Origin of the sequence: Arthrobacter echini (assembly GCF_008107445.1) — a bacterium.
Lineage (GTDB): Bacteria > Actinomycetota > Actinomycetes > Actinomycetales > Micrococcaceae > Arthrobacter_D > Arthrobacter_D echini_A.
In genome coordinates this window covers 565,736-619,564 of sequence record NZ_VSLD01000001.1, presented here as the reverse complement: position 1 = coordinate 619,564, position 53,829 = coordinate 565,736, and the positions used below count along the sequence as shown (strand labels likewise).

Sequence of the window (53,829 nt, the reverse complement as noted above, 5' to 3'; positions counted from 1 at the left end):
GACCCAGGCGATGGTGAAGGATGCCGGGAGGACCAGCAGCGCGACCGGAAAGTACAGGACACGGTAGGCGAAACCTACGACCACGACCCCGCACAGGAACGCCCCGACGCCCTGCCAGACGGCGTACGGCCCCGACATCTCGGCGGTGGCTACGTTGTACTGGTACTCGGTGTCCCAGGCGAACCAGCCGAACCACAGACCAGCGGACAGAGCAGCGAACAGGGCTACGAGAGCAGCTTGGTGTGCGAGCGGTCGGCGATCCCGTGTCAGGCGCATGCCTCACAGTAGGCCTCCCCGGGACCCCGTTCCGGCGTATCGGTCACCGCGCCGCCGCCGATTCGATCGACTCGGCCGGGGTCAGGTGGGTAGGTGGAACAAGCACCCGATCCTGGTCCGATTACCACTGCGTGCGTCATTCGCGTCGTCAGGGGCAAGCCTCGTTCTGCAAGGCCTGCCACTGCGCACCTACCGGCACAAGTGCCTAGTCCAGGCAGAACTCGTTGCCCTCGATGTCCTGCATGACGAGGAACGACTCGTCCACCTCGTCCGCGGGCACCAGGTGCAGGCGACGTGCACCGAGGGACACCAGGCGGGATGCCTCGGTCTCCAACGCCGCGACCCGTTCGTCACCGGTGAGCCCGACACCCACGCGCACGTCCAGATGCAGTCGGTTCTTCACCGTCTTGCCCTCCGGCACGCGCTGGAAGAACAGGCGCGGGCCCACCCCGTCGGGATCCTGGCACGCCCACACTCCGCCACGGCGTTCCTCGGGCAAGGAGGCGTCGAAGGCGTCCCACGAATCGAACCCCGGAGGAACGGGCGGATCGGCGTATCCCAGTGCACCCTTCCAGAACTGCGCGACAGCTCGCGGATCCGCGCAATCGAAGGTCATCTGGATCTGCTTCACCTCGCTCATCGGCCCATCCTAGGGAGCTGGAGTGGTCGTGTCGATGGTCCTGAGTCTGCAGCTACTTCGCGCCTGTCGCGACGGCCACGATCTCCTGCATGTACGGCGCTACGATCTCCTGCGACACCTTGCAGTCGAGCAGGAGCACGCCGTCGTCGTCGGATCCGAGCCAGGTAGCGACATCATCGAGATCGGCGAGACTGCTGATCGTCCGTCCGCGCGCGCCGAGCGCCGTTGCCAGAGCCGCGAAGTCCACCTCGTCGATCATCATGGGGCCGGAGTCGATGCCGCGGACCGCATACTGGTGGATCTCGGCACCGTAGGCGGCGTCGTTGAAGACGACGATCACGGCACGCCGAGCCGTCCGGATGAACGAGTCGAGGTCCGCCAGGGCCATGAGCGCACCGCCGTCGCCGGTGCAGAGCACCACGGTGGAATCGGGTAGGGCGCGCGCGGCACCGACGGCGCTGGGAAAGCCCAGGCCGATGCTCTGGAGGGCCGTGCCCACCATGATCAGCCGGTTCGGTGACGGTACGTGCAGATAGCCGGGTGCCCAGCCGATGAAGTGGCCGCCGTCCTGCACCACCGTGCGATCCGCGGGCAGCAGTGCGTCGAGCCGCCGGCAGAGGCTGCGGGGGTCCAGGCGACCGTCGGGAGCAGCCGGATCGCCGTCGGGCCTCGCGTGGTATGCGTCCCGGGCGTCCACGGCGTCGCGCCAGCGGTCCGTGTCCCGATGCCGCACGGCCCCGAGCAGTGCCTCCGCAGTGCTCCGTGCGTCGGCGCGCACGAAGTCCGTGACGAGCGGGGACGTCGCCTCGCCGGCAATGTCGATCTGGACGATACGCGCCGCACTGTCGAAGGCGTGGCCGAAACGGGTGGTGAACTGGTTGAGCCCGGCGCCCAGCACGAGGACGACGTCGGCCTGTTCCACCGCGTGCGTGGTGCGGTCCGATGCCCATCCGCCGGCGATCCCCAGCGCGGCCGGATCGTCATCGAAGAGCCCCGCGCCCAGGGCCGAGGTCGCCAGGAGAGCGCCCAGCTTCTCCGCGAGCTCGACGGCGGCCCCCCGTGCGCCACTGAGCCAGGCACCACGCCCGGCCAGGACGAGTGGACGCTCCGCCGAGGTGAGCAGGGCAGCGACGCGCTCGACGTCATCGGGCGACGCTGCGGACCTGGCCGGGTGAGCAACGGGATCGGGAGCTGATTCCTCCGCCGCCTCCACGCCGGCGAGATCGTAGGGGATGGCCAGGACAACCGCCTCGCGCCGGTGGAGCGCGTGGCGGACCGCCGCCGTCGTGATCTCGAGCGGAGCGATGGCGGAGACCGTGAAGGTGGTGACCCCGAGGCCCCTGGCCACCATGGACTGGTCCACGTCCCACGGCCGCATCCCGGTGGTGGGCGCATCGCCGACCACGAGAACCAGCGGGATCCGCGCCTGCACCGCTTCCGCGAGCGGCGTCAGCGCGTTGGTGAAGCCTGCACCGTAGGTGGTCGTGGCGACGGCGAGGCGGCCGGTGGCGCGGAAGTAGGCGTCGGCGGCGGCGACCGTACCGGCTTCGTGCCGGACGGCGGTGTAGTGCAGCGATTCGCGCTGCGCCATGACGGCGTCCAGGAAGTGGGCATTGCCGTTGCCCATCACACCGAAGGCCTCGGTGACATAGGGCTGCAGGGCAGACAGGATGCGGGCGGAGACAGTGGTCATCAGGAATCTTCCGGGGAGAACGCCCTCCTCCGGCGTCGCGAGGACACGTGGGTGGGGCGGTGGTTGAGTTCTTCCGTATATGACTCGGGCTGGTCCACCCTTATTGCCTCTTTTTCAGGCACGACGCCCACGAGCGTCCGACGTCGTCACTCTAGTGGACGCTCCACGTCACCGGGAGACGGGCATGGCTGCGGTGGAAAACGTGCAGCCGGGGTCAGTACTGTTTGACCATGGCCACCTCCCTGAGAAACAGCCGCGCCGCAGCGCTCCCCGCCAAGCTCTCGCGATCGTGGCTGCTGGCCTCCGCCGCTTCCGAGGACAATTTCATCCCCGCCCTGACCTCCGAGGCGGACTCCGTGGTCTTCGACATGGAGGATGCCGTCCCGGCTCCGGACAAGGCCGCGGCGCGCGAGCGCGTGGTCGAGGCCCTCTCCACCGGGATGACCGCCTGGGTCCGGGTCAACAGCATCGAGACCGAATACTGGGCCGACGACCTCGCCGCCCTGTCCAGGGCGCCCGGCCTGCGAGGTGTCATGCTCGCGCAGACGGAGAAGCCCGAACAGGTCACGCACACCGCCATGCGGCTGCAGGCTGGTACCCCGGTCCTGGCGCTCATCGAATCAGCCCTCGGGATCGAGAACGCGACGGCGATCGCCAGCGCTCCGGGGACCTTCCGATTGGCGTTCGGCGTGGGCGACTTCCGCAAGGACACCGGGGCCTCGGACGATCCGATGGCGTTGGCCTACGCACGCTCCAAGCTTGTGGTCGCCTCCCGCGTTGGCCAGCTCCCCGGGCCGATCGACGGCCCCACGGTGGGAGCGCTGGGCGACGAGTTGCTCGAGGCCTGCAAAGTCACGGCGTCCATGGGGATGACGGGCAAGCTGTGCCTGCTCACCGACGCCACCGACACCATCAACCGGGGGCTCTCGCCGAGCGACGCGGAGATCTCCTGGGCTACGGAGCTCCTACGGGACCATGCCGCGGGCGCCGTGGTGGGCGACGGCTCGTACCTGCCGCGCCTGGCTCGCGCTCAGAAGATCTCGTCCCTCGCGGATTCGTACGGCCTCTGGAACGCCTAGGAGCGAGGGCGACGGCCGCAGCGAGGGCGATGGCCGCGGCGACGAAGGCAACGCTGTCGGCTCTCAGCCGTTCTGCTCGGTCCAGCTCCTGAAGGGGGCCGCCGGGTCCTCGGAACGGCCCTGAAGCATCGGCAGCTGCCGGTCCTCGGGTTCCAGCGGGAACTCGTCGTAGAACGTGGCGAGGGTCATGTACCTGTTGCCGTCCTCGTAGTGCTCGTTCTCCTGCTCCCGCGTCGCGGCGTAGATCACCGAGCGGGGCTGCGCGTAGTAGAGGGCCCCCAGGCACATGGGACACGGATGGGCGGTGATGTAGATGTCACAGTCGCTCAGGTCTGTCAGACCGCGCTCGGCCGCGCGGCGCAAGGCCTCGATCTCGGCATGGGCGGTGACATCTCCGGTCTGCGCCACCTGGTTCGTCGCTTCCAGGAGGGTCTCGCCGTCGCGCACCACGAGGCACGCGAACGGCTTGCCTCCGGCGTCGACGTTCTCGAGGGCGAGATCGACGGAACGCTGCACGAGAGACGGATCGGGTTCGACGGACGAGTCGGTAGTCATGATCCGATCCTAGGTGCGACGGCGCCGGTCGAACCGCCCGGACGAGGGCTGGACAGACTCTGCCGGCCGTGTCCTCAGGGGCGGCGGTAGCGGTTGATCATGGGGCAGTCGAAGGGGTCCCGTGCGGCGAGGCCCACACGGTTCAGGTAGGACACGACGGCGCCGTAGGACGCCGCGACGCCTACTTCGGTGTAGGGCACGCGGAGTCGTTCGCAGTGCTCCTTGACGATGACGGCGGCGCGGCGCAGGTGCGGGCGCGGCATGTCCGGGAAGAGGTGGTGCTCGATCTGGAAGTTCAGACCGCCGAAGGCGTTGTTCACGAATGAGCCGCCACGGATGTTGCGTGAGGTGAGGACCTGCTTCTGGAAGAAGTCCAGTTTGCTGTCCTTGGGCACCACGGGCATGCCCTTGTGGTTCGGCGCGAAGCTCGCGCCCATGTAGACCCCGAAGACGGCGAGCTGCACGCCGAGGAACGCGAATGCCATACCTACGGGGAGGAACCAGAACAGGATGGTGAGGTAGGCGCCGAAGCGTGCGCCGAGCAGGGCCAGCTCCACCCAGCGGCCCTTGATCTCACGGCGCGCGAAGAGGGTGCCCATCGAGCGGGCGTGGAGGTTGATCCCCTCCATGGTCAGCAGCGGGAAGAACAGGTACCCCTGGCGGCGCGTGATCCACGCCTGGATGCCTTTGGCCTTCGCCGCGTCCTCCTCCAGGAACGAGATGGTGTCCACCTCGATGTCCGGATCCTTGCCCTTGGTATTGGGATCATTGTGGTGCCGGGTGTGCTTGTCCATCCACCAGGCGTAGCTGATGCCCACGACGCCGGCGGCGAGGATGCGCCCCGACCAGTCGTTGGCGCCGCGCGTCTTGAAGATCTGCCGATGGGAGGCCTCATGGGCGAGGAAGGCCACCTGCGTGAGGACGACGCCGAGGGCCGCGGCGATGAGCAGCTGGAACCAGGTATCACCCAGCAGGGCGAAACCGGTCCAGGCGGCACCCATGGCCAGCGTCAGCAGTGCGAACACCGAGACGTAGAAGCGCCGGCGACGGTTCAGCAGACCCTCCTTGCGCACCTGCTTCAGCAGCACGGAGTAGGAGGCGACGACGTCGTTCGGCTTGGAGATGCGAACGGTGCGGGGGGCAGCAGCAATGCTCATGAGATCCCTGGGGGTAGCGGAAGGCTTCCCAGCCAAGGGGTGGGGTGCTAACCCGCAGATGGTCCCAGTATATGGGGATACCCTGAGCAGCTCCTGAACGAGTATGGGTCGGATCAGCGCTTGTGCTCGGGGCCGTCGTAGTCCCGGGGCCACTCCTCCACCGGGATGCGGGTGATCCGGAGGACCTCGCCGAGAGCACCCCACTCGTTCTTCCCGAGTCGGGACAGCGGCTTGAGCGCCTCGACGTCGGGCAGATCGTCGTCGAGCATGTCCTCGGAGACCACCGCGTGCAGTACCTCGCCGAAGACGAGCGTGCAGTCGCCCATCTCCTGGATCGAGTGCAGGCGGCACTCGAGGGCAGCGGGTGACTCGAGGACCCGGGGTGGTGCCACCGTGGTGCTCGGCTCGCGGGTAAGGCCGGCGGCATCGAACTCGCTGACCTCGGGCGGGAAGTTGGTGCCGGTGGCATTGACGGCCTCGAACAGGTTTTCGGGCGTGAAACTGACCACGAACTCGCCCGTGGCCCTGATGTTGCGCACCGAGTCCTTCACGCCCACGGAGGTGAACTGAACGATCGGCGGGTTCACCGAGGCGACGGTGAAGAAGGAGTGGGGTGCGAGATTGTCGACGCCGTCGGCCGAGGTCGAGGAGATCCATGCGATGGGTCGCGGGACGACGACGGAGGTGAGGAACTTGTAGAACACCCGGCTGGACTCGGGGTCCGGGATCACGTCTCTGCGCATGGATGCAGCCTAACGGCATCCGGCCCGGCGTCCGGCACCGAGCTCCTGGCCGGACGCCCGACAGCTAGACTGACCCCACCATGAACTACATGCGTAAGCTCAGCACACCCATCGTCTGGCTCGTCGTCGTCGCCCTGGTCCTCGGTATCGGGGCCGGGTTCTTCTCCGTTCTCTTCTGACGCTCCCGCACCTCCTCCGGTCCCTTCCCGCCGCTCCGTCCGGGCTGCCGTGTTGCTGCACAGGGAACTTGTCCGCGACCCGGCGCGGCTCTAGAATTATCAGCAGGCTTAGTTTCTATGACTGCGCCGCCGACCCCTCCGGAGCCTCACGGCCCGACACGCACTCTGCACAGGGAGAACACCCATGACGTCCGAGAGCACAGCAGGATCGACCGACCAGTACACCTTCCAGAACCCGGTAACGCGCTTCGAGAGCATCACACCCGCAGCGGAGCACACCGCTGAGCCCGGGCTGGAATCCGATCTGGAGCCCAGAGCCGATCGCGGGGAGACCTCCTACCGCGGCACGGGACGACTGAAGGGCCGCAAGGCCCTCATCACCGGCGCGGACTCCGGGATCGGCGCGGCAGTGGCCATCGCCTACGCGCGGGAGGGCGCCGACGTCGCCATGTCCTATCTTCCCGAGGAGGAGGAGGACGCGCAGACCGTCAAGGAGCTCATCGAGGCAGAGGGCCGCACCGCGGTCTGCATCCCAGGCGACCTCAAGGACGCCGGGTACTGCGTGTCGCTGGTGCAGCAGGCGGTGGACGGGCTGGGCGGGCTGGACATCCTCGTCAACAACGCCGGCAAGCAGGTGGCGGTCGAGTCGCTGGAGGAACTGACCGACGAGCAGCTCGACCACACCTTCAAGACCAACATCTACTCGTTCTTCCGCGTGACCAGGGAGGCGCTCAAGCACCTGCAGCCCGGATCCGCGATCATCAACAGCACTTCCATCCAGGCGTACGAGCCCTCACCGACGCTGGTGGACTACGCCAGCACGAAGGCCGCGATCAACAACTTCACCAAGGGACTCGGGCAGCAGCTCGCCCCCAAGGGGATCCGTGTGAACGCTGTGGCGCCGGGACCCATCTGGACCCCCCTGCAGCCCTCCGGCGGACAGCCGGCCGAGGCGCTCCCGGAGTTCGGGAAGGCCACCCCGCTGGGACGCGCCGGCCAGCCGACCGAATTGGCCCCGGCGTACGTCTTCCTGGCGTCGTCCGAAGCGAGCTACGTGATCGGCGAGACGCTGAACGTGAACGGCGGCATGCCCTCGCCCTGAGCATCCACCCAGACGGAACAGGCCCCGACTCCGTGGAGTCGGGGCCTGTTCCGTCTACGGCCGGCCAGTCGTGGTCACCGGCCCGCGGTGTCGGCGACGGCGTCGAAGTCGGTCCGGTCGATCCTGCGGTGGTAGCGCATCCCGGCGAGACCGCCGAGCACCGCGCCGAGGAGGGCGACCGCCGCGACGACGAGCAGGCTGATGAGGCCGGGGACGGTGAGCTCCGCGATGGACGGCAGATTCAGGTCCTGGAACTGGTCCGTGACATTCGCCTGGTTCCCGACGATCAGGCCGATGACGGTCACGACGACGGCGACGATGACCGCCCAGAGCCACACGGCCACGCCCTGCTTGGCGCCGCTGAAGCGGGCCATGCGACCGGCGACATACCCACCGGCGTAGTAGGAGACCAGCAGGGCGGCGCCGAGGACCACGGCGGCCGTGATCCCTGCTGCCTGGACCTCACCGGAACCGCTCGTGAGGTCGGCAGCAGAGAGATCGGCGCCCGCGCCGAACAGGGCTGCCACGGCCCCGATGAGAGCCGAGAGCAGCACGAACATGCCCGTCGCCGTGAGCCAGCCGAAGAACGCCGAGCCGAACTTCATGCCGCCGAAGTGTTCCTTCTCGCGCTGGTGCAGCACCTTGCGGTCCTCCACGCTCGGCGTCGCCGATCCGGTACCGTCCGGACGCTGCGCCACTCGGTTCCGCCCCCGGTCGTCCGATCCGGCTCCTGTACCACCGAACGATCGCGTCGCGGTGACCGGGGCCACCTGGGTGTGCTCCTGCGTGGTCGGTTCGCGCGTCGAGGCATGCGCGTCCTTCGAGGCGGAGACCGGTGCGGGCTGATACCCGGTGTCCTCGTCGGTGTCGCGCGGCGCGTCGGAGTACATGCCCGGCACGTAGTCGCCGGCGTCGTTATCGTCCTCGTCCGTTCCGCGCGCGGTCCCGGCCACACTCGAGCCGCGGCTCGAGCCCCCCAGATCCATCGACCGCGTGGGGGTCTCCGGGGTGTCCGGGTGCTCGTCCCCGTCCCGCCGCGACCCGCTGCGTGACTCGTCGCTGTTCCCTGCTCCTGGTGTGCTCACTGGTCCTCCTGGTCTCGGCGCCCTCGGGCTCACTAAGGTTGCTCATTTTTTCCCAGACTATTCCATCCCCAGCGCTGAGGGATCAGGCCGGGCCGCTGCCGTGAGCCGGGATGCGAGACTGGAGGCATGGAGCTCCAGGTGGTCATGACAGTGGTCTGTGGTCTGCTCATCGCCGTGGGGATCGCAGGCATCGTCATCCCGGTGCTCCCCGGCAGCATCCTCGTCATCGCGGCACTGCTCGTCTGGGCACTGGCCGTGGCCAGCGTCGAGGGCTGGGTGGTCTTCGCCATCGGCACGGTGCTGGCGGGTGCCGGTCTCTCCGCGGGCCTGGTCCTCACCGGACGCAGCCTCCGGCAGCGGGAGATCCCGGGCAGATCGGTGACCATCGGCGTGCTCGCCGGGATCGTGGGCCTCTTCGTGATTCCCGTGGTCGGCCTGTTCGTCGGCTTCGCCGTCGGGCTCTTTGCGAGCGAGTACGCCCGGCAACGGGCCCCGGGTGCCGCACTGAGCTCCAGTGTCCATGCCCTCAGGGCCACAGGGCTCGGCATCCTGGCCGAGCTGGGCCTCGCCTGCCTCGCGGCAACCACCTGGGTGATCGGCGTCTGGGTCTACTTCGCCACGATCTGAGGTTCCGGGGCCAAAACCGCTCAGGTGGGGTCGGCGCCCTGACCTTCCGGTGAGCCGTCGGTGGAGAGGGTCAGCGCCGCGTGGATCAGTGCGAGGTGGCTCAGGCCCTGCGGGATGTTCCCCATGAACGCGTTGTCGGAGGGTTCGATCATCTCTGCAAGGATGCCGACGTCGTTGGCCAGCGGCAGGAGCTCCTCCATGAGCTCCACCGCCTCGTCCCGGCGTCCCACTGCTGCGAGGGCGGACACCGTCCAGTAGGCGCAGGCCACGAAGGTGGCTTCTTCCTCCTGCATGCCGCTGTAGCGGTAGAGGAGCGGACCGGCGCCCAGTTCGCTGCGCAGCGCGTCGATCGTGGAGGACATCCGGTCCCCGGTGTCGAAGCCGCTCATCGCGTGCAGCAGGATCGAGGCGTCCAACTCGGTGGAGCCCGGATACCAGATGTAGCTCTGCCGCTCCTCGGACCAGCCGTTCTCGTTGACCCAGGCCCGGATGCGGTCGCGCTCGGCGATCCACCGGTCCACCGGGCCATGCAGCTGACCACGCTCCGCGAGCAGGACGGCGCACTTGAGTGCGTTCCAGCAGCCCAGTTTCGAGCTGACGTAGTGGCGCTCCTCAGGCAGTTCCCAGATCCCTGCATCACGGCTCTGCCAGATGTCGCAGGTGAGATCCGCGATCTCGGCGAGCTGCCGCATGGTGGTTGGATCGAGCACGTGACCCGACTGGACGTACTGCCAGATGAGGTCGAAGAGGTCACCGAAGACGCCCAGCTGCAACTGCCCCGCAGCCGGATTGCCGTCCACCACCGGACCGTTGTTCCTCCAGCCGGTGAGATCGGGGTTGTTCGTGCCCTCCGGCGTACTGCCGTTCAGGCGCGTGAACACCTCGAGGTCCGAGCCCTGCGAGCGGAGATTCTTCAGCATCCAGGAGACGGCGGCGTGTACTTCCTCGCGCAGCCCCACCCGGGTGAGCGCATGGAGCGTGTAGGCAGTGTCCCTCACCCACGCGTAGCGGTAGTCCCAGTTCTTGCCGCCCCCGGCGCTCTCCGGCAGGGAGGTGGTTGCGGCGGCCGCGATGGAACCGGACGGGCTGTGCAGCAGGAGCTTGAGGGCGAGGGCGCTTCGCAGCACCTCGCGTCGGTAGTCGCCGGTGTAGTCGACCGTATCGGACCACGCCTGCCAGTTGCGGATGGTGCGATCGACGCCGTCGTCGATGGTCCGCGGGTCCGGGAGGGGGAGAGGTTCGTCATGCGTGGACACGACGGCGACGAGGTGCCGGGACCCCTCCGAGGTGGTGAACCTGCCCTCCACCGTCCGGCCCTCGGGCGTCCTGGGCCCGTGGTCGATGCCGCAGATCGCGAGCCCCACCCCGTCGATGCGCAGGATGGGCTGATCGGACGTGCCGTCGATCCAGGCCGAGGCTGTGCCGAAGCAGGATCCCGGCGTGATGCTCCACGCCATGTCCACCGCCCCCGTCAGTCCGTCGACGCGCCGGGCCAGCTCACCCCAGGGCAGCCTGCCCGCCACACCCGTGTTGAGCGAGTCCGTGACGCGGGCAGTGCCACCGGCGGTGGTGTAGGTGGTCTCGAGGACGTTGGTTCCGTCCACGTAGCGGCGGTCCGTAGTGTATTCACCGGCCGGAGCGAGCGAGAGAAAGCCTTCACGGGCGTCGAGCAGGCGCGCGAAGGACGGCGTCGAGTCGAGATCCGGCGTGGGGTACCAGTCGATCGAACCGTCGAGGGCCACGAGGGCCACAGTGCGTCCGTCGCCGATCGCGGCGTAGGAGCGGATGTCGGCAAAGCCGGCGTCGTCCCGGACGGCCATGATCCGTTCCCGCCTTCTGCTAGCGGTCCGAGGATCCGTTGCGGCCGCCGTCGGACTGCTGGCCGCCGCGACGCTTTCTCATGATGCGGGAGGCGATGAGGGGCACCACGGCCCAGAGGATTCTTCTCAACATGGTGTGTCCTTCTGTTCGGGCCCGGCAGCTGCTGCCACCGGTGGTCCCATCCTACGGTTGTTCCTGTCCGGATCCTGCTGGGGAGACGAAGGCCCGCAGCGCGCTGAGTTGTGCATCCCTGGCTTGCGGATTGAGATACATCATGTGTCCGGCCCGGTGGTAATGGTGCGTGAAGCGGGCGCGTGCCGCGTCGTCGAGATTCATGTGCGCCCACACGTATTCGGCTGCGAAGTGCGGCGTGGCGCCGTCGTGATAGCCGTAGTCCACATGCACCCGGAGCGCCGGATTGTGGACCATGAGCCGCTCCAGGACGCCCGAGACGTCCACGGGCGCACCCTCGAAGGTGCGGTAGCTCCACGGGTGCACGCGCGCCGTCAGGATCTCGTAGGGCAGATCGTTCTCGTACCCGAGTTCAGCCCTGACGTAGTGGTTCATCGCCGCCGAGTACGGTCCTGTGATGGCCCGCAGGCTCGGGTCGTCGAACGCATCGGAGGCCTGCAGATTCTCGGGCCTCCCCGCGAAGCGGCCGTCGATGCGTCCCACCGCGAGTCCGTCGGGGCGCAGGAGCTCGGCCGCGAACTCGTGATAGGCCCAGCGCAGATTCGTCCTGCGGATGAAGCCCTCGTCGAGCGTGGTGATCGCGTGGAGGCGGGCGACGACCTCGTCGTACTCCGCGGAGCTCAGCCGGCTGCCCTGGGTCAGGGCATAACCGAAGTCGCGGGCGGCGAAGTCCTCCGCCTCGCGGACGACGTCGTCCAGCTCGCGATCGCCATGACGACCGTGGAAGTGCGCGATGGCGGCGTAGGTGGGGATGTGCAGGGCGTAGGGCAGATCGCTCCCGGGGAAGAAGCGCAGGGTGGACATGTTCAGCACCGTGGAGATGAGTCCCAAGCCGTTGACGGCCATACCGTAGGCGTCGAAGAGGCGTCCGGCCACCGCGACGGCACGTAGTGTGCCGTAGGACTCGCCCACGAGGTACTTGGGGGAGAGCCAGCGATTGTTGCGGGTGGTCCAGAGGCGGATCACCTCGGCCACGAGGTCCCTGTCCTGCACGAAGGCGTGGAACTCGTCCGCCGTCTCGCCCTCGACCACACGGGAGAAGCCGGTGTTCACCGGGTCGATCATGACCAGGTCACTGGATTCGAGCAGGCTGTCCGGGTTGTCGACCAGACCGAAGGGCGCCGGGGTCATGGAGCCGACGTCGCCGGAGTCCACGAGGCGCGGACCGAGCAGACCCAGGTGCAGCCAGACGGAGGCCGAGCCTGGACCGCCGTTGAAGGCGAACGTCACGGGCCTGCCGGGCTCGGGGTCCTCCTTGGTGTAGGCGACGAGGAAGATCTCGGCCTTGGGCTTGAAGCCGTCGGCCTTGCCGTCCTTCGTCTCCTCGCGCCGCAGGACCAGGCGCCCCGTGGTCGTCGTGTACCTCAGGCCGGAGGGCGAGGTGTGCTCGCGTACCGCGAAGTCGTCGGATACCTCCTTGGCCTGCCCGCCGTCCTGCTGGTCCTTCACCGGGTCACGTGTGTCCTGCGTCTCATCAGCCATGGCAGCAGCCTACCGGTAGTTCTCCGAGGCAACAGCTGGGGTGTCTGTCGTCGTCGTCGTCCCGGCCTGCGCCTCCGCCACGGGACCGGCCTTGCCCACCGACCCTGTGTCCTCCTCCCAGATGCGATTCTGCTGCGGCTTGGCGAAGAAGAGGGCGGCCAGGAATCCGATGATGACCACGGTGGCCGGGAGATAGAGGGACTGGCCCATCGAGAGCGCGTACGCGGCCTTTGCCTCGTCCGGCAGATCCGCACCCGGTGTGGCGCTCATGGCGCCTCCGCCCACATTGACCATGAGGCGTGACTGCATGATGGCGGCGATGGCAGCACTGCCGAGCACCGCGCCCATCTGGCGGGTGGTGTTGTAGACACCGGAGCCGGCTCCGGCAAGGGATGGGGCGAGATTGCGGGTTGCGGTGAGTGACACGGGCGCCCAGATCCCCGCACTGGAGAGGCCCAGCAGCGAGACGGGCAGCAGCAGCATCCAGATCGGTACATCCGTGGTGAGGATGGAGCCCAGCCAGAAGAGGGCGCCGGACATTCCGGCGAATGCGGCCACGGCCAGGTACTTCGGATCGCTCCGCTGGACGAACCGGCCGATGAAGGGGGCGAGGACGCCGGAGATGACGGCCATCGGCGTCAGCAGGAGTGCCGCCTGGGTGGGGGAGAGCCCGCGGACCGTCTGCGCGTAGAGCATCAGGGGCAGTGTCATGGTGGTGATGGAGAAGCCCATGGCGGTGATGGAGGTGTTGGCGAGGGAGAAGTTGCGATCCCTGAAGAGTTTCAGCGGAAGCAGCGGCTCTCCCCTGTTAATCCGCTGCCAGATGACGAACGCGACGAGCAGCACGATGCCGGTGATGATCAGCGACCAGACGGACAGCGGGCCGGCGATGGTGCCCCAGTCGTAGGTCTCCCCCTCCTGGATGCCGAAGACCAGGCAAAAGAGCCCTGCGGCGCTGAGGAACACCCCGAGCATGTCGAAACGGTGCGCCGTCGTCGGCAGGGTGGGCACGAGGCGCGCGGCGAGGATGAAGCCCACCACGCCCACCGGCACGTTGATGAAGAAGATCCACTCCCAGCCGGCGGAATCCACGAGCAGTCCGCCGAGCACCGGGCCCACGAGGGTGGCGATACCGGCCACCGAACCCCACAGGCCCATGGCGGCACCGCGGCGCTCGGGCGGGAAGATCCGGGTGATGACCGACATGGTCTGCGGGGTCATGAGGGCGGCGCCGAGTCCCTGCAGAACACGGGCCAGGATGAGGATCTCGACGGATCCGGCCAGGCCGCACCACGCGCTGGAGAGGGTGAAGACCACCAGGCCCACGAGGTAGATGCGCTTGGGCCCGAACCGGTCGCCGAGCCTGCCGGTCACGAGCAGCGGGACGGCGTAGGCCAGCAGATAGGCGCTGGTCACCCAGATGACGCTGTCGATGCCGGCGCCGAGGCCCTCCATGATCGCGGGGGTCGCGACGGAGACGATGGTCGAATCGACGAGGATCATGAAGAAGCCGATGACGAGCGACCAGAGCGCGGGCCAGGGCCTGATGTCGTCGTTCTCGACTACGGCAGGGGCGTGCGCCCGGGGGGTGCTGGACATGGGGAGAAGACTACGCCCGGCATCCGACAGTTCGCCCGGCTGCGATGCGGTGGCGCGACTTTGGGCCCAGGCCGTCCTCGTGGGTACAGTGTGGTGGGTAGTATCCGGGGCTTTAGCTCAGTTGGTAGAGCGTTTCGTTCGCAATGAAAAGGTCAGGGGTTCGATTCCCCTAAGCTCCACCCACGACGACGTCCCAGAACCCCGATGTGCGAGAGCGCATCGGGGTTCTGCTGTATCGAGGGGCCTTCCGCCCGCGGCGCCGGCTGTTTAGCGTTGACGACACAGGCGTCACTGCGTACCCGTGCCTCGAAGCCCTGACGGAAGGATCAGCATGAGAACGTCGATCCCGGCCTGGCGCGGTGCGGCCACAGTGCTGGCACCCGTTCTGATGATGACGCTGCTGACCGGGTGCACGACGAACCCCGGTCAGTCCTCATCGGGGCAGCCGGATGCCTCGTCCTCGGCGCGTCCCGGTGGTTTCGACATCTCGACCATCGCGTCGGGTCTCGATGCGCCGTGGTCGTTCGTCGTCGATGGGGACACCGCCTTGGTCAGCGAGCGGGATTCGGGCCGGATCCTCGAGCTCACGGCCGACGGCGAGCAGCGCGAGATCGCGACCATCGACGCGGCGACGCCGATGGGCGAGGGCGGCCTGCTGGGACTCGCCGTCCGCGACGATGACCTGTTCGCCTACTTCACCGCTGGGGATGAGAACCGGGTGGAGCGCTACGAGCTGACCGGCGCACCTGGCTCGCTCGGTCTCGGTGAACCGGAGACCATCCTTGACGGTATCGCCTCGGCGCGAACCCACAACGGCGGGCGGATCGCGTTCGGACCTGACGGGATGCTGTACGTGACGGTGGGCGACGCCGGGAACCGCGAGGCGGCCCAGGACCGCAATTCGCTGTCGGGCAAGATCCTGCGTCTCACCCCGGACGGCGACGTGCCGGAGGACAACCCGTTCGATGGATCCCCGGTGTACAGCTACGGGCACCGCAATCCGCAGGGCCTGGCGTGGGACGACGACGGCACACTGTATGCCTCCGAGTTCGGGCAGGACACCTGGGACGAGCTCAACATCATCGAGCCCGGCCGGAACTACGGCTGGCCGGTCGTGGAGGGGATGGCCGACGACGACCGCTTCGTGGACCCCGTGCAGCAGTGGGCTCCGGCGGACGCCAGTCCCAGTGGAATGGCGATCGCGGAGGGCAGCATCTGGATCGCGAATCTGCGGGGCGAGCGGCTGCGCGAGGTGCCGCTGGAGGATACCTCCGCCTCGACCGAGCACCTCGTCGGGGAGTACGGCAGGCTCCGCGATGTCGCCGTCGCCCCGGACGGCACGCTTCGGGTGCTCACCAACAACACCGACGGTCGCGGCGACCCGGGACAGGACGACGACCGCGTGCTGCGGCTGGATCCCGCTGCCGCAGGCTAGTGCGCGGTGGACGTCGACGCCTCATCCATCCTCGTTCTTCGCCCAGGCGCAGGATGTCTTCGCGGACCCAGACCACGTTCAGATGACGAGCGAACTGTTCGACACTGCGCGTCGCCTCGATCGGGTCCGGAGAGAAACCTGAGTGTTGTCCGAGGTCCGCACCTGGGCGTCAGGGTATGACGTGCTCGGCGCGGTAGCGGTCGAACAGGTCGATGAAGGAGTCCTGGGTGCGCCGGTAGCCGGTGAACCCGGCGAGCCTGCTCTTGCTCATGTCGGCGACCACTTCGATGGGGCGGCCGAGATCGGCGTCCGTGTGCCACCAGGAGGCCACGCGCGCGAGGTCGGGTTCAACGAGGCCATGCTCCTCCACGATCCTGGCCCAGACGTCCTCGGAGCCGCGCATCTGCTCCTCCAGGGGCCGCGGCTCCCCGGAGAAGCCCTCCCACTCGACCCCGAACCAGGCCGCCAGCTTCGGCCACATCCACCGCCACCGGAAGACGTCGCCGTTGACGATGTTGTAGGCCTCGCTCCCGGGGGCCTCCGTCGCGGCCCAGACCATCTGCTCTGCCAGCAACGACCCGTCGGTCATGTCGACGAGGCTGTTCCACTGGGTCTCTGAGCCGGGGAAAGCGAATGGGCGGCCGGTCTCCCGGCAGATCGAGGCCTGCACTGCCAGGGTCAGGCCCATGTTCATGGCATTGCCCACCGCGTAGCCGATCACCGTGTGAGCCCGGTGCACCGACCAGCGGAAGCCCTGGCGTGCAGCGGCGGTCCACAGCTCGTCCTCCTGGGCGTAGTAGAAGTTCTCCACCGGCAGTCGCGGCTCGTCCTCCCGGAACGGGGTGTCGGGCATCTTTCCCTTGCCGTACGCATCGAACGGGCCCAGGTAGTGCTTGAGCCCCGTCATCAGCGCAATGTGCTCCACCGGGGCACGGTTCAGAGCGGTCAGGAGGTTGCGCAGCATCCCGGCGTTAACCTCGATGTTCTGCTGCTCGGTCTCCTGGCGGGACCAGGCGGTGAAGAACACGTGCGTGGGCCTCTCGCCGTTCAGGGCCGCAGCGATGCTCTCCGGGGAACGGAGATCGGCGCCGATGTGTCGGGCCGTACTGCCGGAGACCGGGTTGCGGGAGAGGGCGAGCACCTCCCAGCCCTCCGTGCGGGTCAGCTGCTCGACGATCGCCGAACCGGCGATGCCGCTGGCCCCCACCACCAGGGCGACGGGGTACTGCGGGGAGCCGATATCCTGAGCGGAGTTTGCCATAGTGTGTTCTCGTTCCCGTGGTTGCTAATGAGTCACGTGAGCCTGTGGCGGAAGACGGGCTCATGAAGAACCTTCTCACCTGACATCTCGCTGTGGTGCTGTATCCCGAACAATCTGACCCCGGCAGATCATGCGGGACCCACAGAGCCAGAATCGAGGGACTCACTCTACGTCGCCACGTGAACCGATCTGACTGGCGTCGACGATGCACTCGTCAGCTGCTGCGATCTGAGGCGGCAAGTCTGAGCGTTGCCCAGGACGCAACTCTCTGCGCTGCCGCTAACGTCTGGCGGACGGACGTGTACTGGTCGAGTTCGATCACTCAGGAAATCGGTGGGCGAGTCCTGGCACCAGGACGGTCAGTCCTCCGCGGATTTCCTCGCCCAGGGCCGGGAGGCCAGGACACGCCCGATCGGCCCGAGCCAGGACAGTACCACCAGCAGGCTGAAGGTGCTGCTCAACGAGGATCCAAGGGTGGTGGACGGGAACAATTGCTGGACCCCCACGAGGATCACGACCACGAGCAGGACCTTCTTGAGGCCACCGAGCACGTGCGAGGGGATAGGGCGCGGCCACGGCGTGAAGGTGATCAACCCCGGGTCCGTATCCGGTTCGTCCTGGCCCATCGATCCCCCTCTGCTGTGCGTGTCCGTCCATTATCCTCTCGATGAGCCGGCGGTCGAGTATCGCCGGGCCCGAGCCGGAGCCCGCCCTCAGTCCAGGACGCCCCAGCCCTGCGGCGGCAGGATCACCGCACCATTGTCGACCGCTGCCTGACCACCCAGCACGGTGGATGCACCCCCGGCGTCGACACGCTGCTCGGCACCGGACAGATTGAGCGCCACCATGAGTGAATCGTCACCGTCGACGGCACGGTAGGAGAGGACCTCGTTGGAGAGCTGCAGCACCTCGGTCGTCGCGCGGTGCAGCCAGGGGTGGCGGCGCCGAAGTCCGATGAGCTCCTGGTGCAGCGCGAAGACGGGCTGCCCGATCGCCGAGAGGTCCTCCGGCGACGGCGGGAAGAGCGGCCGGATGTCGTCGTCGCCCCCGATCCGATCCTCCTTGACGCCGCGATAGCCCTGCTCGTCCCCGTAGTACACGGACGGTGTGCCGCCCACGGTGAGGAGGACCACGAGCGCGAGCGGTAGCAGCCGGGCGTCGTCGAGCTTGCTGCTGATGCGGGTCACGTCGTGGTTGCCCACGAAGGTGAGCGGGGCGAAGGAGCCCAGGAGCACAGTGTGCCGGTCGAGCGCAGCGGCGAGCTCGAAGAAGTTTCCGTCGTTCAGGGAACTCCAGACGGCCTTCCACAGCTCGTACTGGGTGGCCGAATCGAGCCCGCCGGCAGCGACCTCCGCCGCATAGTCCCCGTGGATGTACTCCCCGACGAAGTAGGCCTCCGGATGGCTGACCCGCACACGGGCGGTCACCTCCGCCCAGAATGAGGCCGGGACGGCGTAGGCGGCATCGAGCCGCCAGCCGTCCGCGCCCCGGTCCAGCCAGAACTGCATGACCTCGACGACGAGATCCGTGACGGCGGGCTCCGCATGGTTCAGTGCCACGAGGTGGTGGTGGCCCTCGAAGTCGCGGTACCCGGGCTCGACGCCGGGCCCCGCACCGTCGGGCCAGTCGAGCGAGAACCACGACGCCGTCCCCGCCTCCGGGCCGGCTGCCAGGACCTCCTGGAATGGCGCGAAGGATCGTCCCACGTGGTTGAAGACGCCGTCGAGCAGGATCCGCAGCCCGCGCCGGTGCGCCTCGGCGAACAGGGTGTCCACATCCTCGAGCGTGCCCAGGCGGTAGTCGACGGCGAAATAGTCGGTGGTGTCGTAGCCATGGGTCTCCGACGCGAAAATGGGGCCCAGAGCCAGTCCGGAGGCGCCGAGCTCCACGGCGTAGTCGAGCCATCCCACGAGATCCAGCAGCCGGTGCGGGGCTGCGGGGTCCGAGGTGGCCGCCTTCTCCGCGCCCACGAAGCCCAGGGGATAGACCTGCCACCAGATGGCGTGCTGCACCCAGTCGGGTTCGGTCACTGTGCTGCCTTCCGTCGTCTCCGGCCCACGGGCACTGCTAGCGGGCTGCTTCAAGCGTGGCGTCGATCAGCTCCTGCAGCTCCTCCTGGGAACCCTCGGGGACGGAGCCCTGCGCCGTCCGGAGGGCCGTCACCGCAAGGTCTCCGCGGAGCCCGACCACGGTCATCGTTTCCTGCTCGCCGGCATCCGCCGACGACTGGTGCGTCAGGGTGCCGAAGGTCCGGTCCGCGTCGGTCGTCGCCTCGAGACGCTCCACTTCCTGGTCGACCGTGAGCCCCTGTGTCTCCACGCTGAAGGTCGAGCAGGCGTCCAGGGCGTCGTCCGAGGCCTCGATCCGGTCCTCGGCGAAGGCGGTGTCCGTGGAGGAGGCCAGCGAGACGACCGTCTGGACGGCGTCGCCGTCGGACATCGCCACCCCCGTGGCGTACCCGGCGCCCTCGGGCGTTTCGAGGGTGTTCGAGACGAACACCCCGCACTCCTCGGGCATGATCTCCACGGAATCGAGGAATTCGCGGGCGAGCTCCATGCTCTGGTCCAGCTGCTCCGTGGGCAGGACCTGCAGTGCCGAGCCGTCGGGGAGCTCCACCATTCCGAGGATGGTGGTGAGCTCCTCCGAGGAGTAGGATCCCGCACCGGCGCCGGGGGTTGCCGTGGTCTCCACGCCGGCGCCGACGCTGGCCTCGGCCGTGCTCGCTGCCGTGGCGCTCGCGGACGCCGTGGCCTCCGCCGTCGTGTCTCCGGCCGGCTCGTCCTCCGTGCTGGAGGAGCAGGCACTCAGGGCGAGGAGGGCTGCAAGGGCGAGTCCTGTGAGGGGTGCTGCTGAACGTGGCATGGGGTTCCTTCGACGACCGCCGGGCCCACGGCCCGCTCCGGCAAGGCTACAACGAGTGCCTGCCTCAGGAGGCTTTCCCATCGAGGCGTCGGGCGCCGGCCTGTGAGGCGGTGGTTGCCGGCAGCCGCACCACCGTTGCCCGCGGGTGCGTGAGGACCAGCGTCGCGACGGCGAGCAGAGCGGCGGGGATCGAGACGAGGACGACGACGGCGAGCCCGTACACCGCGAGCACCTCATGGACCGGCGACCCGTGGAGAAGTCCGAGCGTGGCGGCACCGCCGAACCACAGCCACAACCAGAACATGGCGATCACGACCACCAGGGATCGCGCACGCCGGTACCCCAGGGGGTACTGCCTCCGCCTACGCTGCATCGCCGTCTCCTGCGGGCCCGTGCTCCTCGCCCGCCCGGGACGGAGCCACTGGATGCATGATAAGCCCGATTGGGGCTTTCGTGTGCTCCTGTCCGAGAATGAGATGTGGCGAAATTGGGAGGATCGGACGCCGGTCCGGACATCACCGTGCAGCGGATCCACCGGAACGGCCTGTGGGCGCGTGCCACCTCCGTGGGCGAGGAAGGTGAGCGCGCGTTCGTCCTCGTGCCGGGCATCGGGGTGTCCTCGCACTATTTCGAACAGCTCGCGCCCCATCTGAGGCAGTTCGGGCCGGTGTATGCACTGGATCTGCCGGGCTTCGGCGGCGTCCCGCACGCCCGGACCGCGCTCTCCATCAGCCAGTTCGGCGAGCTCGTCGGTGCTGCCATCGACGAGCTCGGCCTCGAGGACCCGATCGTGGTCGGTCACTCCATGGGCGCGCAGATCTGCGCGGACCTCGCGGCCGACCAGTCCGGCCTGTCGAGCCTGGTGCTGATCAGCCCCGTCATCGACGCGGCGGCGCGCTCCCTCCCGGTCCAGGCGGTGCGCTTCCTGCGCTCGGCGCGGCACGAACCCTTCCGCGTCACCTTCCTCGCCGTGGTGGCCTATCTGACCTGCGGCTTCGGCTGGTTCTTCAAGATCCTCCCGCGCATGATGACGTATCCCATCGAGCGCACCGCCGCCCGCGTCCGGACCCCCACGCTGATCATCCGCGGCGAGCACGACGCCGTGTGCCCCCGTCCGTGGGTGACGGCTTTCGGCCGGGCGTTCGAGACCGCCACCGTGGTCGAGATCGAGGGTGCAGCGCACTCGGTGATGCACGCGCATGCCCGTGAGGTGGCAGCCATGTGCGTACGCCACGCGAGCGGGCACCTCGCGGATCATCCCGCGGTGGCCTCTGCCGCTGATCGGGAAGCGGGCGACGGCGGTGCGATCGCCGTCGTACCCGAGCTGCCGAAGGAGGCCGCATCCCTCAGCCCCGGCGAGCGGGCCCGCGCTCTGGCCGCCGAGCTCCAGGGGATCGCGATCGAGTTCAAGGGCAACAAGACGGACAGCGACCACCTCGTGGAGACGGGCCGTGAGCAGCAGGCCGAGGCCCGCGGGCGAGGCAGGACCTAGGCTGCGTCGAGCATCGATGACCTCCACGGCAGCAGGCGCGTGGTCGGTCATGATGGAGGAATGGAATCCGACGTCCGCAATGTCTCCGCCGCCCTCGACCTGATCTCGGAGCACTGGCAGCCGCACCGGCTCACCAGTATCAACGACTACGACGTGAAGGTGGTGAAGCTGCAGGGCGAATTCGTCTGGCACACCCACCCGGACACAGACGAACTCTTCCTGGTGCGCAGCGGCCGGCTGACCATCCAGCTCCGCGACCGCGACGTGGAGCTCGGTCCTGACGATGTGTTCGTGGTCCCCGCCGGCGTCGAGCACTGTCCCCGTGCGGACGAGGAGGTCTCTGCGCTCCTGTTCGAGCCCAAGGGAACGGTCAACACCGGCGATGCGGGCGGAGATCGGACGGCCGATCTGCAGGAACTATGACTTCTCCTGTCGAGACAGCAGAAGCGACCGGCTCGGAGGGCGCCGGTCGGTGATGTCCGCAGTTTCGGCGGCGTAGGGTCCTCAGCGAGCCACGAGCACTACCGCGTCAGCGCCACCTGCCCGACATCGGATGCGGCAGATCCCAGCAGGTGCACGTGATCGGGTGTCAGATCCTCGACCCTGTTGACGCCGAGCAGCTGCATGGTGCGGGCGGTCTGCGAACCGAGGATGTCGATGGTGCGATCCACGCCCCTGCGGCCACCGGCCATGAGCCCGTAGAGATAGGCGCGGCCAATGAGGGTGAAGTCCGCTCCGAGGGCGATGGCGGCCACGATATCCCCGCCGCTCATGATGCCGGTGTCGAGGATGATGGCCGTCCTGCCCTTGAGTTCGGCGGCAACGTGGGGCAACAGGTGCAGGGGGATCGGGGCCCGGTCCAGCTGGCGGCCACCGTGGTTGGAGAGGATGATGCCGTCGGCCCCGTGGTCCACGGCCTTCTTCGCGTCGTCGAGCGTCTGGATCCCCTTGACCACCAGATTGCCCTTCCATACCCCGCGCAGCCAGTCGAGATCCTCGAACGTGAGGGTGGGGTCGAACATGGAGTTGATGAGGTCGGCCACCGTGCCGGAGTAGCGCGAGAGCGAGGCGAAGGAGAGCGGTTCGTGGGTGAGGAAGTTGTACCACCAGGCGGGCCGGTAGGAGGCATCGACCACGGTCTTCAGCGTCAGGGCGGGCGGGATGGTCATGCCGTTGCGGACGTCGCGGAGGCGGGCCCCGGCGACGGCGGTGTCCACCGTGACCATCAGGGTGTCGTTCCCCGCGGCGGCGGCGCGTCGGATCAGCTCCAGGGAGCGCTCCCGATCCGTCCAGAGATACAGCTGGAACCAGTTGCGCCCGCCAGGTGCTGCCTGTGCCACGTCCTCGATGGACGCGGTGCCCATGGTGGAGAGCGTGTACGGGATGCCGGCGGCCTCGGCTGCCTGCGATCCGGCGTACTCCCCCTCCGACTGCATCATGCGGGTGAAGCCCGTGGGTGCTATGCCGAAGGGCAGCGCTGAGGTCTGCCCGAGGATGGGCGTGGTGGTGCTGACGGTCTCCACGTCGCGAAGGATCCCCGGCCGGAACTCCAGGTCGAGGAAGGCCTCGCGGGCCCGGCGCAGGGAGATCTCCGCCTCGGCCGCGCCATCGGTGTAGTCGAAGGGTGCCGTGGGGGTGCGCCGCTTGGCCTGCTCGCGCAGATCCCAGATGGTGTGGGCCCGCCGCAGCCGGGCGGCCGTCCCGAGCTCGGGCCGCTTGAACTGCATGAGGGGTGCGAGATCGCCCACGCTGGGGATCCTGCGCCGCAGGGCCGGAGGGACGGATGGTCGTGAAGGAAGCTGCATGGGGTGCCTTCGCTCGTCGTCGGGCATCGTCGCGGGACGTGGGCCGTTGGTCAGGCAGACTCTACGGCCATGTGGTCGGACCACACAAGCTATGCTGGCGCCATGCGCAATCACCAGGTGGTCTCGGTATGGCTCGAGGGTGAACTCGGCGCCGGTCGCCTGGCCATCGGCTCGCGCCTGCCTGGAGAGCGTGCCATGGCCGAGCAGCTGAACATCTCACGGGCGTCGGTGCGCGAGGGCACCCGCGTCCTGGAGGCCCTGGGCGTCGTGCGGGCCGGCGTCGGATCGGGACCGCAGGCCGGGACGATCATCACGGCCAACCCCGCCCTCGCCCTCGACTCGGCACTGCGGCTCCACGTGGCGAGCACGCATCTGCCCGTCGGCGACATCGTTCAGACCCGGCTGCTGCTCGAGACCTGGGCCGCGGCGCACGCCTCGCCGGAGTCGCCCGCGCTCCGGAGCGCTACGGCGCTCCTCGACGAGATGGATGCGCACGACGACGGCCCTGCCGGGTTCCTCGAGCGGGACGCGCTCTTCCACGTGGCGCTCGCCGAAGCCACGGGCAATGTGCTGATCGGAGCCATGATGGGCTCCCTCCGCGGCTCCATCGCCGAGTACACCCAGCGCCTCACCACGGGTCTTCCGGACTGGGAAGCCACGTCCGGGCGGCTGCGGCGCGAGCACCGGGCCATCCTCGAGGCGATCCTGTCCGATGACGGCGCGTATGCAGCAGCGCTGGTCCGTGAGCACATCGAGGGCTTCTACCAGGAGTCCGGGGTGCATGGCAGCGCCGGTACATGACTCGATGGATGGCGGGGATCCGGGCCTACACTGCAGGAAGTGGAACGCCGCACACCCGATGGACGAGGAGCCGACCATGGAGTACACCCCGCAGATCCTGGGCGCTGCCCCGACCGGGCGGGGCCGGGCATGAGCGCCGTCGACGTCCTGACCGAAGCTTTCGGACGCCTCCCCGATCTGGTGCGCGGCGCCGTCGGGGATCTCGACGCTGCCCAGCTGACGGTGCGTCCGGGCGGTTCCGCGAACCCCGTGGGGTGGCTCGTCTGGCATCTGACCCGCGTGCAGGACGCCCATCTGGCCGAGGCCTTCGGGCATCCCGAGATCTGGCGTGCCGAGGGCTATGCGGGGCGTTGGGATCTATCGCTGGAGCCCGAGGACACCGGCTTCGGCCACACAGCGGACCAGGTGGATGCCGTGCAGGTGGGGTCGGCGCAGCAGCTGCTGGACTACTTCGACGCCGTTCATCGCCTGGCCGTGACGCTGGTCGCCGGACTGCGGGAGGAGGACCTGCAGCGGGTGGTGGACGAGCGGTGGGACCCACCCGTGACCCTGCTGGTGCGGCTCGTGAGCATGCTCGACGACGCCGTGCAGCATGCCGGCCAGGCCGCCTACGCGCGGGGGATCATCCTGGCCGGAGACCCGACGGACTGAGTCTGCGCGCTGCCGACTGACCCTGTGCACCGTCGACTGAGCCCGCGCGCCGACGACTGAGCCGGCGGACTGCAGCTCGTGCCCGCACACTGCAGCCCGGACCTGCGCACTGCCCGTCAGCCGCGGGGCTGCTGTTCTCCCGCCTCGATCGGTCCGTCGATCACGTTCGAGGTCACAGGCATGGGACACGTGCCGAAGGCCGTGAACGCGCTGGGGTAGTTGATCGCCCGGTTGAAGTCCAGGACCACAGCACCCTCCGGGCCGGGTGCCGGCGTCGTGAGCCTCCGCCAGGGTGCCGTGGTGGTGCCGTTGGTCGAGTCGTGGAAGGTGATGGACAGAGCGCCCGTGGCGTCGCGGGAGGCCTTGAGCCGGATCTCCTGCGGACCGTCCAGCAGGGAGAAGACGATGTCGCCCACGCTGGTCTGCAGTCCGGGGACCTCCGGGTGCGCCGTCGTGATCTGCTCCACGAGGGGGGCGGGATAGGGCTCGAAGCGGCCCTTCAGGACGAGATCGGGCCGGTACCCGAAGACGGGCACGCCGCTGAAGTCCGTCAGGGTGGGCGCGAGTGCGTCGCGGGTGCGGATGGCGTACCGATCCGCCCGGCGGGCCAACTCCACCACGATCCGGTGTCCGTCCTCCCCGCCGTAGGAGACCCACGAGAGGGACTCCTCGTCGTCGAGCGCAGCGGTGATGGCGCCCTCCACGGGGCCGCCGCTGGAAAGCTCCGTGAGCCCGTCCGCGGCTTCGGCCAGCAGGCGCGCCCGACCATCCTCGGATGCCCAGAGTCCTGGGACCAGGTCCACGGTGGAGGGCTCATGGCTCAGCCACTGCAGGGAGGCGAGCGTCAGCCAGCCGTGCGGCTCGGCGAGCTCGGCGTCGCGCCTGTCCCGGAAATGCTGCCAGCGTTCCTCGGCGATCGGGGTAGGGGCGTCCATGATGTCCTTCGTGAGCGGCAGGTCGAGGAGTCGGGGCTCAGTTGCTGTAGCTCGCGGCCGCTCCGAAGCCCGCAATGACGATGACGACGAAGAGGATGCCCGCGAGGATCGCCAGTCCGTACAGGATGGTGGTGATCCAGCCGAGGATCTTCCCGGCCGTCGCGGGCACACCGAAGCCCTCGGCCTTCCTGGCCTGCCAGATGGCGAGCGGTCCGAAGACGATGCCCGCGACGAAGAATCCCACCAGGCCGAAGATGAGGGAGAGCTGCGCCGCTTTCTCCCCCTCCAGCCGCTCGTAGGACGGTTGGTAGAACCCGGATTGGTACGGCTGGTAGGACCCGCGATACTCCTCCGGTCGATACGGCGCGTCGACGCCCTGCGCCCTGTGCGCACCGCCGTCGTAGGGGTTCTCGTGTCCGCCGGGGGACCGGTTCTCGGTGCCGTAGGGATCCTGGGACATGGTGGTCCTCCTGCTCGACTGCTCTTCGGGTGTACCGCAGCACCTGCTCGTGTACCTCATCATGCCGCGTCCCGCCCTCCCGCGCATCCGGGTACTCCTGTCCTGGAGCAATGCGCCTCGTGACGGGTATATTCCAGAGATGACATTCATCCGGTTGATCGCCGCCACTGCCGCGCTTCTCGGGATCGTCGCGCTCGGACTCGTCCTCGACACCCCACGGGTGGTCGAGTCCTCGGAGTGGACCCAGTACCGCAGCGCCGCGACGAACAACGCGAGTGTGACCAGCGGCCTGACGGAGATCCGTACGGGTGCCATCGCCACGGCCAACCAGGTCCGGTCCACGCCGGTGATCGCCGCGGGGAAGATGTTCGTGGGCAATCACGACTCGGGTGAGCTGCAGGCCTTCGATCTGGTCACCGGCGCGCTGATCTGGCAGCAGAAGGCGCCCAACTGGGTGCACTCGGAGATGATCTACCAGGACGGGCGGATCTACGTGGGCTTCGGCAACCGCCTCGAGCCGGAATGGGAGCCGGGCGACAACCGGGTTCGCGGACTCGGCGAGAGCGGCCTGCTGAGCCTGGATGCCGCGACGGGGAAGCCGCTGTGGCGCTACGACACCGAGGGCGCCGTGATGCCGACCCCGGCGCTGGTCGATGGTTCGCTGTACGCGGTCACCGGGGACAAGCACCTCTACGAGCTGGATCCGGATACAGGCGAGGAACGCACGGTGGAGGCGCTGCCCAACTGGGTGAGCATGTCCTCTCCCGCAGCTGCCGACGGCGTGCTCTACTTCGGTGGCGGGAGCACCACGCCCAGCCGCGTCTATGCGTACGACACCGAGGCGAAGGACTTCGCGTGGCGCACGGAGATCCCGGCGGCCACCGCCGGGCTCGACGATGTTCCGCCGGCCGTCGCCGACGGCCTGGTGGTCACCACGCTGATGCACGCGGTCAGGGACGACGCGGACGAGATCGTGGGGGAGACGCACGAACTCCTGGCACTGGATGCCGCGACCGGCGAGATCGCGTGGCGCCACGATCTCGGGAGCGGCCCTGTGGGCTCCAACAACCGCTCCGGTGCCCCGATGATCGACGAGGGCACGGTGTTCGTGGGGAGCCCCACCACCAAGGAGTCCTACGCCTACGATCTGCAGTCCGGCGAACAGCTCTGGCACGCACCCACCGGGGCCGTGAAGGGCGCTCCTGCCACCAACGGTCGGTCCGTGTACTTCGGCACGGTGAAGGGAGCCGTGTTCGCGCTGGATCCGCGGACTGGGGAAATTCAGGGCAGGGTGGACCTCGACGGCGTCCTCGCCCCGATGGGACCTGTGATCGTGGACGGCACGAAGCTGGTGGTGGCCAGCCAGAACGCCACGATCTACATCCTCCCCATCGGCGGGGACGGCGGCTTCGCCGGCGCCGAGGACGGGACTACCCCCGGGTCCTGATAGGCGGGCGGTCAGGCGGCGTCCTCCTCCGCCGTCGCCCGGTGGAGGCGGAAGGTCAGGAACAGCCGGTGTGCGGTGATGACGACGGCGAGCCAGGCGATGCCGAGCGTCCACGCCACCAGGACATCGGTGAGCCAGTGGTGCCCGAGGTACACGCGGCTCAGCCCCATCGTGGCCGCGAAGACCAGGGCCAGCGCCACGACCAGAACCCGGGTGCGTCTGCGGTGCCGGCGCACCACGAGCAGATACGCCACGATCCCGGCGATCACCAGCGCGTTGAGCGCATGACCGCTGGGGAACGACGGCGAGGTCTCGTAGGGCGGCACGGCGAATTCCTGGGGCGGGCGGAGCCGGCCGATGGCGTCCTTGCCCGCGACGGTCATGAGGAGGGAGCCGAACGCGGCAGCCGGGATGAGGATCACCGGTGTCCAGGATCGGCGTCGGACCGCGAGCAGCACCATGATGCCAAGGGCGAGGACGGGCATGCCGATAGGCCCGCCGAGGTTGGTGTACCCCGTCATGAAGGCGCTGAACCAGTCCTGCCGCAGCGACATCGCGAGCTCCAGGGCGGGCCTGTCCAGTGCCGCGACGCCGTCGGACTCCACCACCGCCTCGTACACCTCGGCCGACGCCGCCGTCAGCGCCGCCACGATCCCACCCCCGATGCCGACGATGAGCAGCAGCGCGGCATGCGGGCCGATCCACCGGATGAGGGGTGCGAGGCTGCGAACGAGGAGACGCCCCACGGGTGTCCGCCACCACGTGAGGTCCCGGGTTCCCACGTACTGGTCCTGGTGTGCCGGCATCCACCGAGCCTATGCCGATCCGGGCGTCCGGGTGGTCCGTCGGCGATGCGTGGAAGGCCGTTCCACCGGACGGTGTCGCGGGTTAGGCTGGCGCCATGAGTGAGCCAGAGCTGATCCGCGACGTGGTCCGAGGTGTTCCCGTCTTCCCGGACGAGATGCCGTTCTTCGATCCGGGGGCGGCGCCGGAGTCGCCGATCGAGCTGTTCTTCACGTGGTTGAGGCAGGCGGTCGCGGACGACGTCGCGGCGCCGCACGCCGTCACGCTGTCCACGGTGGGCGACGACGGCATGCCGGATGCGCGCGTGGTGATCCTGAAGGACCTGACCCAGGCCGGATGGCAGGTCGCCTCGAGCAGCGACAGTCCCAAGGGACGCCAGCTGAGGGCGAATCCCGCGGCGGCGCTGACGTTCTTCTGGCCGGCCGTCGGGCGGCAGGTGCGCATCCGGGGTGCCGTGTCGATCGGCACCACCGAGGAGAACGACGCCGATTTCCAGCGGCGCCACCCCGTGGCCCGTGCCCTGGTGCTCGCCGGAGGGCAGAGCGAGGTGATGGACAGCCGCCGGGTGCTCGATGCCGCCGTCGACGAGCAGGTACAGCGGCTCGAGGCGGCGGACGGCATCGCGTCGACCACCTGGACCGTCTTCACGGTGGCCCCGGACGAGGTGGAGTTCTGGCAGGCCGACCAGCAGAGACTCCATACACGGCTGCTGTACACCCGGTTCGGTGCGGGATGGCGCAGGGAGCTGCTCTGGCCGTGAGGCGCTGGTCGCTCAGCTGAAGAAGACAATGCGAACGAGGGCGAGTGTGCCGATCACGAGGATGGTGATCCGCAGCGTGAGGGGCGACAGCCGGCGGCCCACCCGCGCCCCGACGAGCCCGCCGAGGGTGGCGCCGACGGCGATGAGCAGCACCACCGTCCAGTCGATGGACTCGGGGGCGGCCACCATGAAGGTGAGCGCGGCGACGCCGTTCACCACCGTGGTCAGCACATTCTTGATGGCGTTGATCCGCTGCAGGCTCTCCATCGTGACCAGGCTCATCAGGCCCACGATCAGGATGCCCTGGGCGGCGCCGAAGTACCCGCCGTACACACCGAGCAGGCCGATGCCCACGAGCAGGAGCAGGGCCCGACGTCGGGAGGGCGCCGCGTCGGGCGCCGTCTGACCCCCCTTCGCCGCCGCCGCCCGCTGGACCCGGGGCGCCACCGCCACCATGACCAGGCCCAGGACGATGAGCGCGGGCACGATGGCCTGGAAGGCCTCCGGGGGCAGGACCAGTAGCAGCAGGGCACCGGCAAGACCGCCGAGGACCGAGAGGGGAAGGAGCCTGAGCAGGAGTCGCTTGTTCGCCGCGATCTCGCGACGATAACCCCAGGATCCGGAGAGCCCACCACCCACGATCCCGATGCTGTTGGAGATGTTCGCGACGATCGGTGGATAGCCGAAGAGCAGCAGGGTGGGAAAAGTGACCAGCGTGCCGGAGCCCACCACCACGTTGATCATGCCCGCCCAGAAGGCTGCGGCGAGGATGACGAGAACTTCGAGCACGCGGGGGATGTCCTCTCGAACGGGACAGGAGGCGGAACCACGGACCGGCGGAGGCGATGCCCACAGCATCGGCTCCGCCGGTCCTCAGCCTAGCGAAAGTCCCACGATCGGACCGGCCACCGCCCGGACGGTGCCCTGAGTGCCGAAGCCGCAGGCACCGGGGTGATCAGATCCGCACGAGCATCTTGCCCGTGTTGGCGCCGTTCATCATGTCGAGGAACGCATCCACCGCGTTCCCTATACCGTCCACCACGGTCTCGTCGAAGACGACGCTTCCGTCGTGCAGCCAGCCGGTCATCTTCTCGGCGAACTCGGCCTGCAGGTCCTGGTGCTGCCCCACGGTGAAGCCCTCGAGCCGGAGGGAGCGCGTGACGAGATTCGAGAGGTTGTCCGGCCCGGGGGCACGCTGGGTGTCGTTGTACTGCGAGATCGCCCCGCACAGTGCCACACGGCCCCCCGTGTTCAGCCGGTCGAGCGCGGCCTCGAGATGATCCCCGCCCACATTGTCGAAGTACACGTCGATCCCGTCGGGGGTGAGTCCCCTGAGCTGTTCCCTGACGGGTGCGTCCTTGTAGTTGAAGGCGTCGTCGTACCCGTACTTCTCCCTGAGGACCGCGACTTTCTCGGCCGATCCCGCGGAGCCGATGACACGCGAGGCCCCGAGCTTCCGGGCCACCTGCCCGGCGATCGATCCCACGGCTCCGGCAGCGCCCGAGATGAACACGCTCTCACCCTCGGCGAGACCCGCGATGCGCTTGAGTCCCACGTAGGCGGTCAGGCCGGTCATGCCGGCCGCACCGAGGAAGACGGACAGGGAGAGGCCGGTCTCCGGCAGGGCCGAGAACTGTGCAGCCGGTGCCTGGGCCACGTCGCGCCAGCCGTAGCCGTGGAGGACCGCGGTCCCCACGGGAAGGGTGTCCGACGTCGACTCCACCACGCGGCCCACCGCGCCGCCCGTCATGGTCTCGTCCAGGCCGAACGGCGGGACGTAGGACTTCGTGTCGTTCATGCGTCCGCGCATGTACGGGTCCACGGACACGAACTCGTTGCGTACTCGCACCTCGTCCGGGCCGAGGGCGGGCAGGTCGATCGAGACGGTCGAGAAGTTCTCGCTGGTCGGTGTACCGACGGGGCGCGAGGTGAGCTGGATCTGGGTACTGCTGGTCATTGACTGCTCCTGGTGCTGTTCGTTGCCTTCTGAGGCAAACTATTGGCCCAGGGCAATTATTCCGGTCAGAGCGATCGCGCCAGTCGCGCCCGCAGTTCGACGGCGGTCGGCGGCGCATCCACAGGCTGCGGCGCCCGCCCCCACAGCCACAGGAGCATCTGCTCGGCGTCCGCGCGCAGGGTCGCCTGCCCATCTGCGGGAACGTCGCGCTCGACGACGACGCGCTGGGGGTCGAGCCGGACATCCCAGGAGTGCGGTCCCACCTCGAGCCTGATGGTTCCGCACGAAGCCTCCGGGTCCGGCTTGCCCCGCGCGAGCATGACGAACAGCACCTCGTCGACGCCGTCCACCGCGAGTGCCGGATCCAGGGACGTGGTGGTCCCCGGGGCCGCGTCCTCGAGGTCGAAGCGGTGGATCACCGTCTCATGGGTGAGACGCCGGATCCAGAAGCCCACGGTCTGGTCCTCCGGCACCCAGCTCTGCGCCGGATCCGTGGGCTCATGGGCGTCGAACTGCTCGATCAGGCGGGCATGGCAGTGTTCGAGGAGGGCCCCCGGAGGGAGGCTCCCGACGCTCAGCGGCGGCCAGCCGTGACTGGGCTTCTCTCCCGTCCTGATGGTCTCGGCCTTGTGCAGGAACACGATCGCGGTGTGCCGGACGAGGTCCTCACCGTTCCAGCCGGGGCAGGCGGGCACCGGCCGGTCGAGGGTGGGCTGGACGAGGGCGGAGAGGGCGAGGTATTCCCGGTCGAGGAGCTCCCGGTACCGGTTGAAGGAGAGGGCGTGGGGAGAGGGGCGGCTCATTCCTCGAGTGTAGGCGCGCACCTCGGACCCGACGATGTTACCGGCGGGTAATGTGACCGGCATGCACCTGATCCTCCGCACCCTGCTGCTGCTCGTGACCTCCCGCCGGCGCTCGGCCCTCAGCATCTGGGACGCGGGCAGTGTGCGCCTCCGCGTGCTCCTGACCGACATCGACATCGCGATGCACATGAACAACGGGATGTACTTCTCGGTGTTCGACCTCGGACGGTTCGACCTGATGGTGCGCAGTGGAGTGTGGCGAACCATGCGCCGTCGGGGGTGGAGCCCGGTGGCGGCGGGGGAGACGATCAGCTTCCGCAAGTCGCTCACGCTGGGCCTGCGGTACACGATCGAGACGCGCATCATCGGACTCGACGAGCGCGCCATCTACTTCGAGCAGCGCACCGTGGCCGACGGCGAGATCTATGCGCGGGCGTTCATCGCCACGCGCCTGGTCTCGTCGTCCGGCCCGATCAGCAACGGGGAGATCATCGCGGCCTTCGGTGCGCCGCCGGAGGATCTGGTGCTCCCCGCCTGGATCCACGAGTGGCGGCTCAACAACGCCCTGCCGAGCACCCGGAAGCCCGCGCCGCACGTCTGGTAGGCGCGCAGGTCGGGTCTGCCGGAGGCGCGCTACCGGTCCGCGGGCTGGCTGGAGCGGCTGCGGACGAGATGCTGGATGCCGAACAGCGAGAGCCCCACCAGGAGGAGGATCCCCGTACGGAGCCAGATCTCCCCGGTCTGCTGCGTCAGCAGCAGGACGCAGGACGCGATGGCCAGATAGGGGAAAACCACCGGGATGTGGAAGTGCCGGTGGGCCACCGTGTCCTTCCGCAGCACGATCACGGCGATATTGGTGCTCAGGAAGACGAACAGCAGGAGCAGGACGACCGTCTGCGCCAGTGATTCGAGCCCGCCGGTGAGGGTGAGGGCCATGGCGACCAGGGTCGTGGCGACGATGGCCAGCCACGGGGTGCGACGGTTCGGCAGGACGCGGTCGAAGATCGAGGGGAACAGGCCCTGCTCCGCCATACCGAAGGTGATGCGGCTGGACATGATCATGGTCAGCAGCGCGCCGTTGGCGACCGCCACAAGAGCCACGAGGCTGAAGAGCCAGTTCGGTATCCCCGCTCCCGTGGCAGCGACGACGTCGAGCAGGGGCGAGGTGGACCCTGCGAGCTCCTCCGGAGGGAGTGCCACGGAGGATGCGAGGCCGATCAGGAGATACACGATGCCGGCGGTCAGGAGGGCGCCGAAGAGTGCCCGCGGATAGACGCGGCTGACGTCCTTGACCTCCTCGGCCACATTGGCGGAGACCTCGAAGCCCACGAACGAGTAGTAGGCGATCAGCGAGGCCGACAGGACGGCGGTGGCCGGGCCGACGCCCGGGGGGAACTCGTTGACGCGCGAGATGTCCCCGTTGCCGGCACTGATGAAGATCCCGACGACGACGATCACCAGGACCAGCCCGGAGACCTCGATGACGGTCATGACCACGTTGCTGCGCACCGACTCCTTGATCCCGCGCATGTTCAGCAGGGCGAGCAGCACCAGGAACACCAGCGCGGCGGGTACCACCGGGACGTCGATGAATGTGGTGAGGTAGCCGCCCGCGAAGGCCTGCGCCAGACCGGCGGCACTCGTCACCCCCGCGGCGAGCATGCAGAAGCCCACCAGGAACGAGATGAACGGTGTCTTGAACGCACGCTCGGCGAAGACCGCGGCACCGCCGGCCTTCGGGTACTTGGTGACGAGTTCCGCGTAGGATCCAGCGGTGAGCAGCGCCAGGGCGAGGGCCACCATGAGCGGGATCCAGATGGCACCGCCCACCTCCTTCGAGATCACGCCGACGAGTGCGTAGACGCCGGCTCCGAGGACGTCGCCGAGAATGAAGAGATACAGCAGCGGCCCCGAGATACCGCGCTTCAGCCGGGTGTCGGGGACGTGATCGGTGGAGGCCATGGCGTCATTCTAGGGGAACCAGTAAGCAGGCTTCGTATCTCGTTCTCCATCTCCTACCACCGCACCGCCCAGCACGCTACGGGGGTGCGGACCGGCAATTTGCACGATCACGTGTGACAGACCGCATAATTACCCTCATCACCGATGGCCGCAGGCGGCCACCCACGCCCACAGAAAGGTTATCGATGAGTTGGCTCAGCCGCGACCATACGATCGCTCCACCAGGATTCAACCGATGGCTCATCCCACCGGCAGCGCTCGCCGTCCACCTGTGCATCGGCCAGGCGTACGCGACCAGCGTCTACAAGACAGCACTGACCTCGCACTTCGACGCCAGCCTGACCCAGATCGGCATCATCTTCTCGATCGCGATCGTCATGCTGGGACTGTCCGCAGCCTTCCTCGGTACCTGGGTGGACCGTAACGGTCCGCGCATGGCGATGTTCACCTCGGCCCTGTTCTGGACCTCCGGGTTCCTGGTGGGCGCCCTCGGCATCTTCACGAACCAGCTGTGGCTCGTCTACCTGGGCTACGGCGTCATCGGCGGGATCGGCCTGGGCATCGGCTACATCTCACCGGTGTCCACGCTCATCAAGTGGTTCCCGGACCGCCCGGGCCTGGCCACCGGCATGGCGATCATGGGCTTCGGCGGCGGCGCCCTCATCGCGAGTCCCCTGTCCACCCAGTTGCTGCGCATGTACGATCCGAACTCCGGCGCAGAGGGTTGGGTGGCGAGCGGCGAATCCGTCGGCAAACTGTTCCTGACCCTCGCCGCCATCTACCTCGTGTACATGATGTTCGGCGCGTTCACCATCAAGGTCCCGGCCGAGGGCTGGAAGCCCGAGGGCTTCGATCCTTCCCAGCTGAAGTCCAAGAAGCTCATCACCTCGGACAACGTCTCGGCCTCCAACGCCATCAAGACCCGCCAGTTCTGGCTCGTCTGGATCGCGCTGTTCTGCAACGTGACGGCAGGGATCGGCATCCTCGAGCAGGCCTCCCCGATGATCCAGGACTTCTTCCGGGGCGCCGACGGCACCACCGCGGTGTCCGTCGCGGTCGCCGGCGGTTTCGTGGGGCTGCTGTCCATCGGCAACATGGGTGGCCGTTTCCTCTGGTCGACGGCGTCGGACGTCATCGGCCGCAAGCGCATCTACATGGTCTACCTCGGTGTCGGCGCGCTGCTGTACGTGGTGCTGGCCCTCGCCGGCTCCTCGACCACACTCCTGTTCGTCGCCATGGCAGTCATCATCATCTCGTTCTACGGCGGCGGATTCTCCACCGCACCGGCCTACCTGCGCGACCTGTTCGGCACCTTCCAGGTAGGGGCCATCCACGGCCGGCTGCTGACCGCATGGTCCGCGGCGGGCATTGCCGGGCCCCTGATCGTCAACGCCTTCCTGGATGCCCAGGGAACGCCGGGCGAGCTCACGGCCAGCGCCTACCAGCCGGCACTCCTGACCATGGTGGTCCTCCTGGTCATCGGATTCATCGCCAATCTGCTCGTCAAGCCCGTCGACTCCCGGTTCCACGAACCTGCCCGGGAGAACAAAGAACTAGTGAAGGAGGCCTGAAATGGCCGCAGCACGGATCATCTTCGTCTGGGCGCTGGTCGCAGTGCCGCTCGTCTACGGCGTGACCCAGACCCTCATCCGCGTCTCAGCACTGTTCGGCGGCTGAGACCACCGGGTCGAGGCATGGCAATGAGCGAACAGCATCCCACCGTCCCCGAGGGCGGTGGGATGCCTGCGTTGGAGGAGATACGCGAGGGCGTCTGGGCGCTGGCGCAGCCGATGCCCGGCGGCCATCTCGCATACTCCGTCGCCTATCTGCTGCGGGGTGACGACGGCGGCATCCACGTTATCGATCCCGGTTGGGACTCCGACGCCAACTGGGCGCGGCTGGAGTCGGTGCTCCGTGAGCTTGCGCCCGATCGCGGCGGCGTCAGCGCTGTCACCGGTATCACGGGCACCCATCTGCATCCCGACCACGTGGGTCTGGCAGCCCGCCTCCGCGCCGGGTCAGGAGCCGGCTTCGCGCTGCACGGTGTGGAGCGGCAGGTGCTCGAGGAGCACAGCACGCGCCTGCTGGACCCCGACGAGGCGCTCGGACGCCTGGAGGGCTGGGGTGTCCCGGACGGCGAACGGCGAGAACTCCTCCGCTTCGTCGATCGCTCACCCGAGGGACTCGCGATGGCCGTGGACCACGGTCTGGCCCACGGCGACATCCTGGACGTCCCGGGTCGCCGGATCGAGGTGATGGCGACACCCGGGCACACCGCAGGCCACATCTGCCTGCGCGACGACGACCACGAACTGCTCTTCACGGGTGACCACGTGCTGCCGACGGTCTTCCCCGGGCTGGGCCTCGGCGGCACGACGGCGTCGAATCCCCTCGCGGACTACATCGCGTCGGTGGAGCTATTGGAGCCCTACGGCGACTACGAGGCGCTCCCGGGCCACGGCCACCGGTTCCGGGGTCTCGGTGACAGGGCCCGTGCCTGCCGCGATCATCATCTGGCACGCACACAGGACGTCGGGGCGATCCTCGAGGAGACCGCGCCGGGATCCGAGGACCCGCCCATCTGGGACATCGCCTCCCGCCTGACCTGGACGGCGGGCTGGGACGGTCTGCACGGCCTGCACCTGCTGTCCGCACTCAGCCAGACCGCGATGCACGTGGACTTCCTCAGGTCCGGGCCCGTCCGCTAGGTCCGCCGGAGACCGCAGCGGTATCCGGGTGCAGGTATGGCGTCCCCTCCGGGCACCGGGCGGACGGCCGACTACACGCCTGGCTCCTGCTCGCCTAGATTGAAGGCATGGCCGACACCACCCAGTACCAGGACGCCGCCCCGTCCAGCCCTCCGCTCCTCGAGCAGCTCGCCGCCGCACACCGGGTGGCAACCACCTTCAAGGGGTGGGACGGTGAGCCCGCCTACGTGGCCCCGGAGACCCTCGTCCTGGTGCTCGCCGCACTGGGGGTCGACGCCTCCTCCGCTGCCCGGATCGAACGTGCCCTGGAGGATGCGCAGCTCAGGGAATGGCGCTCCGTCCTCCCCGCCGTCGTCGTGGTCCGCCGGAGCGACACCGATCCCGTGGCCCTCCATGTGCCGTCCGGCGCCGCGGTGGAGGTCTGGGCCGTCGACGAGGACGGCGTCCGTCACGACGGGAGGGTCGGCGCCGCGACGCTGAGCAGAACCGTCGACGGACAGGAGCGGGAGCGCCGGGAGGCCGTGCTCCCGGAGGAGCTGCCACTCGGCTGGCACACGCTCCACGCCCGGGTGGACGGCGAGGACTCGTGGTGCACCTTCGTGGTCACCCCGGACCGCCTCAGCACCACGGCAGCGCTCATGGATCGCCGCACGTGGGGGCTCATGGCCCAGCTCTACTCCGTGCGCTCGGCGGAGTCCTGGGGGATCGGCGATCTCGCCGACCTCGGGCAGATAGCCCGCACCACGGCAGACCAGGGTGGCGGCTTCGTCCTGGTCAATCCCCTCCATGCCGCGGAACCGAAGCCTCCGGTGGAGCCCTCCCCCTACCTGCCCACCACGCGCCGCTTCTTCCACCCCCTCTACCTGCGCATCGAGGACATCCCCGAGTACGCCCTCCTGGACCGCGCTGCCCGCGCCCGCGTGGACGATCTCGCGGCATCGTTCGCCGACGCCAACACCACCGCCGGCCTGCTCGACCGGGATCCGTCCTACGCCGCGAAGCTGGAGGCGCTCGAGCTCCTGTTCGCCGTCGAGCGTGCCGACCAGCGCCGGCACGCCTTCGACGCCTACCGTGCGCGCCAGGGTCAGGGACTCGGTGATTTTGCCCTCTGGTCCGCCCTTGCCGAGACGCTGGAGCCGGGCGCGGCAGCGTGGGACGACGTCGGCCGACCGGGTTCGCCGGCAGCACGGCGGACCGCGGAACGCCACGCGGTGCGCATCGAGTTCCACGAGTGGGTCCAGTGGCTCCTGGACGAGCAGTTGCAGCGGGCCCAGCGTGCCGCCGAGGACGCAGGCATGTCGATCGGCGTGGTGCACGATCTCGCCGTCGGCGTGCACCCGAGCGGAGCCGACGCCTGGGCGCTGCAGGAGGTCCTGGCTGCCGGGATCAGCGTGGGTGCCCCGCCGGACATGTTCAACCAGCACGGCCAGGACTGGAGCCAGCCGCCGTGGCATCCTGAGCGCCTGGCCGCCTCCGGGTACGCAGCCTTCCGCGACATGCTCCGCAACATCCTCACCCACGCCGGAGGGATCCGGGTGGATCACATCCTCGGACTGTTCCGACTGTGGTGGATCCCGCAGGGCCAGGCACCCGGCGCGGGGGCCTACGTCTACTACGACCACAGGGCACTCATCGGCATCCTGGCGCTGGAAGCGGAACGGGCGGGTGCGATCGTGATCGGCGAGGACCTCGGCGTCTTCGAGCCAGGGGTCCAGGAGTATCTCGGTGAGCGCGGGATCTTCGGCACGTCGATCCTCTGGTTCGAGCAGGACGACGACGGTCCGCTGCCGCCCGAGGCGTACCGTGCCGCATGCCTGACCACCGTGACCGTGCACGATCTGCCGCCGAGCGCCGGCTACCTGGAGGGTGAGCACGTGGTGCTGCGGGAGGAGCTCGGTCTGCTCAGTCGTCCCGTCGAGGAGGAGCGGGCGGAGGATCGCGCCGTCCAGGAGAAGTTCCTCGGCCTCCTGCGTGAGCGCGGCCTGCTGGTCGGTGACGTGCCGGGATTGCAGCAGACCGTCGAGGCGCTGCACGGCTTCATCGGCCTGACCCCGTCGGTCCTGCTCGGCGTCGCACTCGCCGATGCGGTGGGTGAGCGCCGCACGCAGAACCAGCCAGGGACCAACGACGAGTACCCGAACTGGCGGATCCCGCTGGCGGATGCGGACGGACACGTGGTCCTCGCCGGGGATCTCGCAGGGAATCGGCGCTTCGCGTCGCTCGTCGCCGCGCTGGGGTTGCCTCCCTCGACCTGACCTGACCGGCCGGACCATGACCGAGGGCCCCGACACGTGTCGGGGCCCTCGGTCATGCACGACTGCTGGTGCTACTGCCCGAGGTCGGGGCGGGTATCCTCGTCCTGCGCCGTGAACGGGGTGTCCTCGATGGTCCGGGGATCGCCACCGCTTGGTCCCGTCCCCGTCCCGGTGGTCCCGGTGCCGGTGGTGGCGTTGCCGGAGGTCGCCGAGGTGTCCGAGGGGGACTTCCCGGTGGCGGAGGAGTCCTTGCCCGACTTCTGGGGCGCCTTCGCGCCGTCGTCGTCGGACCCGATGTTCTTGAGGCCGTCCTTGACGGCGTCCTGGACCTCCGGCGCCTTGTTCTTGATCGTCTCGGCGGTGGAGCTCACGGTCTCCTGGACCTTCGGGTTGCCCCACAGCTCCTGCGCCTTGGTCTTGATCTGCTCGTAGCTGTCCCTGCCCGCGCGGGCTCCCAGGACGAACCCGGCCGCCATTCCTGCGGTGAAAACCAGTTTGTTCTTCATGCCGTTCTCCCTCCGATGGACTGCGTTCCCTCTGAATCTAGACCATGGCGTCGGCGCGTGGCCGTCCGCGCCTCAGGAGGAGCGCAGGAGCGGCCGGACCACATCCGAGAGGACGGACGTGGATTGGGGCTGGTGCTCGCGCCGGTTCAGTTCCTCGGCGAGCTCCTCCTGGCGGATCTCCGTCTCCATGGACGGTTCGCCGTCGTGGACGTACTCGTAATCGAGTTCGCGATGGATCTTGCTGTTGAGGACCTCGACCTCGGGCAGTTCGAGTGCGGAGAGGTCCTGGGGGAAGTCTTCGGATGGCGTCAGTCTGGTGCTCATGGGCCCTGTTCTCCGGTACGGCGATGACACGAGAATCGGGCCCGCTTCTGGACCGCGCACGCCGGACGAGTCCGACGAATCAACAGCGTATCCGGCACCGATCGATAACGGAAGCGGCGGCTGATCCGTGGCGTCGTTCCGTCTGTCGGTGCCGGACGCTAATCTGTCGCCCGACGTCGTGGAGGGAGGCCTGATGCCTGAGGGTGACAGCGTCTTCCGGCTCGCCGCGCGCCTGAGGAGATCGCTCGACGACCGGACGCTGAGCCGGGGGGACCTGCGGGTGCCGGCGCATGCGACCGACGCCCTCGACGGTCTGCGGGTGCTGGAGCACGCCACGCACGGCAAGCATCTGCTGACCCGGTTCGACGGCGGTCTCACCCTCCATACCCATCTGCGCATGCAGGGGTCGTGGACCGTGACCGCCCCGGGTCGGAGACTGCCGTCGCGCCTGTTGCCCGAGGCGCGGGTCATCCTCGCCGTGGGGCACGGGCCCACGGCCTACGGATTGAACCTGCCGGTCGTCGAGCTGCTGGACACGCGGTCCGAGGGCGACGTCGTGGGGCACCTCGGACCCGATCCGCTGCGGGCCGACTGGTCGGCGGCGGAGGCTGCCCGGAGGCTCGCGAGCACTCCGGGGGAGCGTGTGGTGGCCGCACTCCTCGACCAGCGCAGAGTGGCAGGCTTCGGCAACCTCTGGGCCAACGAGCTCTGCTTCCTGCGCGGTGTCCACCCGGACACGGTGATGGCGGACGTCGACGCGCCTGCGCTGGTGGCCCTCGGAGCACGGTGCCTGCGCTTCTCGGCGACGCAGCCCGGAGCGCACCAGGTCACCACGGGGAACACACGGCGCGGCGAGCAGCACTGGGTGGCCGGACGTGCCGGGCGGCCCTGCCTGCGCTGCGGGACCACCGTCCAGGTCAGGGCGGAGGTCCCGAATGATCCCGGCCGACGCCGGACCTGGTGGTGCCCACGATGCCAGCAGGCCCCTGCAGCGACCCGGTAGCCGGCAGGGCATCCGGGAGCGCTGCCGGCACGCCATGGGGCCGCCGGGCGAGTGGGAGGATGGATCCGACCACACCGCCGAACCCCATGAGGATGCCCATGTCCCGGACCCCTGACACACTGCCTCTGAACGCCTTCGACGGCGGGCATCGCTGCGCCGCCGCGTCGAGGAGCCCCCGGGCCGCGAACGGCAGCCGGGCAGCGCTGTGATCGCCGGGATCGAGACCGGGGGCACCAAGGTGATCTGCGCCGTCGCCGAGGCGCTGGATCCCGGGACCATCCTCGCCGAGACACGGATCGACACGACCTCCCCCGAGCAGACGCTCGCCGCCATCCGTGACTTCCTCGCTCCGAAGGCAGTGGACGGCCGCTTCGACGCTGTGGGCGTCGCCTCCTTCGGACCCGTCGACGTCGACCCGGATTCGGCCCACTTCGGCAGGATCACCTCGACGCCGAAACGGGGCTGGCGTGGCACCGATCTGCTGGCGGGTCTCCGTCTTGCTTCCGGGACTCCCGTCCGCCTCGTGAGCGACGTGACCGGCGCCGCGCTCGGCGAGCACCGGTTCGGAGCGGGGCGGGGCGTGAGCGATCTCGCCTACGTGACGGTCGGGACAGGCGTGGGCGCCGGTCTCGTGGTGGACGGAGCCCCGTTCACGCAGCGTGCCCATCCGGAGCTGGGGCATCTGTTGGTCCGTCGGCACCCCGAGGATCCCTTCGGCGGTGTCTGTCCGTTCCACGGGGACTGCCTCGAGGGTCTTGCGTCCGGTCCTGCGATCCAGGCCCGCTGGGGCAGACCGGGAATTGACCCCGGTCCCCGGCAGCGAGAATCCCTGCAGCTGACCTCCTACTATCTGGCGCAACTGCTGGCGACCATCAGCTACACCACAGCGCCGCAGCGGATCGTTGCAGGGGGAGGTGTCATGAAGACCCCCGGTCTGCTCGAGGCGGTCCGTGAACAACTGGTGCTGCTGGTGGGCGGAGCACTGGCGGACCATCCCCTGACGGATCCCGCCAGCGGCTACGTGGTGCGCCCGGAGCTCGGGGACGGCTCGGGGGTCAGGGGCGCACTGTCCCTGGCGAGTGACGCACTGCCTCCGGCGCCCGTCCTTGGCTGAACGGCACCCCGGCCTGCGCTCCAGGGCGAGGTCGGGAGGATGAGCGTCTCACGCGCCGCCGTCGTGGTGGTTGCACTGACAGCGGTCTCCACCGTGTTCGGTTTTGTGCGCGACGTCGTCATCGCGGCCGTCTACGGCGCCGGCCCCGAGCTCGACGCCTATCTGGTGGCCCAGGGCTTGATGAACGTGGTGCTCGGCTTGATCGCCTATGCGATGGCGCGTTCCGTGACGCCCGTCGTCGCCCGGGAGGTGGCTGCCGAGGGGGAGCAGTGCCGCGGCCACCGCAGCTTCGACACCGCCATCACGGTGACCATGGTGGTGCTGGGGCTCGGCGCGATCGTCGTGGGGCTGCTCGCCGGGCCCGTGACCGCGGCCCTGGCGCCCGGATTCGAGGGTGCACAGGCGGAGCTGACGGTGACGTTGACCCGGATCATGCTGCTCGCCACCGTGCTCGTCGCGGGCACGGATCTCCTGGCTGCCGTGGCGCAGGCCCACCGGCGCGTCATCTGGTCCTCCCTGCAGGGTGTCCCCTTCAACATCATCATGATCGCGGCTGCCGGCCTGTTCGGTCCGAGATACGGTGTCCAGGCGCTCGCCGTCGGATTCGTGGTGGGATCGGCGGCCCGCCTGCTGCTGCAGCTGCCGCCCCTGAGGTCGCTCGGCCTGAGAGTTCGTCCTCGCCTCGATCTCCGTCAACCCGGCTTCCGCGAGATCGCGCGGCTCATGCCGCCGCTGCTCGTGGGCAGCGCCATCTCCAATGTGAACTCGCTCGTGGACCGCGCCGTCGGCTCGACCCTCGACGACGGCGCGATCACGGCCCTGTCCTACGGGTGGCGGCTCGTCAATCTGCCCGAGACCCTCCTGATCGCCTCGCTCCTGGTTCCGCTCTACCCGGCGCTCGGCGCAGCCGCCGGCAATCTCCCGGAGATCAGGCGGCTGGTGTCGCGGGGTCTGTCCGTGACCATCACCCTCCTCATGCCCCTGACGCTCATCCTGATGGTCGCCGCGGTCCCGCTGGCCCAGGTGGCCTACGGGCGCGGAGCTTTCTCCGACGGCGATGCCCGCTCCACCGCCGTCGCCATCGTCTGGTACGCCCCCGCCCTCGTGGCGATGGGTGTGCGGCAGGTGCTCGTCAGCACCTCCTACGCGCTCGGGGACTCGCGGGCGCCGGTGGTGGTCTCGGTCGGTGCAATGGTGATCAACGTGGTCGGGGACATCGTGCTCGCACCCGTGCTGGGGCTCGCCGGCATCGCGCTCGCCACGAGTGCCTCACTCATGGCAGCAGCTCTCGCGAACGGCGTGCTCCTCGCGCGGCGGCATGCGGCCGTCGACACCGCCGCGGCCAGGGGGCTCGTGGTGAGGGCCGCAGTGCTGGGCAGCGCGACGATCGGGGTCGGCGTGGTGATCGGGGCGCTCCTGCCGCCCGCACCGGCGCTCGTCGAGGGTGCACTGCTGGGTGGCGTGATGCTCGCGGCCTATGTCTTCGGACTGGTTCTTCTCCGGGCCCCGGAGCGGCTGGTCCCCCTCGAGATGCTGCGGGCGGTCCGACGCCGGTAGGGCGCGGGTCAGCGGCGACGGACCCGCTCGCGGGCCAGGGCCAGCGATGGTCGGGGGTCGCGCAGGCTCAGGGTACTGTGCTGCGCGGTCAGGGCCCAGCGCAGGGAGGCGACGACGTCGCGCAGAAGCCCGTTGCGGCGTTCCACACGTGCCCGGCGGAGGTCACCGGCCAACCACGAGTAGCGCCGGCCCGGCCGTGCATCCGGAAGCGTCGGTGCAGGCCCGCCGAGGGTCAGGTCCGCCCACGTGCGGACGAGTCCTTCTCCCGCCGATTCGGCAAGGGCCAACGATCCGAAGAATCTGCCGTTGAAGTCGATCAGGTGGGGGACGCCGTCGTCACCCGTCAGGAATTGCAGTTCCACGAGTCCGTGCCAGCCCAGGTCCCGGAGCAGTGCTTCGACCCTGGCGCTGAGATCCTCATCGACCGGCACGGTGTAGGCGCGGGCCGAGGCGCCGTTCGGGGTGGGCCAGAGGCGCGTGGAGACCTGCTGCGTGCGTCCGTGCAGCCGACCCTCGTGGAAGACGCCGATCAGGGCGCCGAGGCTTCCCGCGACCACCTCCTGCAGGATCGGCTGCGCACCGGCGGCGCGGATCCGCGCCACCTGCGCCACGGCGTCGTCGGTCGTGGCGAAAAGTTTCGCCTCGATCCGGAGCGACTGCGTCTGGTCGGGTGCCCAGTGCTCCTTGCACTTGACGACCACCGGTCCGTCCCACCCGGCGAGCGCCTCGTCCGTAGCGAGTTCGGTGCGAGGGGACGCCAGTCCCACGCTTGCGGCGTGATCGGCCAGGAGCATCTTGTCCAGGACGGTCTCGACGACGTCGAACGGCGGGTGCGCCACGGGCAGCGGGAGCTGCTCCCGGTACGCCGAGAGTGCAGCCATCCAGTCGTCCCCGCCGCCGAAGACGAGGTCGAACGAGCCGGACGATGCCGCGCGCCGGACGCCCTCGACGAAATCCCGACCGTCATGGCGCGGTCGCGGTACCCGGTAGCTTGCCTGACTGGCACGCGAAGAGCCGAGGACGCCCCCGCCGTCGGGGGTGCCCACTCCCACGTACCAACCTGCGGCGCGGAAGGCTCGGATCGCGGCGAGGGCGCCCCGGTCGCGCCCTGTGGCCACGATCAGCACGCGGCGCTGGGGCGGTCCCGGCGAGGCGTCGCTGGAGGCAGCGGCGTCCTTGGCGGACCGGTGGAGCATTCGATACCTCGATGGTGCAATCGGCGGGCAGACCTGCGTGGTGGGGCGCGGCGGCCTCGACGCCGCCCCTAGACAGGGTAGTCATTCCGGCGCGCAGGGGCAGCATCGGCACCGGGGTCCGGGCCGACCGGGGGCGTCACCAGCCGGGTGGCGGCGCCGGCGCCGCGCCCGGCGCCAGAGGGGTCCGACCCAGCACTGGCGTAGGCTGGAAGCCTGCGGACATGTTCGCGTCACTCCAGGCGCCGTCCGCGAGGAGGCGCAATTGGTACAACGCATGGCAGACCCTACCTATAGGGAACAGCAGTGGGATCAGCGGTACGGTCCGCAGATCGAGGACGTGAACCGGCTCTGTGACACGCTGACGGAAGCCAAGCCTGGATCCTCGGTGCCCTACATCGATCCGATCCATGATGTGGACGGCTGCAAGATCGTCAGTCTCTTCTCGAACCCCGGCGCATCACTGCCCTCCGGTTTCGTCTCGTTCGAGAACGACGACCCCAGTTCCGTCCGGATGGCAGGGATCTACGAGGCCGTGGGCCTCCGTCCCGACGCCTTCATGCCATGGAACGCCCACCCGTGGTACGTCCCGGAGGGCAAGGACCGGGCCCTGACCATGGACCAGATCTCCGACGGAGTGAAGCCGCTGCTCTCGTTCCTCCAGCAGGTGCCGCGCGCGTCTGCCCTCGTTGCCCACGGCGCGGACGCGCACAAGGCTGCGCGCAGGCTCATGAAGCTCGAGAACCGGGCGATCGTCAAGCGTGGCTTCAAGATCTACGAGGTCCGGGCACCGGGAGAGCGCGCCTTCAAGGGCACGCCCGCCAACCAGGAACTGTGGCTGAAGGACATCCAGTCCGCGTATACCGACGCGATGGGCAGAGCGGGCATCCGCGCCAGCCAGTCGATCTGAGGGCGGTCACCGGAAGCCGGCCAGGGTGGGCGGGCCGCCCCATCGGTGCGGCTCGCGCACTCCCCGGCTCAGGCCGATCCGGACACGGAGCGCACAGGCATCACGTCTGCCCGCGGTGTCTCTGCGGTTCTCCTTAGGGACAGCCCGCGGAGGGTCGCCGTGATGTCCTCGAGCGATTGCTGCACCCAGGCGAAGGCTTCGTCGTCAATGCTGCGCGCCTCAGCTTCCGGCGCGGCGAAGCGGTGTGCCAGCGTAAGGCGTGCGATCGCTGCCTCGAGGGCTCCGAGCAGCTCGTTCGACTCGTCGGCATGACGATCGGCAAGGGCGGCGAAGCCCTCGGCGTCCTTGCCTCCGGGCATCATCAGGAGCCGCGACCGGCGGCGCCCGGACAGGTCAGGCGTCATGGCGGGCGGGCGCTGCTGGGGCATCTGAGACCTTCTGTGAGTCATGTAAACACCCGGACCGTTCCAGGGTGCGCAAGCATGGACCCGTCAAGTGTGCCATTACTGCGGAACGTCGACCATCACCGTGGGCACAGGATCGCCGCAGCATACCGGTCGGTGGGGTCCGAGAGCCGCTACTCCCCGTCCTTGCTCGTCAGGTAGGTGGATCCGTCCGCGTTGCGCACCACGGTCCACTGCTGGAGTTGCTCCTGGCGGGTCCGCTGCGCATCATCGTCGAGATAGACCACCGGCCCCGCCGTCGAGCCCTGCTGTGCGGGGCCGAAGAACATGCGGAGCGTTCCCGTCACTTTCATGAAGCGTGCGGAGAGGGATGTTCTTCTGTTCACGGTGTGTTCCTTCGCGACGATGCAGGGTCACGGTCCGGCGTTGCGGACCGGGTCGGTCACCGCGGTGCCGTGCGCGGGCCGCCCTCGCGACTCCGTGCGGCGGTGTCCTGACTCTCAGGGTACCCACGGTCCGACGACGGTATCGCTTTCCTGCCTCCTGACGCGGTGCGGTTGTAGCGTGAGGGAGTGCCTGCGCTGACGTGTCCGCTGATTCCCCTCGACGCCGTCCGGGTGGGAGAGGTGACGATCGTGCCGGATGCTGCTCGCCCGGTCGCGGCGATCATTGCTGCGGACTCGACCGTGGGCTGGGTGGTGTGGCCCGATGCGCCCATGCCCGACGGGGCGATCGGCGAAGCGCGCCTGTGGCCCACCTCGACCGGAGCATGGCTCGTCTACACGGCCGAGGACGATGACGATCCGGAGCTGTGCCGGCAGAGCTCAGCCGTGTTCATTACGGCTCAGGGAGTGGGAGCGGCCTGCAATCTCGGTGTGGGTCATCTGGTAGGGGCCGACGACGGCGGACTGTGGGTCGGCGCCTGGTCGGCATCACGACCGGTCCTCGAGGACGATGACGAGGAGTCTTGGGAGGCCGACCTCGAGCGGCAGCGACATGCGGTTGACACATGGACCGACCGGCTCGAGTTGAACGGGGTCGACGGCATCGAGTGGCCGCTGGCGCCGGTCACCGAGGAAGCCCGCAGCTTGGCCATCACCAGGATCCGTGCCCGGTTCGAGGGCCTCGGGGATCCCTACCTCCTGTGGACGAGCGACGATCACGTGGTGCGTCGCTCGCCGAGCGAGTACCGAGCTGTGGAGGTCGTCGAATCGGGTGAATGGCCCGGAACGGAGATCATCGTCTCGTTCGAGCATCGCCGGGTCCACGATCTGCGCCTGAGGAGGCGGTACCGTGTATTCGACGACGCCGGACGCCCGCGCACCTGGGCTTACGCCACGGTCCACCTCGAGGAGGACATCGCCACCGGTGCTGTTCCGCCCCGCTCCGCAGCAGTGGACGGTGTCCTCGAGGTCTGACTGTCCTGCCGGGCTGTCCGGGTTGCCGACCGTCAGCGTGCCGTGTGGTCGATGCCCACCTGATCCACCTTGCGGTGGAAGTGCATGCCGGCCTTGCCGCCCACGAGTGCGGCGATGAGCGGGACGATGACGGCGATCGCGAGCCCGATCAGGCCGCTGGTGGTCAGGGCGCTGCCGTCCACCGGGATGGAGGGGACGCCCTCGATGTTCGAGAGGACATTGAACTGGTCTCCCGCGATGGCGGCGAGGATGGCCAGCACGACGGCGATGATGATTCCCCACAGCCACACGGCCAGTCCCTGTTTGGCGCCGTCGAAGCGTGCCATGCGTCCGGCGACGTAGCCGCCGCAGTAGTAGGCGATGAAGAGGATGACCGCCAGGATGATCCCACTGACCACACCGATGGTCTGCGCGTTCTCCTGCGCCTGGTTCGCGGCGTCGTTCGCGCTGGAGGTGTTGGCTGCTCCGACGCCCACGCCGATGGCTGCGGCGATGGTGCTGAGAATGACGGTCAGGCCGATCGCGGTCAGCCAGCCGAAGAAGGCGGACCCGAACTTGATCCCGCCGAAGCGTTCCTTCTCGGCTGCGACGACGTCGTTCCGCCGGGCTTTGGGGGTGCTCGCACCTGATGTGTTCGATGACGCCATGGGGATCATCCTCCTTCTGCTGGTCCGCCCTCGGGTGAGGACGACACTTCAATCAGTACCCTTACTACTTTGGGGCGCGGGGACGTTCAGAGCAAGTCACGGTTCGGGATGCAGCGACGACGGGGAGTATTTGACCGGACGACCTCGGGTGACGCAGGGGCGCTGTTGTCCACCACGACTGTTGCGCGCTCCCACGGCTGAGTGGCATCGAGGTAGAGCTGCTGCCCGTCGACATACCGACGCATACTGGGATGATCCGGATCCGGGTTGCTGCCGTCCCGGACCGCCATGCGCGCAGCGGTCACGGTGAACGGGACATCGAGGAACACCGATGCGTCCCAGTAGCCGATCAGCTCGTCGCGGTGCAGGAACATGCCTTCGACGACGACCAGCGCTTCTGCTGGAGCGTGGACCTTCGGAGACGGTGCGGTCCGGTCAGCCACGGGGTCGTAGGACGCAGGCGAGTACCAGCCCTCTCCTGCGGGACCGAGGGGCTCGAGTACCAGCTCGTGCAACGCCGTGTAGTTGTAGGTGTCCTTCCAGAATCCCTCCGGTGAATTCCGGCCCCTCGAGTATCTGATGTGGGTCGGGTTCAGGAAGTTGTCCGCATGGATGACTATGACCGGCCGATCCCGAACGGCCGTGGCCAGTTCAGCGGCGAACGTCGTCTTCCCGCTGCCGTCGACCCCGTCGATGGCCATGAGGCGACCGTCGACGCCGACAGCGGCAAGAAGATCGTTGCTCAACATCTCCATGAACCGGCCCACACCGCCATCCTCCCCGAAGGGACGACGTCGCCCGTACCGAACAGTTCCTTCGAATCGGGCACCTCGACGCATCATCATTCGTCATTCTCGACTTTCACTCCTCAGGGAGCGGTGAGAGTGAGATCCATAGACCCGGAGTGGTGCTCATCGTGATTACCTTTCGTCTATCGACAGGACACCGCTCACGGTTCCGCACCAGGCGCGGTGTGTCCAGCCTTCAGCAGCTCTAGTTGAGGGCCAGTGCGAGGCCGAGCATGGCGAGGGCGAAGATCGGGAAAAGCCAGTTGGTGACGTGGACAAACACCTTTGCTCCCGTTCCGCTGCTCGTCGACCTGGCAAGCGGATCGATGATGTCGTCGTCGCTCGCGGAGTGGAAAGTCCGAATGGTGCTCACCGTTGACTGCGCAATCATGACTAGGGCGCTGCCGATGACCCATGGAAAGGGATTGACTGCGAGCCACGCTTCTGCTGGAGCCGTCGGAGCTACAACTGCAGAGAGAACCCCTGCCAGCGAAGCAATCACACCAAGGGTAATGAGGACCCACACGTGGCGCATTAATGCGTCGATGTAGAGCGGCAGGAGCAGTATCAGCACCGCGGGCGTCAGCAGGAGGGCGAGTTGCGCGGGGGAGACCAGCATCTGCTCGGCCCGGACCAGGGAGATTATGGCCTGACTGAAGAGCAGGAACGCCAGCAGACCGAGGAGTGCCGGCCAGAGCGACTTACGCACCCAGTCGTGTTTCGGTTCGGCTGGGAGGTCGAGCGAATCCGCGTACTCCCGTGCTGGACCGAATGCTTCCTCGGCGCTCTGGCCCGTGTCGCGCAGAAGCTCACGGACACTGGCCAGAGTGTCACCGATAGCGGTTCCGTGGACCTGGCGGATGCGGAGTTCGAGGGTGAGCTCGTCGAACCATTTCCTGTCGCTGGTCTGCTGCATCATAGGGAAGGCTCCTTCGGACGTCGTTCTGGGTCGAGGTAGTCGGTGCTGAGCTGGGTGAATCGGGACCAATCGGCGCTGAGCCGAGCGAGTTCGGCGTGTCCGCGCTCGGTGAGGTCGAAGTACTTGCGACCAGGGCCGCCGTCGCCGGCTCTCCACTCGGTCGAGACCAGGCCGGCAGTTTCGTAGCGCGTGAGGAGCGGGTACAGGGTGCCGCCCTTGACGGTGCCGAAGCCGTGGCGTTCAAGCTCGCTGATGATCGCGTATCCGTAGGAGGGCCCGGCGGACAGGGCGCGGAGGGCAAAAAGACCCAGCGTTGCCCGCAGCCAATCGCTCGGCCACTCCACGCCCCTGGGGGTATCTGCAGCTGACATCGTCACGTCCACTACTATATTGTGTGTCTAAGTAGTTAGCCTGTAAAGCCCTTCCTGAGGTTCTCTCTCAGGGCACGTCATTGACGCTCTCCGGCCCGCTTGCTTCACTGGCCGAATGCGAAAAATCCTGGTGCTCGGTGGAACAGCGTGGCTCGGCTCTGAGATTGCCCGGCAGCTGGTGGCCAACGGAGACGCCGTCACCTGCCTCGCTCGTGGAGATTCCGGCGGTTCACCCATCGGGGCTGCATTCGTGCAGGCGGACCGATACTCCCCGGATGCGTACGCGGCAGTAGCCGATCAGTCGTGGGACGACGTCGTCGAGCTCTCCTATGAGCCCGTACTCGTCCGGGGTGCGATCGACGCGCTCGCCGAGAAGGCAAAGCACTGGACTTTGGTGTCATCCGTCTCCGTGTATGCCTCGAACTCCGATGCAGGCGCCGACGAGTCCGCGCCGTTGCTCGATCCGGCCGATCTCGATGACTATGGACAAGCGAAGGTCGCTGCCGAGCAGGCTTCGCTGGAAGCGCTCGGACGCCGCCTGCTCGTCATCCGCCCGGGACTGATCGCCGGACCCGGGGACGGGAGCGACAGGTTCGGCTACTGGGTAGGGCGTTTCGCGCTCGCACAGGATGGGCCGGTGCTCTCACCTGTCGCCGAGAGCCGCGCCGTCCAGGTGATCGACGTCGAGGATCTTGCAGCCTTCATCGTGAAAGCAGGCGAGGACGATCTCACCGGTGTCATCAACGCCACCGGTGACCACCATGCCCTCGCAGACGTGCTCGCGCTCGCCGCCGAGGTTGCGGGCTTCGCAGGAGACCGGATGGTCGTAGCCGATGAATGGCTTCTTCGACACGATGTTCACTATTGGGCGGGCCCCCGATCGCTTCCTCTGTGGCTTCCCGAAGCTGACGCGGCTTTCGCCCAACGGAACAACGCCGCCTTCCATGCTGCGGGTGGCGGGTTGCAGGATCTTCGTCGAACCATGCAGCGCTGCCTTGACTTCGAGCGGCGGCTAGGACTCGACCGGGAGCGTAGATCCGGTCTGAGCAGGGCGGAGGAACTTAACCTGCTCGATCAGCTTCCGCGCTGATCACGACCGCTGCGCGAGCCCTGGAACCCGGTGATTCAGCGAAGGAGTCTGACTCTTTCCGCCTCAGCCCGAATGGACCGGGTGGAATTCCCATGCGCCGTCATGTGTTGGTCCTGCTATGACTCTTCTACCGACGCAGACAGTGCCCGATCTCGACCTCGCCCTGGTGGGCGGAGGAAGTACCGATGACTTGAAGCTGGGCACCGGAGCCGGCGGCCGCTTCAGCCTGGTGGTCTTCTACCGTGGCCTTCACTGCCCGATCTGCCGCAAGCAACTGACGGAGATCGACAAGCGGATCAATGACCTGACAGCTGCAGGAATCGGTCGCACGGTCGCCGTGAGTATGGAGACCGAGGACAGGAGCGCCCGCGTCGTCGGCGAGTGGCGCCTTGCCGATCTTCCCGTGGCCTATGGGCTGAGCGAGGAAGCAGCCCGGTCCTGGGGGCTGAACCTGTCCAAGGCCATCAACGACGGCGAGCCGGACCTCTTCAACGAACCGGGCATCTTCCTCCTGGACGAGGACGGCACCCTCTTCTGGTCGAGCACCGCGTCCATGCCCTTCGGCCGCCCGGCCCTCGACGATGTGATCGCAGGGGCTCGCTACGCCCAGGAGCAGGACTACCCGGCCCGCGGTGCCGCCTGACAGGTCGAGGGATGACGACCGGCGGAGGCTCCTGCTCGCAGCCGAGGAGATGACGGGGCCGGACCGCCCTGAGGCGTCCGGCCCACATGGATGAGCAGCCCGTGCTAGGTGAAATTCTCCGTGACGAGGAAGGCTGCGCCACGGCGGACGAGCTCCTCGAGGACCTCGAGATCGACGCTTGCCAGCGACGTGATGTAGAGGCAGCCGACACCGCGGCGGTGCTTGCCGAGAGATTCCAGGAGTTCGTCCGAGGAGGGTGCGGCCAGCAGGCCGTACAGCGCCAGTGCGGAAGCCCTCGGGGAGAAACCGACGGCGAGGGAATTATTCTTGTGGCCCGAGGGATATGTATAGCGGTACTCTCCGAATCCGATCATCGACGATTCCCACATCACGGGCGGCTCCCCGGTGACGGACTCCATGAGCCCCAGCAGGGTCAGTGCGTCGGCCCGCCGCCGCGGATGCTCGACTGCCTCGATGAACGCCCTCGGGTCCTCGGACGTCGGTTGGGTCAGGAGTTCCGCCATGTCTGATCACTCCTCCACCGGCTGCGGATCGGTGTATCCACTCTAGACCCCGCCGCGGAATGGACTGGTGGCGCAGCAGACCCATGACGGTCAGAAACGGGGGAGGTCCGTGGTGGACTGAGCACATGACGATCGACGAACCAGAAGCAGCAGCCCGGTTCCTCGCGCCCGAGCTGCCCCGACCCGTGATCATGGACCAGCGCTGGGCGGACGCCGTCTTCCTCCATTGGCGGATCGACTCCGCGGCCGTGGCACGGTACATGCCCGCCGGCGTGGTCCCCGACGAGGTGGACGGCTCGTCCTGGGTGGGTCTGATCGGTTTCCGCATGGTGGGCGCCGGTCTGGGCCAGGGGCTGCCCGTCCCGTACTTCGGTTCGTTCACCGAGATCAACGTGCGGCTGTACTCGCGTGGCCCCGACGGAACCCGCGGCGTCGTCTTCGTCACCCTCGACGCCTCCCGCCTCGCCGTGGTCCTCGCAGCCAGGGCCGGCGGCATCCCCTACGTCTGGTCGAAGTGCTCGCCCATTCACAACCAGCGTAAGTACGGGTACGACGTCGTCCGCTTCCGTGGCCAGGCGACATCCCGCTTCGTCGTGGAGCCCGACACCGCCCGGACTGCGGATGACACGGTGTCCCTGGAGCTCACGGCACGCTTCGGCCTGCACAGCACCCTGGCCGGCCGGACGCTCTACATCCCCAACACGCATACACCGTGGCCGCTGCACCCAGCGACCATCACCGGTCTCGACGACGGCCTGCTCGCCGCCGCGGGACTGATCGTGGACGGCCCGCCCCACTCGGTGCTGTTCTCGCCGGGTGTGCAGACGCAGTTCGGCCGGCCCCATGTGGTGGCCGCGGACTGAGTGGGTCGGCGGACCGCGTGGGTCAGCGGAGCGAGATGCCCGAGGGCCGGATGCTCAGCGTCTCGATGGCCGATTCCCGTGTGGTGTCGACGGCCAGCCGTACCGCCTTGGCCACCTGGTCGGGCTGGATCCACGCTTCGGCGCTGTACTCCTTGCCCTCCCACGCATGCAGCTCCTCCTGCATGTCGGTGGCCACCCGGCCCGGATGGATGGAGCTGACCCGCACACCGTGCTGCCGCTCCTCCTCGCGCAGTGCATCGGTGAAGGCGCGCAGCGCGAACTTCGTTCCGCTATAGATCGCCGAACTCGCGCCGGAGGTGTAGCCCGAGCCGCTGTTGATGGTGACAACCTGCCCTCCGGCCGCACGCAGGACCGGCAGCAGTGCACGAGTCAGGGCCGCGACGGCGAACAGATTCACCTCGAAGCTCTCCCGCCAGGCGTCGTCGGTCAGTTCCGCGACCGGGCCCATGCGCAGGATCCCGGCGGAGTGGATCAGGACGTCGAGCCGATCGATCCCGGAGACCGCCGCTGCCACCTGTCCGGCGTCGCGCAGTTCCGCCACGAACGGCTCGGCCGAGGGATACGACGACGCCAGTTCCGTCAGCGCAGTCCGGTCGCGTCCGCCGAGCAGCAGGTGGTGGGTGGCGGCGAGGTCGTCGGCGATGGCGCGCCCGATGCCTCGGGAGGCGCCGGTGATCAGGGCGACAGGGGTTGAAGTCATGTCGTCACCCTAGCAACGCCGACGCGCGGTGCCCCGGCTTCCGTGACCGGACTGGAATGGATGCGCCGTTGACAACGTTGCGCCGGTCACACAGACTCGGGAAGCAACAAAAGTTCACTTGGAGACAACACCGCAGGAACGAGAGCCTCATGACCCAGGAACACGCCCGGACACCCGGCAGGTCCGCCTACCGCCGACTGGCCGAT

Annotated in this window: 58 protein-coding genes and 1 tRNA gene (2 of these 59 only partly in view); 25 read left to right on the top strand and 34 right to left on the bottom strand. The window is 68.4% G+C overall.

The annotated features are described in order from the left end of the window. The 3 genes from FQ377_RS02940 to FQ377_RS02930 form a co-directional block, all read right to left on the bottom strand. On the bottom strand, nt 1-276 hold the 5' portion of the coding sequence (locus FQ377_RS02940) for a hypothetical protein (RefSeq protein ID WP_148599721.1). The gene continues 156 nt to the left of window position 1, outside the view; the window shows 276 of its 432 coding nt (coding positions 1-276); it begins with the start codon at nt 274-276; the stop codon falls past the left edge of the window. 205 nt (nt 277-481) lie between these two features. Then, on the bottom strand, nt 482-916 hold the full coding sequence (locus FQ377_RS02935; RefSeq protein WP_148599720.1) for a VOC family protein: 435 nt from the start codon (nt 914-916) through the stop codon (nt 482-484). A gap of 52 nt (nt 917-968) precedes the next feature. Beyond that, nucleotides 969-2,609, bottom strand: coding sequence for a thiamine pyrophosphate-binding protein (locus FQ377_RS02930; RefSeq protein ID WP_148599719.1), 1,641 nt, complete (start codon nt 2,607-2,609; stop codon nt 969-971). Nucleotides 2,610-2,839: 230 nt separating this feature from the next. On the opposite strand from FQ377_RS02930, the gene FQ377_RS02925 reads away from it, so the two are divergent. After that, nucleotides 2,840-3,688 (top strand): HpcH/HpaI aldolase/citrate lyase family protein, encoded by an 849-nt coding sequence (locus FQ377_RS02925; protein ID WP_148599718.1) that lies wholly within the window; start codon nt 2,840-2,842, stop codon nt 3,686-3,688. 63 nt (nt 3,689-3,751) lie between these two features. Here FQ377_RS02925 and FQ377_RS02920 read toward each other — a convergent pair whose 3' ends face one another. From FQ377_RS02920 to FQ377_RS02910, 3 genes are all read right to left on the bottom strand, one after another. Next, nucleotides 3,752-4,243 (bottom strand): nucleoside deaminase, encoded by a 492-nt coding sequence (locus FQ377_RS02920; RefSeq protein WP_148599717.1) that lies wholly within the window; start codon nt 4,241-4,243, stop codon nt 3,752-3,754. A gap of 74 nt (nt 4,244-4,317) precedes the next feature. Beyond that, nucleotides 4,318-5,400 carry a fatty acid desaturase family protein gene (locus FQ377_RS02915; protein WP_148599716.1) on the bottom strand — a complete coding sequence of 361 codons (1,083 nt, stop codon included), beginning with the start codon at nt 5,398-5,400 and terminating at the stop codon, nt 4,318-4,320. 113 nt (nt 5,401-5,513) lie between these two features. Continuing rightward, entirely contained in the window at nt 5,514-6,143 is a 630-nt protein-coding gene (locus FQ377_RS02910; RefSeq protein WP_148599715.1) for a flavin reductase family protein, read from the bottom strand. A 363-nt stretch (nt 6,144-6,506) separates the two neighbouring features. On the opposite strand from FQ377_RS02910, the gene FQ377_RS02905 reads away from it, so the two are divergent. Further along, nucleotides 6,507-7,424, top strand: a complete 918-nt coding sequence (locus FQ377_RS02905) for an SDR family oxidoreductase (protein WP_148599714.1) — start codon at nt 6,507-6,509, stop codon at nt 7,422-7,424. A gap of 74 nt (nt 7,425-7,498) precedes the next feature. Here the strand turns inward: FQ377_RS02905 and FQ377_RS15090 are convergent, their stop codons facing one another. Beyond that, nucleotides 7,499-8,509 (bottom strand): hypothetical protein, encoded by a 1,011-nt coding sequence (locus FQ377_RS15090; RefSeq protein ID WP_262364232.1) that lies wholly within the window; start codon nt 8,507-8,509, stop codon nt 7,499-7,501. Nucleotides 8,510-8,635: 126 nt separating this feature from the next. On the opposite strand from FQ377_RS15090, the gene FQ377_RS02895 reads away from it, so the two are divergent. Further along, complete coding sequence (locus tag FQ377_RS02895) at nt 8,636-9,136, top strand: DUF456 domain-containing protein (protein WP_148599713.1); 501 nt, start codon at nt 8,636-8,638, stop codon at nt 9,134-9,136. Between the two features lie 20 nt (nt 9,137-9,156). Here the strand turns inward: FQ377_RS02895 and FQ377_RS02890 are convergent, their stop codons facing one another. The 3 genes from FQ377_RS02890 to FQ377_RS02880 all read right to left on the bottom strand — a co-directional run bounded on the left by FQ377_RS02890 (nt 9,157) and on the right by FQ377_RS02880 (nt 14,230). Further along, nucleotides 9,157-10,956, bottom strand: coding sequence for a glycoside hydrolase family 15 protein (locus FQ377_RS02890; protein ID WP_148599712.1), 1,800 nt, complete (start codon nt 10,954-10,956; stop codon nt 9,157-9,159). A 184-nt stretch (nt 10,957-11,140) separates the two neighbouring features. Continuing rightward, nucleotides 11,141-12,631: a S10 family peptidase gene (locus tag FQ377_RS02885; RefSeq protein WP_148599711.1), complete on the bottom strand. Its 1,491-nt coding sequence runs from the start codon at nt 12,629-12,631 to the stop codon at nt 11,141-11,143. Between the two features lie 9 nt (nt 12,632-12,640). Continuing rightward, complete coding sequence (locus tag FQ377_RS02880; RefSeq protein ID WP_148599710.1) at nt 12,641-14,230, bottom strand: DHA2 family efflux MFS transporter permease subunit; 1,590 nt, start codon at nt 14,228-14,230, stop codon at nt 12,641-12,643. 106 nt (nt 14,231-14,336) lie between these two features. Here FQ377_RS02880 and FQ377_RS02875 point away from each other — a divergent pair. Further along, nucleotides 14,337-14,409 (top strand) — tRNA-Ala (locus FQ377_RS02875). Nucleotides 14,410-14,561: 152 nt separating this feature from the next. Next, complete coding sequence (locus FQ377_RS02870; RefSeq protein WP_262364231.1) at nt 14,562-15,665, top strand: PQQ-dependent sugar dehydrogenase; 1,104 nt, start codon at nt 14,562-14,564, stop codon at nt 15,663-15,665. Nucleotides 15,666-15,834: 169 nt separating this feature from the next. Here the strand turns inward: FQ377_RS02870 and FQ377_RS02865 are convergent, their stop codons facing one another. The 5 genes from FQ377_RS02865 to FQ377_RS02845 all read right to left on the bottom strand — a co-directional run bounded on the left by FQ377_RS02865 (nt 15,835) and on the right by FQ377_RS02845 (nt 20,161). Next, nucleotides 15,835-16,926, bottom strand: a complete 1,092-nt coding sequence (locus FQ377_RS02865) for an SDR family oxidoreductase (RefSeq protein ID WP_148599709.1) — start codon at nt 16,924-16,926, stop codon at nt 15,835-15,837. A gap of 359 nt (nt 16,927-17,285) precedes the next feature. Then, entirely contained in the window at nt 17,286-17,552 is a 267-nt protein-coding gene (locus tag FQ377_RS02860; protein ID WP_148599708.1) for a hypothetical protein, read from the bottom strand. Between the two features lie 87 nt (nt 17,553-17,639). Further along, nucleotides 17,640-18,956: an alpha-amylase family glycosyl hydrolase gene (locus FQ377_RS02855; RefSeq protein WP_148599707.1), complete on the bottom strand. Its 1,317-nt coding sequence runs from the start codon at nt 18,954-18,956 to the stop codon at nt 17,640-17,642. Nucleotides 18,957-18,993: 37 nt separating this feature from the next. Further along, entirely contained in the window at nt 18,994-19,788 is a 795-nt protein-coding gene (locus tag FQ377_RS02850; RefSeq protein ID WP_148599706.1) for a hypothetical protein, read from the bottom strand. Between the two features lie 64 nt (nt 19,789-19,852). After that, nucleotides 19,853-20,161: a hypothetical protein gene (locus tag FQ377_RS02845; protein ID WP_148599705.1), complete on the bottom strand. Its 309-nt coding sequence runs from the start codon at nt 20,159-20,161 to the stop codon at nt 19,853-19,855. 105 nt (nt 20,162-20,266) lie between these two features. Here FQ377_RS02845 and FQ377_RS02840 point away from each other — a divergent pair, with 105 nt between their 5' ends. Beyond that, nucleotides 20,267-21,280, top strand: coding sequence for an alpha/beta fold hydrolase (locus tag FQ377_RS02840; RefSeq protein ID WP_262364230.1), 1,014 nt, complete (start codon nt 20,267-20,269; stop codon nt 21,278-21,280). 60 nt (nt 21,281-21,340) lie between these two features. Then, entirely contained in the window at nt 21,341-21,703 is a 363-nt protein-coding gene (locus tag FQ377_RS02835) for a cupin domain-containing protein (RefSeq protein WP_148599704.1), read from the top strand. Between the two features lie 98 nt (nt 21,704-21,801). On the opposite strand, the gene FQ377_RS02830 is transcribed toward FQ377_RS02835, so the two are convergent. Then, nucleotides 21,802-23,112: an alpha-hydroxy acid oxidase gene (locus FQ377_RS02830; RefSeq protein WP_148599703.1), complete on the bottom strand. Its 1,311-nt coding sequence runs from the start codon at nt 23,110-23,112 to the stop codon at nt 21,802-21,804. A 75-nt stretch (nt 23,113-23,187) separates the two neighbouring features. Between FQ377_RS02830 and FQ377_RS02825 the strand changes: the two genes are divergently transcribed. Further along, nucleotides 23,188-23,886 carry a FadR/GntR family transcriptional regulator gene (locus FQ377_RS02825; protein WP_148599702.1) on the top strand — a complete coding sequence of 233 codons (699 nt, stop codon included), beginning with the start codon at nt 23,188-23,190 and terminating at the stop codon, nt 23,884-23,886. A gap of 129 nt (nt 23,887-24,015) precedes the next feature. Beyond that, the gene (locus tag FQ377_RS02820) at nt 24,016-24,537 is read left to right on the top strand and encodes a mycothiol transferase (protein ID WP_148599701.1); all 522 of its coding nucleotides are present in this window, start codon (nt 24,016-24,018) and stop codon (nt 24,535-24,537) included. 116 nt (nt 24,538-24,653) lie between these two features. Here the strand turns inward: FQ377_RS02820 and FQ377_RS02815 are convergent, their stop codons facing one another. Next, a complete protein-coding gene (locus FQ377_RS02815; RefSeq protein WP_148599700.1) occupies nt 24,654-25,472 on the bottom strand; it encodes a DUF1684 domain-containing protein in 819 nt (272 codons plus the stop codon). Between the two features lie 37 nt (nt 25,473-25,509). After that, complete coding sequence (locus tag FQ377_RS02810; protein WP_148599699.1) at nt 25,510-25,932, bottom strand: DUF4190 domain-containing protein; 423 nt, start codon at nt 25,930-25,932, stop codon at nt 25,510-25,512. Between the two features lie 139 nt (nt 25,933-26,071). Here FQ377_RS02810 and FQ377_RS02805 point away from each other — a divergent pair, with 139 nt between their 5' ends. Continuing rightward, complete coding sequence (locus tag FQ377_RS02805; protein ID WP_222861823.1) at nt 26,072-27,379, top strand: outer membrane protein assembly factor BamB family protein; 1,308 nt, start codon at nt 26,072-26,074, stop codon at nt 27,377-27,379. A gap of 11 nt (nt 27,380-27,390) precedes the next feature. Here the strand turns inward: FQ377_RS02805 and FQ377_RS02800 are convergent, their stop codons facing one another. Next, nucleotides 27,391-28,185, bottom strand: a complete 795-nt coding sequence (locus FQ377_RS02800) for a phosphatase PAP2 family protein (protein WP_148599697.1) — start codon at nt 28,183-28,185, stop codon at nt 27,391-27,393. 95 nt (nt 28,186-28,280) lie between these two features. Between FQ377_RS02800 and FQ377_RS02795 the strand changes: the two genes are divergently transcribed. Then, complete coding sequence (locus tag FQ377_RS02795) at nt 28,281-28,943, top strand: pyridoxine/pyridoxamine 5'-phosphate oxidase (protein ID WP_148599696.1); 663 nt, start codon at nt 28,281-28,283, stop codon at nt 28,941-28,943. A 12-nt stretch (nt 28,944-28,955) separates the two neighbouring features. Here FQ377_RS02795 and FQ377_RS02790 read toward each other — a convergent pair whose 3' ends face one another. The 3 genes from FQ377_RS02790 to FQ377_RS02780 form a co-directional block, all read right to left on the bottom strand. Continuing rightward, nucleotides 28,956-29,732 (bottom strand): sulfite exporter TauE/SafE family protein, encoded by a 777-nt coding sequence (locus FQ377_RS02790; RefSeq protein WP_262364229.1) that lies wholly within the window; start codon nt 29,730-29,732, stop codon nt 28,956-28,958. Between the two features lie 166 nt (nt 29,733-29,898). Continuing rightward, nucleotides 29,899-30,900 (bottom strand): NADP-dependent oxidoreductase, encoded by a 1,002-nt coding sequence (locus FQ377_RS02785; protein WP_148599694.1) that lies wholly within the window; start codon nt 30,898-30,900, stop codon nt 29,899-29,901. Between the two features lie 65 nt (nt 30,901-30,965). Next, nucleotides 30,966-31,703, bottom strand: coding sequence for a maleylpyruvate isomerase family mycothiol-dependent enzyme (locus tag FQ377_RS02780; RefSeq protein ID WP_187393231.1), 738 nt, complete (start codon nt 31,701-31,703; stop codon nt 30,966-30,968). 61 nt (nt 31,704-31,764) lie between these two features. Here FQ377_RS02780 and FQ377_RS02775 point away from each other — a divergent pair, with 61 nt between their 5' ends. Next, nucleotides 31,765-32,307 carry an acyl-CoA thioesterase gene (locus FQ377_RS02775; RefSeq protein ID WP_148599692.1) on the top strand — a complete coding sequence of 181 codons (543 nt, stop codon included), beginning with the start codon at nt 31,765-31,767 and terminating at the stop codon, nt 32,305-32,307. Nucleotides 32,308-32,336: 29 nt separating this feature from the next. Here the strand turns inward: FQ377_RS02775 and FQ377_RS02770 are convergent, their stop codons facing one another. Further along, a complete protein-coding gene (locus tag FQ377_RS02770; protein WP_148599691.1) occupies nt 32,337-33,665 on the bottom strand; it encodes an APC family permease in 1,329 nt (442 codons plus the stop codon). A gap of 185 nt (nt 33,666-33,850) precedes the next feature. On the opposite strand from FQ377_RS02770, the gene FQ377_RS02765 reads away from it, so the two are divergent. The 4 genes from FQ377_RS02765 to malQ all read left to right on the top strand — a co-directional run bounded on the left by FQ377_RS02765 (nt 33,851) and on the right by malQ (nt 38,628). Then, nucleotides 33,851-35,236, top strand: coding sequence for an OFA family MFS transporter (locus FQ377_RS02765; RefSeq protein ID WP_148599690.1), 1,386 nt, complete (start codon nt 33,851-33,853; stop codon nt 35,234-35,236). A 1-nt stretch (nt 35,237) separates the two neighbouring features. Beyond that, on the top strand, nt 35,238-35,342 hold the full coding sequence (locus FQ377_RS15335; RefSeq protein ID WP_472974036.1) for an MFS transporter small subunit: 105 nt from the start codon (nt 35,238-35,240) through the stop codon (nt 35,340-35,342). A gap of 23 nt (nt 35,343-35,365) precedes the next feature. Next, on the top strand, nt 35,366-36,373 hold the full coding sequence (locus FQ377_RS02760) for an MBL fold metallo-hydrolase (RefSeq protein ID WP_262364228.1): 1,008 nt from the start codon (nt 35,366-35,368) through the stop codon (nt 36,371-36,373). 107 nt (nt 36,374-36,480) lie between these two features. After that, a complete protein-coding gene (malQ, locus tag FQ377_RS02755; RefSeq protein WP_148599689.1) occupies nt 36,481-38,628 on the top strand; it encodes a 4-alpha-glucanotransferase in 2,148 nt (715 codons plus the stop codon). A gap of 71 nt (nt 38,629-38,699) precedes the next feature. On the opposite strand, the gene FQ377_RS02750 is transcribed toward malQ, so the two are convergent. Both FQ377_RS02750 and FQ377_RS02745 read right to left on the bottom strand, forming a co-directional pair. Then, a complete protein-coding gene (locus FQ377_RS02750; RefSeq protein ID WP_148599688.1) occupies nt 38,700-39,134 on the bottom strand; it encodes a YtxH domain-containing protein in 435 nt (144 codons plus the stop codon). Nucleotides 39,135-39,206: 72 nt separating this feature from the next. Then, nucleotides 39,207-39,458, bottom strand: coding sequence for a hypothetical protein (locus FQ377_RS02745; protein WP_148599687.1), 252 nt, complete (start codon nt 39,456-39,458; stop codon nt 39,207-39,209). Nucleotides 39,459-39,651: 193 nt separating this feature from the next. On the opposite strand from FQ377_RS02745, the gene FQ377_RS02740 reads away from it, so the two are divergent. From FQ377_RS02740 to murJ, 3 genes are all read left to right on the top strand, one after another. Continuing rightward, complete coding sequence (locus tag FQ377_RS02740; RefSeq protein ID WP_148599686.1) at nt 39,652-40,461, top strand: DNA-formamidopyrimidine glycosylase family protein; 810 nt, start codon at nt 39,652-39,654, stop codon at nt 40,459-40,461. Between the two features lie 205 nt (nt 40,462-40,666). Continuing rightward, nucleotides 40,667-41,575 carry an ROK family protein gene (locus FQ377_RS02735; protein WP_148599685.1) on the top strand — a complete coding sequence of 303 codons (909 nt, stop codon included), beginning with the start codon at nt 40,667-40,669 and terminating at the stop codon, nt 41,573-41,575. 39 nt (nt 41,576-41,614) lie between these two features. Further along, complete coding sequence (murJ, locus tag FQ377_RS02730; RefSeq protein WP_148599684.1) at nt 41,615-43,132, top strand: murein biosynthesis integral membrane protein MurJ; 1,518 nt, start codon at nt 41,615-41,617, stop codon at nt 43,130-43,132. 8 nt (nt 43,133-43,140) lie between these two features. Here murJ and FQ377_RS02725 read toward each other — a convergent pair whose 3' ends face one another. Next, nucleotides 43,141-44,328, bottom strand: a complete 1,188-nt coding sequence (locus FQ377_RS02725; protein ID WP_262364227.1) for an ATP-grasp domain-containing protein — start codon at nt 44,326-44,328, stop codon at nt 43,141-43,143. Between the two features lie 274 nt (nt 44,329-44,602). On the opposite strand from FQ377_RS02725, the gene FQ377_RS02720 reads away from it, so the two are divergent. Continuing rightward, complete coding sequence (locus FQ377_RS02720) at nt 44,603-45,235, top strand: uracil-DNA glycosylase family protein (protein WP_148599683.1); 633 nt, start codon at nt 44,603-44,605, stop codon at nt 45,233-45,235. A 68-nt stretch (nt 45,236-45,303) separates the two neighbouring features. On the opposite strand, the gene FQ377_RS02715 is transcribed toward FQ377_RS02720, so the two are convergent. Then, entirely contained in the window at nt 45,304-45,663 is a 360-nt protein-coding gene (locus FQ377_RS02715; RefSeq protein ID WP_148599682.1) for a hypothetical protein, read from the bottom strand. Between the two features lie 149 nt (nt 45,664-45,812). After that, nucleotides 45,813-46,025, bottom strand: a complete 213-nt coding sequence (locus FQ377_RS02710) for a hypothetical protein (protein ID WP_148599681.1) — start codon at nt 46,023-46,025, stop codon at nt 45,813-45,815. Between the two features lie 186 nt (nt 46,026-46,211). Between FQ377_RS02710 and FQ377_RS02705 the strand changes: the two genes are divergently transcribed. Continuing rightward, a complete protein-coding gene (locus FQ377_RS02705) occupies nt 46,212-47,057 on the top strand; it encodes a hypothetical protein (protein WP_148599680.1) in 846 nt (281 codons plus the stop codon). Nucleotides 47,058-47,089: 32 nt separating this feature from the next. On the opposite strand, the gene FQ377_RS02700 is transcribed toward FQ377_RS02705, so the two are convergent. The 4 genes from FQ377_RS02700 to FQ377_RS02685 all read right to left on the bottom strand — a co-directional run bounded on the left by FQ377_RS02700 (nt 47,090) and on the right by FQ377_RS02685 (nt 49,782). Then, on the bottom strand, nt 47,090-47,704 hold the full coding sequence (locus tag FQ377_RS02700) for a hypothetical protein (RefSeq protein WP_148599679.1): 615 nt from the start codon (nt 47,702-47,704) through the stop codon (nt 47,090-47,092). Between the two features lie 86 nt (nt 47,705-47,790). Beyond that, nucleotides 47,791-48,471, bottom strand: coding sequence for a nucleoside/nucleotide kinase family protein (locus FQ377_RS02695; protein WP_262364226.1), 681 nt, complete (start codon nt 48,469-48,471; stop codon nt 47,791-47,793). A gap of 226 nt (nt 48,472-48,697) precedes the next feature. Next, the gene (locus FQ377_RS02690; RefSeq protein ID WP_148599678.1) at nt 48,698-49,411 is read right to left on the bottom strand and encodes an LrgB family protein; all 714 of its coding nucleotides are present in this window, start codon (nt 49,409-49,411) and stop codon (nt 48,698-48,700) included. Next, complete coding sequence (locus tag FQ377_RS02685) at nt 49,408-49,782, bottom strand: PadR family transcriptional regulator (RefSeq protein ID WP_148600062.1); 375 nt, start codon at nt 49,780-49,782, stop codon at nt 49,408-49,410. The genes FQ377_RS02690 and FQ377_RS02685 overlap by 4 nt, the downstream gene beginning before the upstream one ends. A gap of 115 nt (nt 49,783-49,897) precedes the next feature. Here FQ377_RS02685 and FQ377_RS02680 point away from each other — a divergent pair, with 115 nt between their 5' ends. Together FQ377_RS02680 and FQ377_RS02675 are read left to right on the top strand one after the other, a co-directional pair. Further along, nucleotides 49,898-50,872 (top strand): NAD-dependent epimerase/dehydratase family protein, encoded by a 975-nt coding sequence (locus FQ377_RS02680; protein ID WP_148599677.1) that lies wholly within the window; start codon nt 49,898-49,900, stop codon nt 50,870-50,872. A gap of 118 nt (nt 50,873-50,990) precedes the next feature. Continuing rightward, nucleotides 50,991-51,515 carry a redoxin domain-containing protein gene (locus FQ377_RS02675; protein ID WP_148599676.1) on the top strand — a complete coding sequence of 175 codons (525 nt, stop codon included), beginning with the start codon at nt 50,991-50,993 and terminating at the stop codon, nt 51,513-51,515. Nucleotides 51,516-51,619: 104 nt separating this feature from the next. Here FQ377_RS02675 and FQ377_RS02670 read toward each other — a convergent pair whose 3' ends face one another. Continuing rightward, nucleotides 51,620-52,039 (bottom strand): DUF1801 domain-containing protein, encoded by a 420-nt coding sequence (locus FQ377_RS02670; RefSeq protein ID WP_148599675.1) that lies wholly within the window; start codon nt 52,037-52,039, stop codon nt 51,620-51,622. A 125-nt stretch (nt 52,040-52,164) separates the two neighbouring features. Between FQ377_RS02670 and FQ377_RS02665 the strand changes: the two genes are divergently transcribed. Further along, complete coding sequence (locus tag FQ377_RS02665; protein WP_262364225.1) at nt 52,165-52,902, top strand: YqjF family protein; 738 nt, start codon at nt 52,165-52,167, stop codon at nt 52,900-52,902. A 22-nt stretch (nt 52,903-52,924) separates the two neighbouring features. Here the strand turns inward: FQ377_RS02665 and FQ377_RS02660 are convergent, their stop codons facing one another. Next, nucleotides 52,925-53,623 (bottom strand): SDR family oxidoreductase, encoded by a 699-nt coding sequence (locus FQ377_RS02660; protein ID WP_148599674.1) that lies wholly within the window; start codon nt 53,621-53,623, stop codon nt 52,925-52,927. Between the two features lie 149 nt (nt 53,624-53,772). Between FQ377_RS02660 and FQ377_RS02655 the strand changes: the two genes are divergently transcribed. Continuing rightward, a protein-coding gene (locus FQ377_RS02655; RefSeq protein ID WP_148599673.1) for a purine-cytosine permease family protein crosses the window boundary here: on the top strand, nt 53,773-53,829 show its 5' portion. Its footprint extends 1,371 nt past the window's final position; the window shows 57 of its 1,428 coding nt (coding positions 1-57); it begins with the start codon at nt 53,773-53,775; its stop codon lies off the right edge, out of view.

Bases quoted from the DNA above. Each gene is read 5' to 3' on its own strand.
- FQ377_RS02915 (WP_148599716.1), bottom strand. From the start codon at position 5,400: ATGAGCATTGCTGCTGCCCCCCGCACCGTTCGCATCTCCAAGCCGAAC.
- FQ377_RS02670 (WP_148599675.1), bottom strand. From the start codon at position 52,039: ATGGCGGAACTCCTGACCCAACCGACGTCCGAGGACCCGAGGGCGTTC.
- malQ (WP_148599689.1), top strand. From the start codon at position 36,481: ATGGCCGACACCACCCAGTACCAGGACGCCGCCCCGTCCAGCCCTCCG.
- FQ377_RS02890 (WP_148599712.1), bottom strand. From the start codon at position 10,956: ATGGCCGTCCGGGACGACGCCGGCTTTGCCGACATCCGCTCCTACGCC.
- FQ377_RS02865 (WP_148599709.1), bottom strand. From the start codon at position 16,926: ATGGCAAACTCCGCTCAGGATATCGGCTCCCCGCAGTACCCCGTCGCC.
- FQ377_RS02785 (WP_148599694.1), bottom strand. From the start codon at position 30,900: ATGACCAGCAGTACCCAGATCCAGCTCACCTCGCGCCCCGTCGGTACA.
- FQ377_RS02905 (WP_148599714.1), top strand. From the start codon at position 6,507: ATGACGTCCGAGAGCACAGCAGGATCGACCGACCAGTACACCTTCCAG.
- FQ377_RS02760 (WP_262364228.1), top strand. From the start codon at position 35,366: ATGAGCGAACAGCATCCCACCGTCCCCGAGGGCGGTGGGATGCCTGCG.
- FQ377_RS02765 (WP_148599690.1), top strand. From the start codon at position 33,851: ATGAGTTGGCTCAGCCGCGACCATACGATCGCTCCACCAGGATTCAAC.
- FQ377_RS02770 (WP_148599691.1), bottom strand. From the start codon at position 33,665: ATGGCCTCCACCGATCACGTCCCCGACACCCGGCTGAAGCGCGGTATC.
- FQ377_RS02835 (WP_148599704.1), top strand. From the start codon at position 21,341: ATGGAATCCGACGTCCGCAATGTCTCCGCCGCCCTCGACCTGATCTCG.
- FQ377_RS02795 (WP_148599696.1), top strand. From the start codon at position 28,281: ATGAGTGAGCCAGAGCTGATCCGCGACGTGGTCCGAGGTGTTCCCGTC.
- FQ377_RS02780 (WP_187393231.1), bottom strand. From the start codon at position 31,703: ATGAGCCGCCCCTCTCCCCACGCCCTCTCCTTCAACCGGTACCGGGAG.
- FQ377_RS02745 (WP_148599687.1), bottom strand. From the start codon at position 39,458: ATGAGCACCAGACTGACGCCATCCGAAGACTTCCCCCAGGACCTCTCC.
- FQ377_RS02925 (WP_148599718.1), top strand. From the start codon at position 2,840: ATGGCCACCTCCCTGAGAAACAGCCGCGCCGCAGCGCTCCCCGCCAAG.
- FQ377_RS02845 (WP_148599705.1), bottom strand. From the start codon at position 20,161: ATGCAGCGTAGGCGGAGGCAGTACCCCCTGGGGTACCGGCGTGCGCGA.
- FQ377_RS02725 (WP_262364227.1), bottom strand. From the start codon at position 44,328: ATGCTCCACCGGTCCGCCAAGGACGCCGCTGCCTCCAGCGACGCCTCG.
- FQ377_RS02700 (WP_148599679.1), bottom strand. From the start codon at position 47,704: ATGGCGTCATCGAACACATCAGGTGCGAGCACCCCCAAAGCCCGGCGG.
- FQ377_RS02805 (WP_222861823.1), top strand. From the start codon at position 26,072: ATGACATTCATCCGGTTGATCGCCGCCACTGCCGCGCTTCTCGGGATC.
- FQ377_RS02800 (WP_148599697.1), bottom strand. From the start codon at position 28,185: ATGCCGGCACACCAGGACCAGTACGTGGGAACCCGGGACCTCACGTGG.
- FQ377_RS02825 (WP_148599702.1), top strand. From the start codon at position 23,188: ATGCGCAATCACCAGGTGGTCTCGGTATGGCTCGAGGGTGAACTCGGC.
- FQ377_RS15335 (WP_472974036.1), top strand. From the start codon at position 35,238: ATGGCCGCAGCACGGATCATCTTCGTCTGGGCGCTGGTCGCAGTGCCG.
- FQ377_RS02920 (WP_148599717.1), bottom strand. From the start codon at position 4,243: ATGACTACCGACTCGTCCGTCGAACCCGATCCGTCTCTCGTGCAGCGT.
- murJ (WP_148599684.1), top strand. From the start codon at position 41,615: ATGAGCGTCTCACGCGCCGCCGTCGTGGTGGTTGCACTGACAGCGGTC.
- FQ377_RS02750 (WP_148599688.1), bottom strand. From the start codon at position 39,134: ATGAAGAACAAACTGGTTTTCACCGCAGGAATGGCGGCCGGGTTCGTC.
- FQ377_RS02690 (WP_148599678.1), bottom strand. From the start codon at position 49,411: ATGATGCAGCAGACCAGCGACAGGAAATGGTTCGACGAGCTCACCCTC.
- FQ377_RS02660 (WP_148599674.1), bottom strand. From the start codon at position 53,623: ATGACTTCAACCCCTGTCGCCCTGATCACCGGCGCCTCCCGAGGCATC.
- FQ377_RS02895 (WP_148599713.1), top strand. From the start codon at position 8,636: ATGGAGCTCCAGGTGGTCATGACAGTGGTCTGTGGTCTGCTCATCGCC.
- FQ377_RS02720 (WP_148599683.1), top strand. From the start codon at position 44,603: ATGGCAGACCCTACCTATAGGGAACAGCAGTGGGATCAGCGGTACGGT.
- FQ377_RS02810 (WP_148599699.1), bottom strand. From the start codon at position 25,932: ATGTCCCAGGATCCCTACGGCACCGAGAACCGGTCCCCCGGCGGACAC.
- FQ377_RS02880 (WP_148599710.1), bottom strand. From the start codon at position 14,230: ATGTCCAGCACCCCCCGGGCGCACGCCCCTGCCGTAGTCGAGAACGAC.
- FQ377_RS02680 (WP_148599677.1), top strand. From the start codon at position 49,898: ATGCGAAAAATCCTGGTGCTCGGTGGAACAGCGTGGCTCGGCTCTGAG.
- FQ377_RS02820 (WP_148599701.1), top strand. From the start codon at position 24,016: ATGAGCGCCGTCGACGTCCTGACCGAAGCTTTCGGACGCCTCCCCGAT.
- FQ377_RS02775 (WP_148599692.1), top strand. From the start codon at position 31,765: ATGCACCTGATCCTCCGCACCCTGCTGCTGCTCGTGACCTCCCGCCGG.
- FQ377_RS02850 (WP_148599706.1), bottom strand. From the start codon at position 19,788: ATGCCACGTTCAGCAGCACCCCTCACAGGACTCGCCCTTGCAGCCCTC.
- FQ377_RS02935 (WP_148599720.1), bottom strand. From the start codon at position 916: ATGAGCGAGGTGAAGCAGATCCAGATGACCTTCGATTGCGCGGATCCG.
- FQ377_RS02885 (WP_148599711.1), bottom strand. From the start codon at position 12,631: ATGGCTGATGAGACGCAGGACACACGTGACCCGGTGAAGGACCAGCAG.
- FQ377_RS02860 (WP_148599708.1), bottom strand. From the start codon at position 17,552: ATGGGCCAGGACGAACCGGATACGGACCCGGGGTTGATCACCTTCACG.
- FQ377_RS02685 (WP_148600062.1), bottom strand. From the start codon at position 49,782: ATGTCAGCTGCAGATACCCCCAGGGGCGTGGAGTGGCCGAGCGATTGG.
- FQ377_RS02870 (WP_262364231.1), top strand. From the start codon at position 14,562: ATGAGAACGTCGATCCCGGCCTGGCGCGGTGCGGCCACAGTGCTGGCA.
- FQ377_RS02910 (WP_148599715.1), bottom strand. From the start codon at position 6,143: ATGCGCAGAGACGTGATCCCGGACCCCGAGTCCAGCCGGGTGTTCTAC.
- FQ377_RS02675 (WP_148599676.1), top strand. From the start codon at position 50,991: ATGACTCTTCTACCGACGCAGACAGTGCCCGATCTCGACCTCGCCCTG.
- FQ377_RS02715 (WP_148599682.1), bottom strand. From the start codon at position 45,663: ATGCCCCAGCAGCGCCCGCCCGCCATGACGCCTGACCTGTCCGGGCGC.
- FQ377_RS02815 (WP_148599700.1), bottom strand. From the start codon at position 25,472: ATGGACGCCCCTACCCCGATCGCCGAGGAACGCTGGCAGCATTTCCGG.
- FQ377_RS02665 (WP_262364225.1), top strand. From the start codon at position 52,165: ATGACGATCGACGAACCAGAAGCAGCAGCCCGGTTCCTCGCGCCCGAG.
- FQ377_RS02830 (WP_148599703.1), bottom strand. From the start codon at position 23,112: ATGCCCGACGACGAGCGAAGGCACCCCATGCAGCTTCCTTCACGACCA.
- FQ377_RS02930 (WP_148599719.1), bottom strand. From the start codon at position 2,609: ATGACCACTGTCTCCGCCCGCATCCTGTCTGCCCTGCAGCCCTATGTC.
- FQ377_RS02740 (WP_148599686.1), top strand. From the start codon at position 39,652: ATGCCTGAGGGTGACAGCGTCTTCCGGCTCGCCGCGCGCCTGAGGAGA.